Consider the following 55840-nt stretch of genomic DNA (forward strand, 5'->3'; position numbering starts at 1 on the left):
GATCAACCAGCTAAGCTGGGATAAACCGGCCGACAAGGTCAACCTGATGATCCAGTCCGGCGAGGTGTTCGACATGGTCTATACCTGGAACTTCATGACCAATGCCGCGAAGGGGGCGTATCTGCCGCTGGAGGAGCTGCTGGACACCTATGCCAAGGAGACAAAGGCACAGATTAATCCCGCTTACCTGCAGGCAGCCACCGTCAACGGACATTTGTATGCGGTTCCAACCGAGAAGGAGCTGGGGCAGTCGGTCGGGTTTGCTTTTGACAAAGGAATTGTCGATAAATACGGCTTCGATGTGAACAGCATTCAGAAGCTGGAGGATATCGAGCCGATGCTGAAGACGATTAAGGAGAAGGAGCCGACGCTCTCCCCGTTGTTCATGAACCATACCGACAGCCTGCACTGGTTCACCGCCTATCCTGACAGCGAGGACTTAGACGGCAGCAATGATATCCCGACCCTGCTGGATTACAAGACCATGAAGGTGTTCAACGAATACGACACGCCGGCTATGACGGAGCGGCTGAAGCTGATCCGCAGCTGGTATGAAGCGGGTTATATCAACAAGAACGGAGCCACAGACAAGACCGAGCTGAAGGATGCGGTCAAAAGCGGCAAGGCCTGGTTCGTCTACGGCAACATGAATCCGACCTCCACCAATGACTGGACCCGGCTCGCCGAGAAGCCGATGATCATCAAGACGCTGCTGCCTGTTCAGGTCAGCACCAAGAGCCTCCAGGGCTCTATGCTCGCCATCTCCAGAACCTCGAAGAACCCCGAGCGGGCGATGATGTTCATGAACCTGATCCACACCGATCCGGTGCTCTACAACCTGCTGACCTTCGGCATTGAGGGCAAGCACTACAAGAAGCTGGAGAACAACACTGTAGAGTTCATTGCGGACAGCGGCTACAACTCCGTATCCTCCTGGATGATCGGCAATGTGCTGCTGAATTACCTGAATAAGGATGAAGATCCGAAGCGCGTGCAGCTCTATACGGACTGGAATAAGAATTCGAATATTTCACCGGTCATCGGGTTTGTGTTCGATTCGACCAAGGTGCAGTCACAGATCGGGGCGCTGATCAACATCACGAAGCAGTATAAGAACACCCTGTACTCCGGGGAAAAGGACCCTGAGCCGGTCCTGAAGGAGATGAACAGCAAGCTGAAGGCCGCAGGCCTGGACGCTGTGATTACGGAAATTCAGAGTCAGCTCGACGCTTTTCTGGCCGCCAAATAAGCAGTAGAGGCCATAGCACGCCCGGTTCCCTGCCGCAAGCAGCCATAGCGGCCGCCTGCGGCAGGTACCGGGTATTCTCTTTCGCTAATCCAGCCCTTGGGGAGCCCCTATCTGATATCAAGAGAGGGTGTTATTATGCGAATTCAGAGAATCACAGGAAAATTGCTCATTGCAGTTATGGTATGGATGTCCGCATCATTGCCCGCAGCACAGATCAGCTCCGCCGAAATGCCGCCTGCACAGGCGGTTGTGGAAGAACATGTAAATAACAGTACTGTCACAGAGGATACCTACCAGCCGTCTCCGCTGCTCTGGCAGATAGGCGAGCAGGATAACAGCTCCGCAGAATTTACAGTATATCAGGATGTGTACAGTGAGAATATTACCCTCCCCGTAAATCCCCTGAACTGGAATACAATCTCCCGCGGCATGAAGCTGGACCGCAACGCGGCGATGGAGCTAAGCTTCAATCTAACGGAAGTCCCCCTCTATGGTGTAGAGTTCAGCTTCAAGGTACTGGATGCAAGCACCGCTATTCCGCAGCTCGCCGTATTCACCAATGGCAGCTTCAGCGGGCTGATTCAGATTACCGGGCTGAATGACGGAGAGACCCCCCTTACGAACACATGGATAGAAACCTATAGACTCTACATTCCCTCAGAGCAGCTGAAGACCGGCAGCAATGAGCTGAAGCTGACCGTGGACCGCGGGCTATACGCTGATCCGCAGTCGCCAGGATATGACGGTGACAAGTATCTGTGGTTCGAATGGGATTATCTCAGGCTGGCGGCGCTGGAAGAGCGGGCCACAGAGCCTATCCATGGCAGGTATGTCCATCTGGGCAGCACGATTGCCGCCTCGACCTTCCGCTACGACGAGCATGCGATCCGCCATCTGGCCCCGATGTCCAAGTGGCTGGGCATTGCCTACAGCGGCAACTGGATGCGCACCTCCTTCTGGTCCGATACCAGCGCAGGCTGGGACCCGCAGGGCCGCAAGTACCTGGAGACGCTGCGCGACCTCAATCTTGCGCCAATGGTTAATATCATCGGCGGCAACTGGAAGACTAACAGCGAGCTGGCGGCAGGGACGATCAGCTCTGCGCTGAGGAGCTATTACAGCGGCTTTGTCAGCAAATTCGGTGATCTGTACCAGTATGCCGAGACGGGGAATGAGCCGGGATTGTTCGGCTGGGCACAGAAGGCGGTGCTGGCGCTTCATGAAATGATGGACGAGGAGAGGCAGACGAACAGCCAGCCTTACCTGAAAATTGTTGCTCCCGGCTGGGCCTACTGGCCGTATAACGGCACCCCTGACGGCTGGGAACGGGATGCTGCCCAGCGTGCGCCGATTGAAGCGCTGTCGGATGTGACCAACGGACACAGCTATGGCGGGACCGGCGTCCAGCCTTTGCCGGGCGGAAGCCTGTATGAGAATCTGCGGGTGTACAGTGATTCAGAGGAAGGCTTCGGCAAAGAGATGGCCATGAGCGAGACCGGAAGCAATGACAATCATTCCGATAATACGAAATACGGGACGTATGCTTACAGGTTCGCTTCTGCTTTTGACCGGGAGCTGCGGGGGAATATCGGGTATGCCGACCATATTATGCAGCATGCCGCCTTCTTCAATGACGGGACGGAGTTTGGCCTGTTCGATTCAGCGATCAACTGGAACACACACCGCTATGAGGATACAGCAGCGGTACCGGCTAATATAAATGAATCCGGGGAGACCCGGCTGAAGACGTTCCGCAGATTGGCCGCCGCTTACGCCACCCATGGAAGTCCGCTGGACTACGAGGTGCTGAATGCAGCTGAACTGACCGGGCTGAAGGCGTATTTCCGCGCAGTGGATACCTCGGCGCTGGGGACTACAGCCATCGGGGCTTCGTCCGATAAAATCCTGCTGAACTTCGTCAACTTTGAGACGTCGCTGGTAACGATGCAGGTGAAGGTTAAGATGCCGTCCAGCGGAGCGTATGCCGGGGAACGGTTCGGTCCAGGGGAGACGTACGCCGCCGCCTACTCCAGAGTGGAGCTTGCGGCAGATCCGTACATTACACTTACGGTCCAGCTCGGTGCCGGGGAGACGGTCCAGTATATTCTGGATGAACAGGAGACCGCCGCGCCATCCGCACCGGGAAGTCCATCAGCAGCAGCCGTAAGCCATGAGCAAATCCGGCTGACCTGGACGGCTTCCACAGACAACGCTGCTGTCGTCAGCTATAACGTCTACCGTGACGGCGGAGCGGCTCCGGTGATCAATATTCCGGGACGGCTGACCTTCTGGAGTGACTATACCGTAGCGCCCCAGACCACTTACAGCTACACGGTGCAGGCCGTGGATGACTCCGGCAATGCATCGCCTCTTAGCGCAGCCGTATCAGCGACTACACCGGTCATGCCGATTACACCGCATGCCGCAGGAGATCCGGCCAAGTTCGAGGCTGAAGCTACCGCCTTTGCCCTGCCGCTGAAGACCGGCAATAACAGCAGCGCCTCGGGCGGTAAGGTCGTGGAGCAGACGCATAGCGGAGGCTTAACGATCCAAGGCTTCCATTCCGTGAACGGAGGCAGCTATACCTTAACAATTGTATACGCTTCCAATGAGGAATCGAAGAAAAACATTCTCGTGAACGGCGTGAAGCAGTCCACAGTAACCCTGCCTTCTACGGGAAGCTGGACCGCGAATCTGACCGCACGGCAGTATGGGATTACCCTCCAGCCGGGCTATAACATGATCAGCTTCACCTCCGCCGGGAAAGGGGCAAATCTCGATTATTTCAAGCTGGAGGAAGGGCTGTATGTTCCGCTCTCCCACTGGTATCCGGCCGCACATGATCATCCTTACATTGACTATGCCGGATTCACCCCTGCACCCAATGGAGTCTCCCATGTGACCTATGAGGAGGATGCCACAGCCGCCTTCAGCTTCAATGGCATTGGCGTCCGCTGGAGATCGGATATCAAGAGCGATATGGGCAGTGCGGATGTCTACGTCGATGGCGAGTATAAGGAGACTATAGTCATTCCGCAGGCAGGGCTGGAGGGCGATCATAAAATTGTCTACGAGCTTACGGGACTGGATTACGGGCTGCACCGGATAGAGATTGTAGGCAACGGCGGAAAGGTGATGGTCAGCGGACTGGAGTATGAGAGCTACGAGTCTGTACTGCCCGCACCGGGACCGGATCTGACGGTGACGGATATCGGCTGGCATATCGTGAACAGCGACGGCAGCCCTTCCGCGCACAGCACACCGCAGCTGGGCGACTCCCTGATCTTCTGGGCCAAAGTGAAGAATATCGGCGTCCGCCCTACACCGCTGAATGCCTCGACCGGACTCGGACAGATTACCGGCGGCGCCTTCTCGGTCAACGGCGGGGTGGTCTCGTGGACGGACACGAATACCAGTGTGATTCAGCCGGGTGAGGAGATTACCTTGACGGCTAATGCCAGTGCGCAGGGAACCCCCCGGTGGACGGTGCCGACGATCGGCGAGTTTACGGTCAGCTTTTTTGTGAATGATATCTGGCGGTATGCGGAGATGAACAAGGAGAATAACAAACGGGGACAGACGCTGGAGATCAGCCTGCCCTGACGGGCTAATCAGCCGCCGGGCATTCCACGCAGGCAATTTGTAGAATATTGAACTTATATTATAGCTGGCTGTATGTAGAGCAGCTTCGCGATCCGGTACACTGAACTGGAAGAGAACCTGCCGGGAGGAGTAGGAATGATGCAGAAGCCGTTAAGCAAGGAAGAACAGGAGTGGGTGGAGGATACGCTTGAAGCAATGAGCCTCCGTGAGCTGATCGGGCAGACGATGCAGGACCATGCAGGCAGACTGCCGTTCAAGGGAGATGATGAAGCGGGTCTCCGCAGGTATCTGGAGCAGTATCCGGTGGGCAGCTTCTTCATCGGCGGGGAGGTTATTCAGAAGGCCGCAGGCAAAGCGGAGGATTACCGGGACTGGGCGGGGATGCTGCAGGGCATCAGCAGGTTCCCTCTGCTGTTCTCCGGTGATCTGGAATTCGGGGCAGGCTCGGCCGTGAGAAGTCTCACGGCCTTCCCGCCGCTCCTTGCGCTTGCCGCCGCCGACGATGAAGACCTGGCTTACGAATACGGCAAATATACCGCGCTGGAAGGGCGGGCCGCCGGGTTCACCTGGGCGCTGGCCCCGGGCACCGACCTGCTGCTGAACTGGATGAATCCCGTTATTACGACCCGTTGTCTCGGCGATGAGGCCGGGCGGGCGGCGCGTTTGGCCGCCGCTGTCATGCGGGGCATGCAGGAGCACGGCCTTGCGGCCTGTGCCAAGCATTTTCCCGGTGACGGGGTCGATTACAGGGATCAGCATATCATTACCACTATTAATAGTCTGTCCGAGGAGGAGTGGTTCGCCACTTACGGGCAGGTGGCCGGGGAGATGATCAGCCAGGGGGTCATGTCCTATATGACCGGACATATTGCCCTTCCCTGGATCGAAGACGGGGCAGGCGGCGCTGGATCGAAGCCGGTCCCGGCAACCGTCTCGGAGCGGATTACAACAGGGCTGCTGCGGGAGCGGCTGGGCTTCGATGGAGTAGTGTTGTCGGATGCGCTTGATATGGGCGGATTTTTATCCTGGGGAGACTATACGCAGCGCATCATAGACTGCTTCAATTGCGGTACGGATGTGCTGCTCTGGCCGGGGGTGCGGTACTTCGCGGTGATGGAGCAGGCGGTGGAGGACGGACGCGTCAGCCGGGAACGGCTGAAGGCCAGCGTCCGGCGGATTCTGGAGCTGAAGGCGCGGCTTGGCGTGCATGCTGCCCGTGCCGGGGGAGCGGATGGTAGGGCACTGCCGCTGCTGGACGACAAGCTGCCGCCCGGGCTGGACCGGCAGGTCAGACAATTCAGCCGCGAGCTGGCCGGGCGCTGCATTACCCTGGTCCGCAACCGCACCGGCCAGCTGCCGCTGAACCCGCAGGAGGTCCGCCGGGTGCTGGTCATCATGATGAACAAGGTGACGGAGGGGCGCAGATATGAGCGGATGAATCTTTTTGTGGAGCAGCTTAAGGCTAGAGGACTTGCGGTCGATATTCTGGATGAATTCGAGCCGCTGACGACACTGCGGCAATGGGAGCTGTCCGGGGTCCGCTGGGATGCCGCCTTCGCCCCCTATTTCCTTCCGCTGCACGGAATGATGAATACCGCCCGTCCGGTGGGTGAAGCGGCCAAAGCCATCTGGGCCATGCAGCAGGCGGAGACAGTCCGGCCGATCGGTATTTCGTTCGCTACGCCGTATCTGCTGCAGGACATTCCCTTTTTAGATACCCTGGTGAATGCGTACTCTCTGCATGAAGATACGGTAGAGCTGACGGTTAAGGCGCTGTTCGGAGAGATTCCGTTCCAGGGAAGCTCTCCGGTGAAGGCGGAGATTCAAGCGGGCGATTACGGTTCAGGGAGGCTTCAGATGTCTTGACTACGAAGCGGGAGTTAGCGAACAGGCAGGCATTAGAGCAGAAGCTGGAGCGAATCTGGCAATACATGCGCTCCGAACGGCACCAGGGCGATTGGGCAATGGATATAGATCATTGGGACTGGGTGCCCGGCGTGGGTGTCATATCATTGTTGGAGTACGGTACAGTTGCTGGTAAGGATGAGGTGATTAATTATCTGCTGCAATGGGTTGGGCGGAATAAGCAGCAGGCCGAGGGGGTTCGGGTTATTAATTCCCTGGCTCCCTACGCGCTCTTTCCTGAGCTGTACCGGCTGACCCGGGACCCTTGGTTGCTCAGCCGGGCGCAGGAGGTTGCCGCATGGATGCTGGAGACTGCCCCCCGGACCCGGGAAGGGGCACTGGAGCATACGGTGACAGAGGCGGTGAAATTCCCGGAACAGGTATGGGCCGATACGGTGTACATGGCTGTGCTGTTCCTGGCCCGGCTTGCCGGCCTGACCGGAGACCGGGAGCTTGCCGCCGCTGCCGTGCAGCAGACGCTGCTGCACCTCCGGCTGCTCCAGGACCCGGCGACGGGGCTGTTGTTCCATGGCTGGAACAGCCGGGCAGGCAGCCATATGTCGGCAGCCCGCTGGGCCCGGGCCAATGCCTGGGTGGCACTTGCCGTCCCGGAGATTGTGGCCCTGACGGCAAGCCTGACTGCCGTTCCGCAGGAGCTATACAGCCGGTACCGCAGGCTTGCTTCTGCCCTGCGGCAGGCTCAGGGGGCCAGCCGCTTGTGGCATACGGTGCTCGATCAGCCGGATTATTATGAGGAGACCTCGGCCAGCGCCGGGATTGCCTGCGGCTTCCTGAAGGCGGTGAAAAGCGGACTGCTGGAGGATGCCTATCTGGAGAGCGCGGAGGCGGCACTTGCGGGGATTCTTCCGCTCATCCGTGAAGACGGTGAGGTGCAGGGGGTCTCGGGAGGCACCCCGGTCATGCCGTCGATAGCAGCCTATAACACCATTGAGAGATACCCGGCACTGTATGGGCAAGGGCTGGTGATGCAGCTGCTGACAGAGGCTCTGGATCTGGGGCAGATGCATCAGGAACAATCTGAGCAATCGGAGGAGACGGGTTCATTAGATGATGAAGGAAGGCAGGAGGATGACCGTGAAGGATAACGCAGAAGCTGCGGGTGGAGGGCTGGATCAGCGGCAACGGCTAATTGATAAGATGACCGGGCTGGAATCCCGCTATGACGCTGCCATTTGCATGCTGCGCTCCCCGTTCAGCAGTCCGGGGTATCATACGACGCTGAAGCAGGCGGAGTTCATCCACTCCACCAGAGACTCGCTCAGCTATGCGCTTGGGCTGCTTGACACGGGGCTGACCGGGTATGAACAGCGGGCCTTCGATATCATCCGGCAGGTCATCTCCTTGCAGGATACCGACCCGGCAAGTGATACCTTCGGCATCTGGTCCTGGTTCTATGAGGAGCCGCTGGACCAGATGGCTCCACCGGACTGGAACTGGGCTGATTTCTGCGGCAGCCGTCTGGTGCAGGCCATCTCGCGCCACGGACACCACTTCCCGGATGATCTGCGGGAAGCGGCAGTCTTGTCCATAGAGTGTGCCTGCGAAGCCATTATCCGGCGGAATGTCGGACCGGATTATACCAATATTGCGATTATTGGCGCGTTCGTGACCCGAATTGCCGGGGAGCTGCTGGGGCGGAAGGATTATGCGGACTATGGTCTGGAGCGGCTCAGGAGGCTGCATGCCCATACCCTGAAGCATGGGGCTTTTCAGGAATATAACAGCCCGGTCTACACCTACATTGCCATTCTGGAGCTGTCGAAGCTGCAGTCCGAGACCTCGGACTGCAGGGTTAAGGCATGGACCGGGGAGCTGCTGGATCTGACCTGGAGAACCGTGTCAGGGTATTATCACCCCGCCACGGCTCAGTGGTCCGGCCCGCATTCCCGCTGTTACGGAGTGCTGCTGGAGGACCAGAGCAACGCGTTTCTGCAACTGGCGACAGGAGGAGCCGTGATGTTCTTCCCATGGGAGGAGCTGCCCTACGAAGAGGAATGGTATATGAGCGGCATTCATTGTCCCCCTGCCTATTTGGAGGGCTTCAAGGTTCCTGAGACGAAGGAGGTAAGGCAACGCTTGGAAGGGGAGGGGGAAGGGCAGGAGCAGGAATGGGAGCAAGAGCAAGGGCAGGGTCAGGAGCGGGACCAGGTACTAGAGCGAGTGCGGGGGCAAGAGCAGGGTCAGGGTCGTGACGGCAGGTGGGCGGTCACTTATATGACTCCGCAGTGGAGCATGGGCTCCTTCACCCATAGTGACCTGTGGAACCAGAGACGGCCGCTGCTGGTCTATGCGGATAATCACGGCCAGCCTGCCTACATCCGGCTCCGCTGCATGCATGACGGCTATGACTACTGCTCCGCACGCTTCCAATCGATGCAGGAAGTAGGCCATGTGCTGTTCGGGATCGATTTCATAACGGATGGCGGGGATACTCATCCGAATCTTGACCGGACCGGCGGTGTGATTGCGGCTTCGGACCTGCGGCTGCGGCTGGAGGTTGGCGGCGCTCTGGAGGGAGTTACAGCCGCATTAACAGAAGAAGGTACGGTTATCACCATTGCAGGGACGGAGTTTGGCCTGACAACCTGGTTCGCGGCATTCAGCGGGCCAGCGGATGCAGGCAACCGATTGGTGTGGGAACTTCATAAGGCAGACGGCCGGATGAATATCGATATGATTCTCTACGCCGGTCCGCGCAGGATGCTGGACTTCACCTCCATGCAGCAGGCTGCGCTGGTGTTCTCTCTGGCGGCTGGGGAGGAGGGGAGATTGAACTCTGCCCCGCTTCTGGAGCTGACGGATGAGGGCGGCCTGCGGGTTATCAGTGGAAGCGAGCACGAAGGGGGCAGAGCGCAGGGAGTTGCAGGAGGGAAGGCGGCGGGAGCGAATAAAGTCAACGAATGGGATGAAGCGAATGAAGTGAATGAAGTGAATGAAGCAAATGAAGCAAATGAAGTGAATGAAGTGAATGAAGCAAATGAAGTGAATGCTGAGGAGGGAGATGGGGGGGCGAAAATCGTAAAAAGCGTAAAAAGCATGACAGGCGGGTTCGTACTTAATCTGCGGCCGGCTCCGGGAGAGTAGCTGATAACATCGGTCAAAGGCTGAATGTATGCGAAATACCGAATACAATGGGTGAGTGCGACGGCACATGAACCAAATGTGTACTAAAAACCGAATACAATAGACCAGTACACTGCACTTGAACCAAATGTATGCGGAAATCCGAATACATTCGGTGATGCTGCGATGAGGGATGGGCCCCATGCTCCGCAGCCCGTAACATTGTATAGATCCTGCAAAAAATGCAGCAATATTGCCCATTAGAAGCGGCTTAGGCTGAAATCTTGCATGAAATGCAACAATGCCAGCGCTAAGTAGCAATAAACACCGGAATTCCTGCAAATGATGCAACAATGTACCGTAGGCGGTAACATTTTTAGAGGAATCCTGCAAAATGTGCAACAATACGATCCATACAAGCGGTCGGGTAGATATAATACTCAGAATGGGCAAGAGATAGGCGGAGCACCGCCAGGAAAGGAAGAAGCACTTCAGAACGAATGCGAAAACCGGTTACAAGGTGTGGCCAAAAAGGCATATGGGCTGGAGGTACGTCGCCAGAAAGCGATGAGGCACCAGCATCGAGCATCGTTCACCCGCAGGGTAATTTGATCCTATAACCTCATAGACAGCACAAGGAGCTGGCCCCGTAATGCGGGGACCAGCTCCTGTGACATCCAGCGATTTTATTGCGGCAGCTCTACAAAATCATCTCTAAAGCGCTCGTAATCAGCGGCCCGGCATTCCAGCTTCAGGCGTGTGCCCTGTTCTTCGTAGCTGACGGACTGCACATCGGCATGTTCGTTGAAGTAGGAGACAATGCTGCCCCGGTCGAACGGGACCAGGATCTCACACTGTACATAGTCGGTGAAGATGCGGCTGCGGATCAGAGTGACCAGCTCGGCGACCCCGCGGTTTTGCTTGGCGGAAAGGGTGACAGAGTTATCCTCCACCTGCGGGTAAGGGTCCTCCCTCAGATCAGCTTTGTTGTAGGCGTACAGGGTAGGGATTCCGTCAGCGCCTAGCGCCTTCAAGGTCTCATTCGTTACCGCCATATGCTGCTCATGCTGCGGATCGGCAATATCGACGACATGAATCAACAGATCGGCTTCCGTTACCTCCTCCAGGGTCGAGCGGAACGCCTTCACCAGATGATGAGGCAGCTGGCTGACGAAGCCTACGGTGTCGGTTAACAGGAAGGTCTTGTGATCGGGCAGCGCAATGCTGCGCACTGAGGTCTCCAGCGTCGCGAACAGCATATCCTTGGCAAGCACGCCTTTGCCCGAACCGGGATGATAGGTCTCTACCAGGGTGTTCATTAAGCTGGACTTGCCGGTGTTGGTGTAGCCGACCAGACAGACCACAGGCACCTCATTCTTATGCCGCTGCTTACGCTGGATCTGACGCCTTGCGACCTGCGTCTGCAGCTCTAACTGCAGCGCGGAGATCCGTTCTTCAATCCGTCTGCGGTCCAGCTCCAGCTTCGTTTCCCCGGCTCCCCGGTTCTTCAGGCCGGCCCCGCCGCCCTGTCTGCCGAGAGATTCACGCAAGCCGCTCAGGCGGGGGAGCATGTATTGCAGCTGTGCGACCTCTACCTGCAGCTGGGCTTCCTTGGTCTTCGCCCGTGAGGCGAAGATATTCAGAATCAGAATGGTCCGGTCAATGACCTCGCGGTCCAGTGATGACTCCAGATTGCGGATCTGGGAGGGGGACAGCTCATCGTTGAAAATAACGATCGGTGCTTCATGCTGCTCCATCAGCAGCGCCAGCTCCTGGATTTTGCCGGTCCCGATGTAATGCGAGGGGTTCACCCGGCTGGATTTCTGGCTAAGCTCAGCCACGACCTCAATCTCGCAGGCGGCTGCCAGATTGCGCAGCTCCTCCATTGAATAAGCGAAGTTCGTGTCGTTCTGCAGCTGCATGCCGACGATAACGGCTTTCTGTTGTACGTGTTCCATATATTGATCAACCTCCATAGTGTAATTTGAGCATCAAAAAAGCACAGGCAGTCTGCCTGTGCTAACAGTAGGTGGAGGAACAACAGAATAAAGTCTGGTATAGCCCGCTGCGCGGGAGCAGCTATACGGCCATGCTTGCCATAGACACCATGAAGGTTCAAGCGGCAAGGGCAAGGGCCCCGGCAACTTAAAAAGATATAGAGCTAATCCTCACGATAAACACAGATTCTGGCGGAGTGGATACAGGCCTTATTGGGCACAGTGTACCGGTTCCGGGAATCAGTGTACGGGTTGCGGATTAACGGGTGTATGCTATGGGTTACGTGTTATGGACAGACTTATCCTGAGTCCTCTGCACAAGGCAGAGCTTTCGCGCTATGGGGAAATAATTAGCCGCGCAAAGTGCGAATCCGGATATAGTCTATCACACGCAACCCTCCGTTCTAAAAAAGTTACATTGATTTTAGCACAGTGTCTGTGAATTGACAACTGCCATGGTCTGTCAACCGACCAGAAACTTCCAATTTTATCTGCATATCCTATTGAATACAGCTCTAACGGAGGGTGATAACAATGCCTATACTGACAACCAATATGTTAACAAAGAACCCTACCCCGGGAGCAGGACTCATCAGTCAGGCAGTAGTGAAGGTAGTAAACAATGGGATAGCCCAGGGAACGGTCTATTTGGCCGGTTACAACAACGATGTAAGTCCCTCAACGCTGTTCGCGCAGGAGTTGTTCGAGTCGAACTATCGGGAGGTTGTGACCAAAACGTATAATATTACGCAGAATTTTTTCCAATTCAATATCTCCTACTCCCAGGAGCAGGTACGGGTACGGATCTTCCTTGTGGACAGCAGCGGGCTCTGGAGTCCCGTTACCCTGCAGCCCATGGCGCTTAGCCGGATTACCTCAGAATTCCGTAACAATATCCCCGTAACGAGCAGCGACACCGCAGCGATCAGCTTCCGCAGAAGCACCACGATCGCCGTTCCTGAAGCAGTGGCCGCCGAGATCGTTCCAGACGGGCTGGAGATACTGGCCTCTACCCCTATCCGCTATAAGGTGATAGCCGGGGGGACCGTGAATGGAACTTTTATGAATTACCCTACGCCGACTACGGCTATCCCTGTCACTGAAACAGCGCTGCTGGTGAACTATACCTGTACAGCAGTCACCGGCGGACGGGTGCTGACGCAAGGCATCGGCTCCGGCATATCCGGAGCGTACCAGAATGTGGCGGTGAATCTGCTGAATCAGCGGCTCGCCTACGATCTTCAGCAAGTGCCGGTCACGCTGGTGGTCAGCTCGCTTGCCGGGGAGGACAATGTGGCGGCCACCTTCAGAATGTCTGAGCAATGGTGAAGGCCGAAGGGTGAAGGTCCAGTAATGCCACGCTGGCTGACTGGTAACAGACCGAAGACAGACCTGTGGCAGATAAAAGATAGCCAAAGCAGAGGATATCCACAGCGGCGGGTTATCCCACCCATTCCCGGCGCAGCGTGAACAGATCCTTCAGCGCGTCCGTGGACAGCTCGGTGATCCAGCCCTCGGAGCCGGAGATGACGTCGTCGCTGAGCTGCTGCTTGCTCTCCAGCATCTCGTCAATCTTCTCCTCCAGCGTGCCGAGCGAGATGAACTTGTGCACCTGTACATCCCGGGTCTGGCCCATGCGGTAGGCACGGTCCGTAGCCTGATTCTCCACCGCCGGATTCCACCAGCGGTCGAAATGGAACACATGGTTGGCGGCCGTCAGGTTGAGGCCGACCCCGCCCGCTTTGAGCGAGAGGATGAATACATTCGGCTGATCGGACGGCTGTGCTCCGGCATCTGCATCTGCAGTGGCTTCGCCCGCAGGCTGAGCGGGGGTCTGGAACCGCTCAATCATGCGGTCGCGCGTGCTCTTCGGCGTGCTGCCGTTCAGGTACAGCACCGGTTCCTGCAGCTCCTGCTGAAGTACGGCCTGGAGCATCTTGCCCATGCCTACATACTGAGTGAAGATCAGGCAGCGCTCGTTCTCCTCGCGCAGCTCGCGCACCATGGCCAGCAGCCGTTCCAGCTTCGCAGAGCGTTCGATCAAGGAGGTGGTGTCCAGAGCGCTGCCGTCTTCCGGCTCAGGCAGTGCCTCCTTGGTCAGCAGCATCGGATGGTCACAGAGCTGCTTCAGGCTGGTCAAGGCGGCGAGAATGGCCCCCTTGCGTTCGATGCCCTCCAGCTTCTGCATCCGTTCAAGCAGGCTGTTCACGTTCTGATCGTAGAGTGCGGCCTGCTCGGCCGTCAGGTTAATGTAGGTCTTCATCTCATTCTTATCCGGGAGATCAAGCTGGATCGCCGGGTCCTTCTTCTTGCGGCGCAGCATGAACGGCTTGACCAGCCGCTGCAAATCTGCGGTCCGCTCGGCATTGCGCTCCTTCTCAATGGCATTTGCGAACCGGTCCTGGAACCCTTTCGGGCTGCCCAGATAACCAGGTGTAATGAAATCGTAGATCGACCACAGCTCGGACAGCCTGTTCTCAATCGGTGTACCAGTCAGGGCGATCCGGTGCAAGGCGGGGAAGCTGCGCACGGCGGCGGACTGCTTCGTTCCGGCGTTCTTGATATTCTGTGCTTCGTCCAGGCACACGGTTGCCCAAGTGAACTGCTTCAGCAGCTCCTGGTCCAGTGCAGCGGTAGCGTAGGAGGTAAGCACAACATCTGCCTGCGAAGCCGCGCCGTAGAAATATCCGGCGTCCAGCCGCCGGCTGCCATAGTGAAGCATCACGTTCAGGGAAGGCGCGAAGCGCTGCAGCTCCTTCTGCCAGTTGCCCAGCACGGAGGTCGGACAGATGATCAGCGAAGGCCAGCCGGCCGGCTCGGTCTGCCGCCGGGCCACGGGTGCGCCGGAAGCTGCGGCTTCCTCTTCCTGCTCCTTCAGATGGAGCAGGTAGGAGATCAGCTGCACCGTCTTGCCAAGCCCCATGTCATCGGCCAGGCAAGCGCCCAGCCCGAAGCGGCGGAGGAAGACCAGCCAGGCGAAGCCCTCATGCTGGTAGCTTCGAAGCTCGGCGTGCAGACCGGCCGGCACCTCCGGCTTCGGCCACTGGCTGCGCTGCCCCAGCTGGCCGATCAGCTTCACGAGATGCTCGTTCAGCTCAACCTCCAGCCGGACGCGGACCGCTTCCTCCTCGGCACGCTGCGCTTCCGCTTCCTCCGGATCGCCGTCTGCACCTTCGTTCAGCAGGTGCAGCTGCAGCACATCCTGGAAGGACAAGCCGCGCGACTTGTCCATCCCGGCCATGGCCCGCTGAATCTGCGCCAGCAGCGCAGGGTCCAGCGGAATCCACTTGCCGCGGAACTGGACGAGGCGCTCCCCGCGCGCTACGAGGTCGGCGAACTCCGCCTCGGACAGGTCGGCGTCGCCGATGGAGATGCGCCAGTCGAAATCGACGAGCGCATCGAGGCCGAACAGCGACTGCCCGCGGCTGCCCTCAGCCGTGCCGGAGCTGATCTTCGCGCGCAGGCGCGGCTTCCTGCGGCTGGCGGCTTCCCACCACGCCGGCAGCAGCACCTGCCAGCCAGCCTCCAGCAGGAGGCGGCTGTCGGCCGTAAGGAACCGCCACGCGACCTCGTCGCTCAGCGGCTCTGCCAGCACATCGGCGCCGCGCCCGATGTGCTCCGGAAGGCTGTCACGCAGCCGTGACAGCCACCCGCCCGCGCGCTCGTGGACATGCGCTGTCCACGCTGCGGGCCAAGTGCCATGCGGCTCGCCGTCCCCGGTGAGCCGCAGCGGCACAAGCGCGGACTCGTCGCTCTTGTGCTGGAGGAGCAGCTGGAGCCGCCAGTGGGGCAGCTCATCGTCAGGCTCAAGCAGCTGCAGCACCGGCCGGAACGGCGCGGTGTCTGCCTTCCAGCCGATGGACATCAGCCAGCTGTCTTCGTCCATACCGGCTGCGCTTCTCCCGCCTGCGCTGAACAGCAGCGGGAATTCACTGCGCAGATCACCGGCCTGCGCCTCGGTGCTGTAGTGCCGCTGGAAGACCGCCGCCGAGAAGGCGGCCTGCAGCCCTTCGGCGAACCCGCTGCGCTCCTGAAGACGATGCAGCGCGGCCGCATCGTCCCAGTTCGCCTCGGCGGCTTCCGCCAGCACTTGCTCCGCCCAGGCCCAGCGGAGCTGGCCTTCACGGTAGGCTGCGAAGCTGGGGGCGTACTGCCGGGCCTCCAGCATTCCGGCCAGCAGCGGGGCCAGCCGGGTTAACAGCTGGGCATCGCCCTGCCAGCTCCAGCCGACATGCCGGAGCAGCCGCAGGTCCGCAAAGAACGGCAGGACCTGCTCGGCAGGCAGCACCACCAGCTCGACCTCATCGGCCTTCGAGGTGCTAAGCTCCGTGCCGTAGAAGGATTCCTCATGCCAGGCGAACAGCATCTGCTTGAGCTGGACACCGGGCATATAATCATCCCGGTCATCCACACCGTAGATCAGCGCATCGCCATACTGGGTGAGGGCGAGCTGGACGGTAATATTGCGCATCTTCATATTCATGGGATCAGTTTTCCTTTCCGCAGCTCCTCCTGCAGGGCGCGCAGGCGGCTATGCCTATCCGTGAAGCCGTCCAGGAACACTTCCCAGCGTGCTTCGCGTTTCAGTTTTTTGTACAGCTTGGCGAGCCGCTTGAGCAGCTTCACGGCCGCTTTGTAGCTGTGCCGGTTCTTCTCCAGCACGAAGCGCTCCACCGCCTGATGGTAGAACGGCAGAAGCAGCTCCGGCGCATTCTTCTCGATCGGCTGCAGGTCGCTCACCCGGAAGTCGGAAGGCCGATGGCCGGAGGAGATCTGCATATCCATCCATTCCTGCCATTTGCCGTAGGCGAGCAGCTGGACTTCATAGATCTCGCGTGACAGCGGCAGCATACCCGACAGCGTATCCCACATCAGCGGCTCTTCTTCGGGCAGGTGACGCACTGCCTCATCCCAGTAGCCTGCATAATCCAGCAGATTGTACATTCGGCTGTTCAGCAGTGGGCCGAGCGCGGCCAGCCACAGGGTCAGGCGTCTCCACTGCCCGGCTTCGGCCAGCGGAGGCAGGAAGCTCATCAGCTCCTCCGGGTGCAGCCCGGGCCGTTCGGACGCTGTGTTCAGCTTCTCAATAGCGGCCGCATCCTCATGCAGCAGCGCATGCATCCGGCTCTCGGCCAGCAGCAGGGCATGGCGGGGAGCAGCGGCGCTTAGCTTGTCTCCGGCCTGTTGCAGCTCCGCCAGCTCCTTGGTGTACAGCTCCGGTCCGCTTAGATTCGGGGTAATCCAGTTGATCCACAGCAGGCTGTAACAAGCAGAGAAATAAGGCTGTTCTCTGGCGCGTTCACGCGTTTCGTTCAGCATCTCAGTCCGCAGATAGGCAATCGTATCGTAGACTCTCGGCCACTCCTCCGGGGCTTCCGCCAGCGGCAGACCCCGATTCATCATGTCTGTGATATGCTTTTGCAGCTCGGAAATCGCAATAGAGGTGTAGTAGCCCACGGAATAACCAAGAGACAAGGGGTTCGCCGTGAGGGAAGTCCCGCCAGGCCGGAGGATACTCTCCAGCACACAGAGATGAGCGTGTAACTTGAACAGTTGGGCAGCAGCGGGAGGCAGCTTGGGCTGGCCTCCGGTGATGGCGGCGAGCGCCCGGTCGGCATACTGCGGGTTGCGCACCGTATGGGCAAGCGGCTCCACCAGCAGCGCCATGTATTCACGCCACTGCTGCACCGTAGCCTCAGGAATCAGAGCCGCCAGCTTCTTCAGTTGTTCCCCGCGCCGTCCCGGGACAGCGGGCGCCGCAGCGGAATGAATCGTCGGCCGGTCGACCAGGGCCTTGGCGTTCGCGATGGAATGCACAGGCTTGTCCTGCTCCTCGGCGTATTTCATCAGCACGGCCGCCATATGCTTACACATCCCGGATACGGGGCAATCACAGGTGCTCTCTTGCAGATGGTCCAGATCTATAGAGACCATATAATCCTCCCGGCCTTCCACAATGGACATGATTCTCCGTTCTTCCATCATCCTGAAGGCATGCACGCGTGTTTGCTTATAATATTGAAATCCCCGTTTCAGGGTCAGATCATCGAAAGAATGGGCTACCTCCGAGATGAGCTTATCCCACCCGGCTGCATCCATGATATAGTTTGACTGCATCGCTATCGTTCTCCTGTAGCAGATTGGGTGAATCCGTCGTTCCATTATATCATTATTGTATAGCGTATCCCGGAAAAGTCTGAAATCCTAACAGGTATGATATGCCCCATATTGAAATATTAGGGGAACATGCTAATCTGAAATCTAGACCTATGAGCAACCGCTGGAAGGATGAAGCTTAAGCAATGCTGCGATTTAAAATGAAATACCTGCTGCACAACAAACAGAACCGTCTAATCCTGATGCTGACAGCCGGGGTATCCCTGCTGATTACTATGATTGGTCTATTCTCCTATAGAGAGTACCGCAATGCGCTGGACACCGAGCTGAATACACCGAATATTGAACTGCTGCAGATTAATGTGGATGTTACGAACCGGGCCTTCCGTGAATCCGACAACAAGGCGGTGGATCTGTCCTTCCATCCCGCTGTGCTGAGCTATATAGAGGCGGCTGAGTCAGATAATCGCGGCCGAGCCGCAGCGGCGCAGGAATACCTCAAGGCGCTGGCGACAGAGCCGGATGTGCATGCGATCAGCGTGGTCAAATTCAAGGACCAGTCTGTGCTCTCCAGCCGCTACGGCTATGTTCCGTCCTGGGGGGAGGCGCCTGAGCATGAATGGGGGGCCTGGATCGGGGAGATTAAGAAGAAGCCGCTTCTGATCAAAAGAAGGCTCTACACCGGCAACGGTTCCCGCCCCGGTGATACCGAGCTGCTGTCACTGGCCCGGCCGGTGGTAGTGAACGGTGAAGTGGCCGGTGCCGTGCTGATTGATCTGGATTACGATACGCTGTTCTCCAAAATGTACACCCATCTCTCCAGCTACCAGCTCGTCTATAACCTGGAAGGAGAGCTGATCTACCCCAAGCTGAATCTTCCGTTCCCGCTGGCGGAGCTGGGGAAGGTGCTGGAGGACATCGATGTCAGTCCCTTTGCCCATGTCACCATCGGAGGCCAGGCCTATATGGCAAATCAGACCTTCTCCAATGTGACCGGCTGGCGCCTGCTCTCGCTCGTACCCATGGAACAGCTGCTCAAAAATGTGAAGATTGCACGCAATATGATGCTGATGCTGTCGCTGATCTCTATCGCCGTAGGCCTCGCTGCCATGTATTATTACAATTTTGCCGCCTTCCGGCCGCTCAAACGGATTAAAAAGCTGCTGCTTCCTGAGCAGAAGGCAGCCGGGCAGGGCGGGCTGTACGATCTGGAGCCGGTCATCGGCAAGCTGGTCGGTGATTTCCGCAGTAAGTCGCTGGTAGCGGACTGGAGTCTCCCGGAGCTGCGCTCCAAATTCCTGCAGGACCTGATCACGCGGAGTATCGGCACCCAGGAGACACATACGCGGTTTGAGCACTATTTTAACGGCTGGAAGGAAGGTCCGTTCGAGCTGCTGGTCTTATCCATAGACCGGCATACCCAGTGGTCTGCGGGCTTTAAGGAAGAGGATCAAATGCTGCTCAAATACGCGATGATTAACATGGCCTATGAAATCTGCGAAGCTTCCTGGCGGACCGTGGTCGCTTCACCGCAGCAGGACAGTCTCGTCATCCTGTTACAGGCGGCAGGCGGGGAAGAACAGGAGCTGTACGCAGCTGCCCGGAAGCTGGCGTCTGCCATGCTCGAAGTGCTGAAGATTCCGGTGTCCGTCGGCATCGGTGAACAAGCGGGCTCCATCACCCATATCGCCCAGTCTTACTCAGAGGCGCAGACTGCGCTCTCCTACCGGTTATATGAAGGGTACTCCCATGTACGGGTCTATTCCCGCGCAGAGAATAAATATGAAGAGAGCATCGGGGCTGCGGATGAGGTCTGGAAGCAGGAAATGCTGAACGCCCTGAGAGCATCCGATGCTGCCGCTGCACAGGATTGGGTCCGCAGAGGGATTGCCGAGACCCGCAAGCGGGGAATTCAGCCGCACAAAGTATTCCGCTCGCTAAATGACCTGCTGGAGGAAATTCTGCATATAGCTGCTGCCGGGGGATACCCGGTACCTGCGGAGCTGGCAGATTACACCTGGCATCAGGTGACGACCATGGAGCTTAATGAGATTGAGCAGCTGCTGTGCAGCATAGCGGTTCAGCTATCGGACGCCTTCGGGGCGCACCGGCAATCGAAGGAGTTCCTGCTGGTTCAGGATCTTATAGAGTATATGAAGGAGAATCTGCAATTCAATATCGGGCTGCCTAATATCGCCTCCCATGTGAACATGGGGGTATCCTCGGTGAGCACCATCTTCAAGGAAGAGACCGGAACCACGGTATATGACTATCTGACCAACTTGAGAATCAATAGAGCCTGCGAGCTGCTACAGGACAGCAGTCTGAGAGTTGCCGAGATTGCCCAGCAGGTGGGTTATCAGAATGAGAACAGCTTCATCCGGGTCTTCCGCAAGATTAAATCGACCACACCCGGCAAGTTCAGGGAGAGCAGCAAATCCTCCAAGGAGTATGCAGATCGGCCAAAACCGCGCCATTCCGGCGTTTCTGAGGATTCGGAATAAGATTATGCGATTGAAGGAATACCCCCGGTTGCGATAAAGTTCTATTTGAGAAAACTTTCACATCCTTCATGGCAGGCTGCTGATACTCAAAGAAAACGGGGGTGAGGGCACGGGCGCAAGGCCAGGCATAGGCATCAAGCATCTGCAGGCTGCCCGATTACTTCTATATTAGAGAAGAGGGATGGATTTGAAACGGACCACTCGAATAGGACTCTGGACAGCAGCTGTAGCAGCTCTGGTCCTGTTGATTCTTAGAATCGGGATTCCTGGGGGAGGCGGCCCGGGCCGGGAGACTGCCGGCACAGATTATCCCGGACGGCCAATCACACTGCTTGTGCCCTATGCCGCAGGAGGAGGAACGGACGCCACCGCGCGAGCACTCGCCACCGCGACAGAGAAGGTGCTGGGCCAGCCGGTAATTGTGGTTAACCGCACCGGCGGCGGAGGCTCCGTAGGACTGATGGAAGGCGCGAATGCCAAGGGAGACGGCTATACCGTTACTTTTTTGCCGGCCGAGCTGACCATTCTTCCGCATCTGGGATTATTGCCGATTACCTATGAGAGATTCAAACCGATCGCTCAGACGAATTTTGATCCTTCCGCCATCACCGTAAGACAGGACGCGCCATGGCAGGACGTCAATGAATTTCTCGACTTTGCGAAAGCGCATCCAGAGGAATTGAAAATGGGAAACGCAGGAACGGGGAGCATTTGGCACTTGGCCGCCGTAACCTTGGAACGGGAGACCGGTGTGAAGTTCGCGTATATTCCCTTTGAAGGTGCAGGGCCGGCCGTCTCCGCCTTAATGGACGGATTCGTGGATGCGGTACCAGTCAGTCCCGCCGAGGTGAAGAAATATGTGGATGAAGGGAAGCTGCGGATATTGGCAGTCAATGCCGACAAGCGCTCAGAGGCGCTGCCGGATGTGCCGACCCTGGAAGAGCAGACCGGCATTCATGTGAACTTCACGGGAACATGGAGGGGACTGGCTGTACCGAAGGATACGCCGGATGCTATTGCGGAGGTATTAGCCGGGGCATTTATCAAAGGGACCGAAGACAGGGAATTCCGCGAATATATGAACTCGAACGGGCTGGGGCTGCTGGTAAAGGACGGCAAAGCCTTCGCGAAGCAGCTCAAGGAGAGCGATGATCTGTTCGCTGCCATGATTCCCGAGCTTGGACTAAGCCGCAAGTAGATAATATACACTCATCACGAGTAAGAAGGGTAGGGTAATCATATGAAAATCAAAAAGACACTGGATCGGATTCCCGGCGGAATGATGCTCATTCCACTATTTCTGGGAGCGATCATTCACACTGCTTTTCCTGATGCGGGCGAATATTTCGGAGGGTTCACCAAAGGCCTGATGACGGGCACCGTGCCGATTCTGGCCGTATGGTTCTTCTGTATGGGAGCCGCGATCGATGTCAGAGCCACCGGAACCGTATTGCGCAAATCTGGAACGCTGGTATTGACCAAGATTGCCGTGGCCTGGGTTGTTGCCCTGATCGCTATCCAGTTCCTGCCCGAGGGCGGGGTGCAAACCGGCTTCTTCGCCGGACTGTCGGTTCTCGCCATCATCTCCGCTATGGATATGACCAACGGCGGGCTGTACGCTTCCATTATGCAGCAGTATGGGACCAAGGAAGAATCCGGTGCCTTCGTGCTGATGTCACTCGAATCCGGTCCACTCGTAACTATGCTCATTCTGGGCAGCACCGGTGTGGCTGTATTTGAACCGCATCTCTTCGTTGGCGCTGTCCTGCCGTTCCTCGTCGGATTCATCCTGGGGAACCTGGATCATGATCTGCGCGCCTACTTCGGCCGAGCTACTCAGACGCTCATTCCCTTCTTCGGCTTCGCTCTTGGCAGCTCGATCGACCTTGGCGTAATCGTTGACACCGGCCTGCTCGGTATTCTGCTCGGTATTGTCGTTATCATTATTACCGGTGTCCCGCTGATCCTGGCCGACAAGTTCATTGGCCGCGGTAACGGAACTGCCGGACTGGCCGCCTCCAGTACCGCCGGTGCTGCGGTCGCCAACCCTATGCTGGTAGCGAACATGAAGCCCGAATTCCTGCCGGCCGCCCAGTCCGCTACAGCGCTGGTAGCCGCATCCGTAATCGTTACCTCCATTCTCGTCCCGGTCATCACCGCTTACTATTCCGACTACATGAAGAAAAAGAACCCTCCGGCAGCAGAAGGACCTATAGATGCTAAAGCTCAGCAGGCAGTGAGCTAAACAGCGGATAACAACGTAATTAACACATACTAGAGCATTTAAATTCTATGTTACTTAGAACCTCCGGACAGCGTTAGGGCTGCTCCGGGGGCTTTTTTTTTGAATCATCTGAATGAAGAGTAAATGAAATGTATATAAAAAACCGAATACGAGGTATTACGGCGAAGAGGGATAGGGTCCCATGCTCCGCAGACCGTACATTGTAGAGAAATCCAGGTAGAGAAATCCTGCAAGAAGTGCAGCAATACTGCCCCATAGAAGCGCCAGAAGCTGAAATCCTGCATAAAATGCAACAAAGCCAGCGCTAACTTGCTTTAAACACCGGAATTCCTGCAAATGATGCAACAATGTACCGTAGCACGTAACATTCTTAGAAGAATCCTGCAAAATGTGCAACAATGTGATCCATACGTGCGATCGGTGAGAGAAAATGCCTAGAACGGGCAAGCGAAAACCGGAGCGAATAATTACATAATATTGATTTTATAGAAACAAATATGCTTGAGTGGCGTCTAAGATAGAAATCTATCATCCATGGGGAGATTAAAAATGAAAAAACTATTGAAAATTGGCCTATCAGGATTAGCCTTGACCCTAGTGTTTAGTGCGGGAGCCTTTGCGGCTACAGTCGCTCTAAAAATAATCGTAAATGGTAATCAAGTGAAAACTCAGACGCAGCCTAAGCTTATTAATGGTACCGTATATGTCCCGATCCGGGCCGTTGCAGAAGGATTTGACGCCAGTATTCAGTGGGACAATAAAAGTAAGATTGTGTATGTGGATTCTGATCCGAATTTCGGACTGGAAGGCAGCAGCGTAGCTTATGTTGGGAACCGGAATTTGGCATACAGATGGATTATGGCGTATGACGAACGGGATCATCAGGGAGTGCTCGATACAGTTACACCTGATTTCAAAACGGACCTCTATAACGAGAGCTTCCCGGCGGGAACGTATAATATGGCAACCATTATTGATATGAAGCCTGTTGCAAGTACAGACAGCACCTTAACCGTGCGGATTGTGCAGAGAGTGACTGCAGAAGATGAGTACAAGGTGAAGGTGGAGCGGTGGAATTTTGTTTTTGGGCAGGGGGCAATCAAGTCCGTGAAAAGGGTGCCGGATACTGCAAAATATCTGGACCGGTACACCCTTTTCCCGGGAGCTAACTTTGGCATATAAGTTCCTTACTCCGGGATGGCCCGGATCAGATCCGTATAAGGGAGGCCGGGGAATTTAAAGGTTGTTACAGTACCGTCGCTAAGCGTGCGATAACCGCTATACACCCCGTTGTTGTAGCTAAAAGAATCCTGAAACAGATCGGAAATATACGCTGGCTGCACACCGCCGAATGTTGTCGCAGGATAACCGGGGATATCGGCCTCAGAAGCTTGCCATACGGCTGTTGCCGCTGTGCCTGTAATCTCAACCACAGTGGTTATTTCTCCATTACTGTAGACATAGCGGGTGGCGTCCCCTGAGGCAAAGGAATAGGTGAAGTATTGGGATTGATCACTTTGTACACTTGTACCGGGTTTAAAAGCGTAGCGCACCGGCAACGAAATGGCCGCCAGGCGCGCCTGCTTCACATCTGCTGAATGGATGGCCTGGGCATCAGGAGTGAAATTCTGAGATTGAATGAAGATGATCTCCCTTATCTTTTCATAGTACACACTGTATCCAAATGCCTCACTGACAAACTTTGCGGGAACCATGATTCGTCCGTTGTAATTATTGGCTTCACTGTCCATCTGAACAGGCTGGCCATTCTTATAGGCAATGGGCTGGCCCTGCGTCATTTGAAATGTATCATTGGAGGAATTCGTGACCGTGACCGTATGGCGGACAGCGTCCCAGGAATATTGGAGCCCCAGGGAAGCAAGCATGCGGATGGGAATCATGATTCTGCCAGACTGTATGAAAGGACTGCTATCAGAAGAGATAAAAGCACCATTGATGTTAACCTGTATGGATCTTGCGGTTGAACGGGCCGGGCCGGAAGCAGGGGCTGCCAGTAGAACGTTGGGAAGCAGCAATAAGGAGATCATGCAGATAAGAAGCATTTTCTTAAGCATAGAAGATCCATCCCTTCCAGTTATTTGTATACATTGATTATAACGTGAGAATTGAGAGGTTAACAATCGTTACCCTGGCACGGAAAAAAGCCCTCCAGATGCCTTTATGGCTGGTAGAGGGCTTATCAGAAATGTTGTGTTTTATTTCTTCGTTACAGGAATCCATACCTCGCATATACATTCATCATGCTCATCATTCGTCCAGAAGTATTTCTCGATGCATGGCCCCTCTACTTGTTCAAAGCCTGACGACGGGAACCATTCCGAATAGATCCGCCGCCAGACATTCAGAATACCCAGCCCCAGCTCCTGATCCTCAGGAACTCTATCCCGGCAATCGAATACAGCATAGGTCTGGTCGGGTATAGTCAGATTCACCAGATCTTCCGGCACCTTCTGTCCTTCCGGCAGTTCCATTCCCATCAGATACCGCTTGGTCCCATCCTCACGGAAGTCATAATAATAGCCAAAAAGCAGCGAGCCCGCAGGTCTACCGGCAATTTCGTTAATCCGGTCATGTGTCCCATCGTTCCAGATTTTCTCTACGAATGCAGGGATTTCGCTATAAGCATCCTGGTGGATAATAACCTCCTTACCCATGACGCCATAGCCCTTCTCTTCAACCATCCTGTAGTTCATTTCGCTTTCTCCTTTGATCTGAATTTGAAAGGAGAGGCGGGAGAACGATTTGAGCTTCACGTTCTTTTTCTTCGCCATATTGGGCGTCACTCCATGCACCCGCTGAAACGCTTTGGCGAAGGACTCCGGTGTCTCGTACCCATACTTCAGCGCAATGTCGATTACCTTGCCGTCCGTTCCAGCCAGCTCTTCCGCCGCCAGTGTGAGCCTCCGGTTGCGCACATATTCGGTAACAGTGAACCCTGTCAAGGCATGGAACATCCGCTGAAAATGGTACTTCGAGGTCATCGCCGCTCCAGCGATCTCCTCGACGCCGATGGCGTTATGCAGATTCTGCTCTACGTAATCGATCGCCTGCTGAAGCAGCCGTATCGTCTCCATCTCCTCACCTTCCTTTCACTATTCATTGTAGAGAAGCGGGCAGGGAGGGGCCTGACCGGGAATGCTTTGAGTTGTCCGGATTTTTTATCATATATTCTATTCGATGCGTTTCCTGAAAACCAAGGCTGTTATACAAATGTATGGCCTCATTCCCAACGACGCAGGATAGGATGACGCTTGTGTAGCCGCGCCGGTGGATCTCGCCACACAAGTACTTCACGAAGGTTCGTCCGATTCCGCGTCCCTGAAGGTCAGAACGTACACTAACACTGCTGATTTCATTCCCGTCGATGTGGCTGTAAGCCGCAATTTCCCCGTCAAGCTCATAGACCAGCCTGTCCTGTGCATCCGCTGCCCAGGCTGTTCGTCTGCCTTCATTAGGCTCTGCAGGCACAGAATCGGGGAAGCAGCCAACGCGCATCCGCATTTCATGAAAAGCAGTAGCATACAGCGAATGGGCAGCCACAAAGTCCTCATCTCTATACAACCTTGCAGAGGATGTCTCCTGAGGAAAAGAACCCCCGGTTCGTTCCATATAAATAAGTGAATAGTACGGAGCATAGCCCAGGCTGCCGGCAAACGCAAGAGAAGAGGATGCCCCGGACCGGACAGAAGTACTGACCTTACGGGTTCCGCCTGCCTGTAATTTAGCTTCTGCCATCTGCATTAAAGCCCTACCAATGCCTTGCCGGCGATACTGCGGAGCGACGAATACATTCAAATGAGACTGGGGTGCGGACGCTTCCATTTGGACTAACGCAAGAAGCGTGTCATCCACATAAGCGGCACTAAACAGTTCGGGCTCCTTTTCCAGCACCTGCAGGAGGTCAGGACCAGTGTACGCGTCCAGGCTTAATAGTTTTGCGGCTGCGAGAGAATCCTTCTTGCTTAGGCGTTCGCAGCGGATGTCTGATCGTTTCATTGGGTTCTTAGTCCTCCGAATAAAGATTGTTAATTCAAGCAGTCAATTCTAGCACTAATAGCAGATGTTTTTCCACTTTTTTCCGAACGTTGCTCGGAAATCGGCTATACCCTTAGCCTCACTGTCGTAATCTTGCTTTCCTATTGCAATAGGCTGCATATATCAAAACGAATCGTTTATACTGGCGGTAAGAGGTGATGGGGATGGACCCGCAATTGTTCGAGCGTATCTATGAAACGGTGGTGCGGCGTGAGCCGACCTATGACGGGATCTACTATACGGCGGTGCTGACGACCCATATTGTCTGCCGTCCGTCCTGCCGGGCGAGAACGCCGAAGGCAGCGAATGTTGTATTCTATGGCTCCTTGCAGGAGGCGATTTCGGCAGGCTTCCGTCCCTGCAAAAGATGCCGTCCCGAGGAAGGCGGCACCCTCCGGCCTGATGCGGTACTGGCGGCGCAGGCGGATGCCATTATGGACGGAAGGTTCGGCAGCAAGCTGACCCTGAAGTCGATGGCCGCAGAGCTGAAGGTCAGCCCGTTCCACTTACAGCGCACCTATAAACGGGTAATCGGCCAGTCACCAGCTGCCAGATTGGACACGCTGCGCACGGAAGAAGCCCGCAGGCTGCTGACGGAGACAGCGGCGGGGATGGCTGAAGTCGGCCGGGCGGTGGGGTTCCGTACGCCCTCTCATTTTGCCGCCTGGTTCGTGAAGAAGACGGGGCTGTCCCCTACAGAGTACCATAGCAAGCATAACGAAGGAGGAAACCAACATGAACCCAAGCCCAAGCCGGAATAACAGCCGGAGTACAGATACTATCACGATTTATCATCATACCCTGAACCTCGGGAACGGGGAGTGGACCCTGTGGGCTAGCGATAAAGGCCTGATCCGCGTATCCTTCCCGCAGGACGAAGGGCAATTACCCGCCTCCTGGTTGAAAATGTATGCGCCTGTCCATGAGCTCATGGAGGATGCCGGGAGATTTGAGCAGCTTGGGGTGATTACGCTGCTGGAGCGGTATTTTGCCGGAGAGCCGGTGGATTTCAGCAATGTGGAGCTGGATCTGTGGGGCACCCCGTTTCAGCAGGAGGTGTGGCGGGGGCTGCTTACCATCCCGCATGGGGAGACGGCCAGCTACAAGCAATTGGCTGAGCGGATCGGCAGACCGCTGGCGGTCCGTGCTGTCGGCGCGGCCAACGGGCAGAACCCGGTGCCGGTCATTGTACCCTGCCACCGGGTGATCGGCGCGAACGGCACCTTAACCGGCTTCCGGGGCGGACTCCAGATGAAGCAGGAGCTGCTCCAGCTGGAGGGAATTCTCAATGTAAGGGCGGCTGGTCATGAACGATTTGCTTTTTGAGCTGCCGCTGCCGGAAGACTTCGACCTGGGGGCCTGTCTGGAGTATATGAACCGATCGCCGCTGGAATGCCTGTTCCGCACGGATGAAGCAGGCGTCAGCCGGATGTTCAGGATAGAGGGTGGCCCGCTGCTGGTACGGCTCAGTGTGTCCGAGAATCACAAGCTGAGTGTAACCCGGCTGCATGGGGCGATTCCCGGTGCGCTGGAGCAGGAGGTGTTGGCCCGCTACATTGTGGAGTGGTTTGATCTGGATCGTGATCTTGCCCCGTTCTACAGGCTGGCGGCAGCGGACCCGCTGCTCGGGCCGCTGGCAAGTGAGCACCGGGGGCTGCGGATCATCGGCATCCCGGATCTGTTCGAGGCGTTATGCTGGGCGATTCTGGGCCAGCAGGTGAATCTGGCTTTTGCCTACAGGCTGAAGCAGCGGCTGACCGCTGAATACGGGGAAGCGCTGGAATGGGAGGGGCAGACCTACTACCGTTTCCCTGGACCAGAGGTATTCACAGGAGTGCAGGTAGAGGAATTGTGCGCCTTGCAGCTAACCCGCAGCAAAGCACAGACGGTGCTTACCGTAGCCTCGCTGATCACAAGCGGGGAGCTAAGCCGGGAGGAGCTGCTGGCGCTTCCGTCCCCGGCCGCAGCCGAGCAGCGGCTGCTGCAGATCCGCGGGATCGGCCCGTGGACCTCGCAATATGTGCGGATGCGCTGCCTGCGCGATGCGTCCTCTTATCCGGTCGGAGATGTCGGCCTGCAGAACGTGATCAAGCATCTGACCGGCATGGACCGCAAGCCGACGCCAGCGGAGCTGCTCGACCTGGCCCGGCCGTGGCAAGGTTGGGAAGCATACGCCACCTTTTACTTGTGGCGGGCGTTATATTAGAACAAAGCACGGTCCCCTTAAGTATGGCGGGACCGTGCTTTGTTTGCGTTGTTGCGGCTGATGCCCAATGCGGATGCGGCCGAAAAACCGACCACAATTGGACTGTGCAATGGCTACCGGACCGAATGTAATCGAAAAACCGATTACATTAGACGCCGCAATGGCTACCGGGCCGAATGTAATCGAAAAACCGATTACATTAGACGCCGCAATGGCTACCGGGCCGAATTTAATCGAAAAACCGATTACATTAGACGCCGCGATGACTGCCGGGCCGAATGTAATCGAAAAACCGATTACATTGGACGCCGCGCGAAGATACATAGGTCTGCGGAGCCTATCGCATTTGTAGCAATGCCCATCGGCCCGAGGTTACCTCAGCCTCCCCAGCCTCACCGCCCCTTCATCGTGAAGATCTGGAAGCAGACGCCGAACTTGTCGGTCACCATGCCGTAAGCGGGACTGTAATAGGCCGGGGCCAGCTCGATATCGACAGTTCCGCCAGCTTTTAGCGAATTGAAAAGCTGCTGTGCTTCAGCCTCGGTCTCCACCGTGAGACAAATGTTGATGCTGTTGCCCCGGCTGCGCGGCATACCCGGCTCATAATCCGCCACAAAAAACTTCGTCTCCCCCGCCAGCAGCACGGCATGGGCAATCTGCGCCTTCTCCTGCTCCGTCATCGGGGCGTCCGGGTTCTGCGGGCCTTCGCCCATTGTTTGCTTGAACAGCACCACAGCGCCAAGCGCCTCCTGATAAAAAGCTATCGCCTCCCGGGCAGATCCGTCTACCAGAATATAAGGGTTCATTTGCAGTTTCATGTTTTGTTCGCTCCTTGGAAGGTGTATTTGCCTGTACTAACCGGCTATAGTTATAGTGTAGACTATAATAGTGACAGGTATTGTCATAGTTAAAATAATAAATGGAGTGAACCCTGTGTCGAAATCCAAAAGGCTGCTGGACCTTATGATGACCGTCAACCGTAAGCGCAAATTCACCGTCAGGGAGCTGGCTGACGAATTCAATGTCTCTTCACGCACGATTCTCAGGGATTTGCAGGAGCTGGGGGAGCTGGGCGTACCGCTCTATTCCGAAGTGGGACCACATGGAGGGTATCAGGTGCTGAGCGAGAGAATCCTGCCGCCGATTGCGTTCACAGAGGAAGAGGCGGTGGCGATTTTTTTTGCCAGCCATGCGCTGCGCCATTATAAATATCTTCCCTTCAAGGAAGAATCCTTATCCGCCCTGCACAAATTCTATAACTACATGTCTGGCGATGTTCGTGACCGGATTGATGAGATGAAGAACAGGATTGATTTCCTGACACCGGCACGGCAGGCGGAATTCCCTTATCTGCCCCAACTGCTGGAAGCGGCTACCGGGCAAAAAGTGCTGCTGATCGATTATGAGTCGAAGGGCCGGCGGCAGCAAAGGTGGATTCAGCCCGTCGGCATCTATGCCAGTAACGGCCTGTGGTATTGTCCGGCGTATTGCTTCCTGCGGAGCGGCATCCGTATCTTCCGCTGCGACCGGATTCAGTCTGCCGGGTATGATGAAGCGGGACCAGACGCGCTTGATCTGCGTCATATCCACTTGGACAATACAGAGGAATACGGCAGTCCGCAGCCGCCGCAAGCGGAACCAAGCCTTATCCGGCTGTACGTAGAGCTGGGGAGTGAGGGGGTTCAGGCCTGCGAAGGTGAGGTATGGTCCCCGGTGCTGCTGCATATTCGTACAGACGGCACAGGCTGGCTGGAGGGAGAGGTTCCGGGAAGCGATCTGGGCTTCTTCGCGCGGTTTGTGATTGGCCTGTGCAGCGAGGCTACCGTGCAGGAGCCGCCGGAGCTGGTGGCCGAGGTGAAGCAGATGCTTGCGGATATGCTGGAGAAGTATAGTTGATCTGATTGTATTTCCTGCAATAGAAACCGTATATCTGACCGTGAAATGATATTCTATTGTATTTCGGAGACAATTTCATAATTCAAAACCCTTGCTATACCTGGTTTTTTTGAGCATAGAAAAAGGAGTACCTCCCCAAATTCTCGAAGTTATAGGCGACGAAACCAACACCCGAGAAGAAAAGAGGTAATCCCCATCTATTCTATTCGACAAGAAGAACTGTTTTCCTTCGAGGAATTGCTCCAAATGAGTCCAGAAGATAAATACAGCCAAATCTTTGAACACTTACATTTAGCTCCAGTTCTGTTCGCACTAGGGAAAAATAACCATCGCGGACGGCCTGAAAAATTAAATGTACCTGCCATGATCTACTCGCTGCTGATTGCAAAAATGGAGAACATCGAGTTTGTCTCTGCCTTGGTCCGGCGACTGAATCATAGCAACGAATTTCGAGTCCAGTGCCGGTTCACCGGCTCGGATAACATTCCAAGTCAGGCCTCCTATTCCCGTTTGATTCATGCGCTGGAGCAAACGGGAATGCTGGAACAACTTCAGGATCGCCTAGTCACGTCTGCCCTAGAAGAAGGCTTTGTGAGCGGAACCCATCTGGCTGTGGATTCCTCCATGGTCGAGGCTTGGGATTGCCAATTTAGCGAATCGGCCTCCAAGCGTCGTGCGGCTCGCCGGGGGCAAAAGAAAGGCGAAGCTTCGGTGGCCGAGCAAATTCAGCTCGAACATCCCGAGCCTGAGCCTAAGGTGGCGAACGAGCCGCTGAAGAAACCCAGATATAGCAAGCCCGGCCGTCCATCCCAGGCGGAAAAGGAATGTCGGCGCGAGGAAATGGAAGCCTATGAACAAAGTCTCGGACCGTTCCAGAAAACCATTGAAGCGATGTTGCCGTACCCGTACGATGAACTACTGACCGCGTTGCCCCGGCATGCTGCGCGTTGTGACAAGAAAAATACGAAGGGCCGAATGACCAGCTATTACGGGTTCAAGGCGAATCTGCTGGTCGACACGGACAGCCAGTATATCCTCAGCGGCCTCTTTAGTTCGGCCAATCCGAATGACCAGCGTATGGCGGTCGTCCTTCTCAAAGGCCTGCTCCTGAAGTTTCCGATGCTAAAGGTCAAGCATATCTTGGGCGACAAGGGGTACGATTGCGCGGCGGTCTACCAGTTGATTCATTCGCTCGGCGCCTATCCTGCGATTTCCCTGATTCACCACAAAGACCCGCCTGCGGGAATGAATCTGGATTACACGCCGGTGTGCGCTCAAGGGCATGCGTACCGTTACGACAGTTTTGATGCCAAATATGAGACCCTGAAGTACACCCGGCCTAGTGAATGCAAAGGCTGTGCGCTTTCCGGTACCGAATGCCAAAAAGTGTTTAAAATTCGAATCCAAACGGATTTGCGTTTACACACCTATCCCGCCAGAGGGAGCGAAAGTTTTACAACACTGTACAAGAAGCGTACGGCCGTGGAGCGTGTGTTTGCCTATCTCAAAGAGTATTTCGGGATGAAGCGCACACGCCACCGCGGTGTCCGGGCAAGTGTCGATTTCCAGCTCAGTACGCTCGCGTACAATTTGAGTAAGTTTGCGTTAGACAAATTGAACCAGCAGTTGAGGAATTCCCAGCAAATCGCCTGATTTTTTAAAAATGTGACCTTAGATTTTGGCCTAATCTTGCTATTTAACAAATTGAATTATGAAATTGACTCTTTCGTACATTGGAATGATGCATCTTGGGCGAAAAGTGCCCTTTATTCAATATTCAATTGTACAGAATACAATAGAACCAATTTTGAAGCTGTTTTGACCTCATTCCATTGTACAAAATACAGTTACTGCCGTTCCAGCGCCTACAGCATGTGAATGACCGCACGGGAGTGAGGCGCTCTTAAATCTGATACGTATTAGCCCAGCCATGCCCCCGCCAGTCTGCGGATGCCTTCATCGATGAGGTCCTCGGCGATCCCGCCGAAGCCCAGGATGAATTCGGGTTCGTCATAATCCTGCTTGGCCCACCACGTATAGGAAATGGGGGTAACGCGGATGCCTTCAGCTTCCGCTGCCGCAGCAAGCTCCCTGGCGCTGGTGCTATTGCTAACTCTGTTGCCAACTTCTGATGCGGGCGGCTTAAGGGTCAGCAGCAGATGAAATCCCGCATCCGTTCCGCTGAGCACTGCGGCATCGCCGAAATGCTGCCTGACTGAGCGCAGCAGCAGGTCATGCTTGCGCTGATAGAGCAGACGCATCCGCCGCAGGTGCTTCTCGAAATGTCCCCGCTCCATGAAATAATGCAGCGCAATCTGATGAAGCCGTGAGGCTGAATGCTCCAGGTACAGCTCGCTTCTCAGGCTGTGATAGTCCGGCAGCAGCTTCTCCGGCAGAACCATATAGTGAATACATATCGCAGGGGTTACCGACTGTGCGAAGCTGCACATATAGATCACCGGACTGCCCTCAGCAAGCCCTTGCAGCGCGGGGATCGGCCTTCCGTGATAACGGAACTCCCCGTCATAATCATCTTCGATGATATAGCCGCCGGTGGACCGGGCCCACTCCAGCAAGGCAAGACGTTTGGTGATTGGCATGGTCATCCCCCGGGGAAACTGGTGGGACGGCGAGATGTACACAGCATCTGCCCCGCTGCTGTAGAGCTTGTCTAGCTGCAATCCATCCTCCTCCAGCGGAATCGGCTTGATTCCGTATCCGCTGCGCCGGAATGCCGCCGGCAGCAGGTGGTACCCCGGATCTTCGATACCCAGTCCGCTCACCCTTCCCTTCAGCAGCAGACACAGCAAAGAACACAGCGTATACTGGTCGTCACCGAATACAATCTGCTTCTCCGTGCAGCGCAGCCCGCGGAATTGCCGCAGATGGGCGGCGATGCTTGCGCGGAGGGCCGGCTCCCCCTGAGGATCGCCGTACTGGAGCAGGTCTGGATTCGCCAGCTGCTCCTGGTAGAGGCTGCGCCATATTTTGTGCGGGAACAGGGAGAAATCATTGCGCGACATATGGAAATCATACGCGTAGTGCCGTGAATCACGGGGCGTGATCGGGCGGGGGGCCGGACTTGGCGGTTCCCCGGCGGCAGCAGGGCTGCCTTCCCGGTGAACGGGCAGAATATAGTAGCCGCTGCGCGGCTTGCTGGCGATGAAGCCCTCTGCCAGAAGCTGCTGGTAAGCAAGCTCCACCGGAGTGGCGCTGATCCCGCATAACGATGCCAAGCGGCGGATAGAGGGCAGGCGCGTCCCGCTCTGGAGGGTGCCGCCCAGGATTGCTTTTGCCAGATAATCATAGAGCTGTATGTAATAAGGGGTCTCGCTATGTTCATTCAGATCCGGGACAAGCAGCATAGTTCACCTTCCATCTGTCCTTAGAAATCGGACGTTTCTGTATATTTTATAGTATACAGATTTATATTACTATAAGAGCAATTACGACAGTGGGAGTGGACAGAGATGAACAGGGCTTCAAGGCTTTTAACAGGGAATAAGGTATATTTGCGCACTCTGAACGGGGAGGACGCCGGGCTGTATTATGAGATGTTCCACGGCGCGGAAGTCCGCAGGCTGACCGGAACCAAGAATCATGTCACCAAAGAGCAGATTGAGCAGTATATCGCCCATAAGTCCGGGGATGACAGTACAGTGCTGCTGCTCATCGCACTGAAGGAGAACGACGAGGTTATCGGCGACATCGCCATTCAGGATATAGATGGGGATAACCGGAATGCCAATCTGCGGATCGCCATCGGGGACGAGCAGCATCAGGGACAAGGATATGGGCGTGAAGCGCTGCTGCTTATGCTCGATTATGGCTTCGGCATTCTGAATCTGCACAGAATTGAGCTGGAGGTCTACAGTTATAATGCCCGTGCTACGCATGTCTATGAGTCCATCGGGTTCGTGCAGGAGGGGGTGCGGCGTCAGACGCTGTTCTATAACCATGAGTATCATGATGTAATTATGATGGGCATGCTGGAGAGTGAATACCGGGAGCGTTATTTGAAATAGAACAGGAAGGTCAAATAAGGTCAAAACTTTAATAAGGTTAAAATTTATACTAAAAAACGAGCCGAAACGCCGGATTTTCCCGGATTTTCGGCTTATACGGGTTTTGTTTTCTCCGGGGGTGCAGGCTATAATAAAGCCATAGGTCAGACAAAGTCAAAGACTGAGCAAGACCAAATTCAAAAAATCAAAAGTCAAATGAGAGGAGAATGAAAGATGTTTGATTTGGTTCCTTTTGGTAAACGCAGAGATGATGCTTTTGGTGTGCTGGCGAAGTCGCTGAACGAAGTGTTTAATGATGATTTCTTCGCACCGCTGACAAGTAACGCGCTGTCTTTCCGGACCGACATCCGGGAGCGTGAAGGGGCATATCTGATCGAGGCCGAGCTCCCTGGCTTCCGCAAAGAAGAAATCGACATTGATTACTCCAGCCCTTACTTGACGATCAAGGCAGTCCGCAGAGAAGAGAACAACGAAGAGAGCAAGGAGCATCAAATGGTGCGCCGTGAACGGCGGTATGGTGAATATGTACGCCGGTTCTATGTCCAGGATATTGCTGAGGAAGACATCCGCGCTTCCCTGAAAGACGGTGTGCTGAGCTTGGAGGTGCCGAAACGGCAGAAATCCCAGGGCAAACGGATCGAAATTCAGGATGGAGGCGGCGATGCCTCCGACCGGAAAGAGCTTCAGTAAGCGGAAGGGTGGCCTGAAGAGGCAGATGGACCTCCAAGTCCGGCTGAAGCTGCCGCTTCCGCAGGAACTCCGGGCTTAGCGGCTGTAGCCGCTGGCCTATCCGGTTCACCGGGCGGCAGCAGGATTTCACCGGACTTTTCATATAGCACTAATATTAGACGCATTGTAGTGGGGGTCCCGGCTATAATGCGTCTTTTCCCGGAGGAAGGCAGAAGGTTCCCATTACACGAAAGGAGGAGGTTCCGGTGGCGGCAAATTACTATGAGCGTCTTGGGGTAGATCAGAAGGCCTCGAAGCAGGAGATCAAGAAGGCCTATCAGAAGCTGGCCAAAAAATGGCATCCCGATGTCAACAAGGCCCCGGAGGCAGAGGCGAAGTTCAAGGAAGCAGCCGAGGCATATGAGGTGCTGGGCGATGAAGAGAAGCGCAAAATCTATGATGAGGAGCTCCGCTATGGAGCTGCCGCAGGCTCACGGGGTCAGCGCAGCTACGGATCGGCCTCCTCTGCGTCATGGGAATCGCCGTTTGGCGCGGGCTGGAGCAGCGGAGCCGCTTCTTCCGGCGGTATACCGGAGGAGGATCTGTTCGGGATGTTCTTCGGCAGCCGGGGCGCGGCTGACCGTGCCGGCTTCTTCTCGGGCAGCAGTGGTGCCCGTCCAGGCGGAAGCCCGTGGGGGGATGAGTTCAGTACGATGCAGGCCCAGCTTGAGATTACGCTGGAGCAGGCCTACAAAGGCGGCAATATCAGCGTTCAGGCGGCCGGCAAGGACCTGAACGTACAGATTCCGGCACGCTCGGCGGAAGGGACGGTCATCCGGGTGCCCGGCGGCGGAAGTGGGTCGGGCCAGGGCGGCGATCTGCTGATCTCGCTGCATCTCCTGCCGCATGAGATCTATGAGCCGGACGGCGGGGATCTCCTCGGCACGGTTGAGATCGCCCCTTGGCAGGCTGTGCTGGGCGGGGAAGCCAAGGTAGCGCTCCCGGATGGCAGCAGCGTGAAGCTGAAGATCCCTGCCGGTATAGCCAGCGGCGGAACGCTGCGCCTCTCCGGTAAGGGGCTGAGACGTCCGGACGGAACGAACGGTGACATCCTGTTCCGGATGGAGATGGTCATTCCGTCTGATACATCGGAGGCAGAGAAGAGGATGTACCGCCAGCTGGCGGAGTCCAGCAGCTTCCAGGCAGGTGCGAAACGGCGCACCTCCGGCGGGGCACAGCGCCGCAGAGCGGCAACACGGTAAGGCATATTCTGATTCAGTAAATAACAGCCGGGCATCCGGCTGATTAACCTATACATTAGAAAGGCGATGATCCTATGGATTTCAATAAGCTTACCCAGAAGCTGCAGGAAGCGGTGGCAGAGGCGCAGTCGCTGGCGGCCTCCGGCGGGCATCAGGAGATTGACAATCTTCATCTGCTGAAAGCCTTGCTTCAGCAGAATGAGGGCCTGCTGCCCCGGCTGCTGCAGAAGATGAATGTTCCAGCAGCCGAACTGCTGCAGGGAACCGAGGCGCTGCTTCAGCGCAAACCCAGCGTAAGCGGGAGCGGAGCGGGCACCATGCGGCGCTATGCATCGCCCGCGCTGATTGCCATGCTGGAACAGGCGGAGCAGGAAGCGGCCAAGATGCACGACGAATTCGTGGCGGTGGAGCATGCCGTGCTGGCGATGGTATCGGACACCGGCAGCGGGAGCCGCGAGCTGCGCGGGCTGTTCACCAGCCGGGGCGTTACCCGGGAGAAGCTGCTTGGAGTGTTAGCGGAGATTCGCGGACACCAGCGGGTGACCAGCCGGGAGCCGGAGGCCACCTATGAGGTGCTGGAGAAGTACGGCCGCGATCTCGTAGCTGAGGTGCGGGCTGGCAAGATCGATCCGGTCATCGGGCGCGATGCCGAGATTCGCCGGGTGATCCGCATCCTCTCCCGCAAGACCAAGAATAACCCTGTGCTGATCGGGGAGCCGGGTGTCGGCAAGACTGCGATTGTCGAAGGGCTGGCCCACCGGATTGTCCGCCGGGATGTGCCGGAGGGTCTGAAGGACAAGACGATTTTCTCGCTGGATATGAGTGCGCTGATTGCCGGTGCGAAATACCGGGGGGAATTCGAGGAGCGGCTGCAGGCGGTGCTGAAGGAGATCCGCGAGAGTGACGGACGGATTATTCTGTTCATTGACGAGCTGCATACGATTGTCGGTGCGGGCAAGACGGAGGGGGCTATGGATGCGGGCAACATGCTGAAGCCGATGCTGGCCCGGGGTGAGCTGCACTGTATCGGGGCGACCACGCTGGATGAGTACCGCAAATATATCGAGAAGGACCCGGCGCTCGAACGCCGCTTCCAGCAGGTGCTGGTCAGCGAGCCGGATGTCGAGGATACCATTTCGATTCTGCGCGGCTTGAAGGAACGCTTCGAGGTGCATCACGGGGTCAAAATCTATGACAGCGCTCTGGTCGCAGCCGGTGTGCTGTCTAACCGTTATATCACGGACCGTTTCCTGCCGGATAAGGCGATTGACCTGGTCGATGAAGCGTGCGCGATGATCCGCACCGAGATTGACTCCATGCCCGGTGAGATGGATGAGGTAACCCGCCGACTGATGCAGATGGAGATTGAGGAAGCTGCACTCAAAAAAGAGACCGACGACGCCAGCGCCCGCCGCCTGGAGAACCTCCAGCGGGAGCTGGCTGACCTCAAGGAGAAGCATCTGGAGATGACGGCCCGCTGGGAGAAGGAGAAATCGGCCATTCAGGGCATCCGCGACCTGAAGAAGCGTCTGGAGCAGGCCCGCAAGGATCTGGTCGATGCGCAGGAGATCTATGATCTCAACAAATCGGCTGAATTAAGCTATGGCATTATTCCTGATCTGGAGCGGCAGCTTAAGGGCGCAGAGGAAGCGGCGCAGCAGGACCAGGAGACCCGGCTGCTGCGAGAAGCTGTGACCGAGGAGGAAATCGCCGATATTGTCTCACGCTGGACGGGAGTTCCCGTAAGCAGACTGGTGGAAGGCGAACGGGATAAGCTGCTGCGGCTGGAAGATACGCTGCATGAGCGGGTAGTCGGGCAGGATGAGGCGGTCCGGCTGGTAGCCGATGCTGTTCTTCGGGCTAGAGCCGGCATCAAGGACCCGAACCGTCCGATCGGCTCGTTCCTGTTCCTCGGGCCGACCGGGGTCGGGAAGACGGAGCTGGCCAAAGCACTGGCGGTATCGCTGTTCGACCGCGAGGACGGCATGATCCGTATCGATATGTCGGAGTACATGGAGAAGCATAGTGTCTCCCGTCTCGTAGGCGCTCCTCCCGGATATGTCGGCTATGAAGAAGGCGGCCAGCTGACGGAAGCAGTGCGCCGCCAGCCGTATACGGTGGTCCTGCTCGACGAGGTAGAGAAGGCGCACCCGGATGTGTTCAACATTCTGCTGCAGCTGCTGGATGACGGGCGGCTGACCGACTCGCAGGGCCGGGTGGTTGACTTCAAGAACACGATCATCATCATGACCTCCAACATCGGCTCGCCGCATCTGATTCAGGGCACGGATGACAATGGCGAGCTGACAGAAGCTGTTAAGGACCGGGTCATGAAGGAGCTGAGCGGGCATTTCCGTCCAGAGTTCCTCAACCGGGTGGATGATATCGTAATGTTCAAGCCGCTGACACTGGGCGAGACCCAGAGAATTGTGGTTAAGCTGGTAGATGGCCTGCGTCTGCGCCTCTCCGAGCGGAACATCGGGCTGGTCCTCAGCGACCAGGCGGTCCGCTTCATTGCCGAAGAAGGCTTCGATTCCGTCTATGGCGCCAGACCGCTGAAGCGGTTCATCCAGCGCAGTCTGGAGACCCGGGTAGCGCGCGCGCTGATCGCCGGAGAAGCGGAGGAAGGCTCAGTGATGACGGTGGACGAAGCGGACGGCGAGCTGACTGTTGCAATAGCGAAATCAGAGTCTGAGAAGACAGTAGGATTAATGTAAAATGTAATGGGCCCCGGCGCCTCCCCTAAGGAGGTAGCGGCAATCTACAAAGCATCCACATAAAAAGCGTTCTGCCTTATTGAGGCAGGAGCGCTTTTTATATTATTCGACTTAAATCCTGCTAGAAATACAACATTCCTTTAAAGCCCCCTAATCACTTTGGACACTTTCAGGCTAGACAATCTACCATCAAATTAGCTGGAGGTCGTCCGTATGAGAGTGAAGCACAGCAAGTTTGACGAATCTGATTGTATACGAAAAACCGAACACAATGGGTGCCGCTGCGCGGAGGGAAGGGCCCCATGCATCACAGGCAGTAACATTTTAAGAGGAATCCTGCCAAAAGTGCAACATTACTGTCCCCAAGAAGCGCTCTATGCTGAAATCCTGCACAAAATGCAACAAATTCAGCGCTAACTTGCTCTAAACACCGAAATTTGTGCAAATCATGCAACAATGTACTTCAACCCGTAAAAGGGATAGAGAAATCCTGCAAAAACTGCAATATTACCATACTGCTCCTTAAAAGCGGCCGGTGAGAGAGGCATTAGCATTCTCGCTGAAACGTTACCGTCCTTTAAAAGGACGGCAAAGCCGTTTCCGCTTGCGCGACCGAAAGTCAGCAGCTGTGTTTGTTCCGCAAAGTGTTTGCCTTCTATTGATTCATATCACCTCGCTTAATAGGTCTTTGGTATAGTCCAACCAGCATCTGACTGAGACTATGCGACGATTTTTTGTAAATATGTGGTTGAAATGTTGTCATGGAGGGGGCTGCCGGGTAATAGAAATGATTAGAACTTTCGAATATGGCTGGATTTGAAGCAGAAGCCAAGGAAACGGAGGGAGAGATCATGGCGGCACAGACGGTATCCGGGATCAGCCCGGTACAGGCCACTACAGCTTACGGCAGCACACAGAGTGATGTCAGTTCTCTGGAGAAGCAGCGCAACCGGCTGCTGATGGAGCTGGACAAGGTGAATGCGGCGCAGGGCGGAGAGATGCAGACTCCTTATCGCCGGGAGCAGCTGCAGCGGCAAATACGGCAGCTGGAGGCCCATCTGGTGCAGAAAAGCGGGAGTACCGCTTCGGCTTCATTTGTACCTGCTCCCCCGCTTCAGGATCATACTCCGCCCTGGCGGACTGAGGGAAAGGGAGGCCTTAAGGGCATCGGTCTGACCGATCCCCGGACAGCGACGGTAGACGCAGAAGGCCATTTCGATGCGTTGATTTAGATAAGGGAAAAGTGAACCCAATCCTTCCCTTTGACCGCGTTCATGTTTTCAAAGAAGCTTTGACCGCGTTTGTTGTTAGTAGAAGTAATCCAAGTCATGTTGGCATATCCATGATTCTGTGAGTACTGTTGTAGTGATATATTTCCTGAAGTTTATTGGCAAAAAAAGAAGAAGCTCCGATAGGGAGCTTCTTTCTCTCTTCTTATGACTTAGCCCTCCGCCTTATTCGCTCCAATTCACCAGCCGGGGATTCGGGTCAAGGATAGACTGATACTGCTCCTTCCAGCCGTACTCGGCATCCGGGTCCAGCAGCATATAACGCAGATACTTCTCCAGCCTGAATTCCGGCTTCGACCAGCCAAGGTGCTTCAGGCGCAGGTTGCTTAACTGATGGGGCAGCTCGAAGATATTCTCCGGAAGCCGCCCGCAGTGCTGCGGAAGATCATTCCAGGCATAGGTGAAGTCTTCCCGGTAACGGAGCAGGAACGGGCGGTAGCTCTGGTGGGCCTGCCAGTACATATCCTCGCGGTAACTTGCCTCATCCCAGAAGTCGTAGAGCCGGAAGCAGAATAAGTCACAGTCCTCTGTCCGCAGCAGAGAGTCTACCTCCTCTGGAAAACATGACTCGAACAGCTCATCTCCGTCCAGATTAAGAATCCACTCCGGACGGGCCTTAACCACCGCCTCCCACTGCTGCTTGCGCAGCTCCGATTCATTATGGAAGCGGGAGACAGGATTCTGTATCAGGTGGAGCGGAATCCCCTCAAGAGCCTCCCGGCAGATATCTGCTGTATCATCTGTGCTTGCGTCGTCGATAATGACGGCCTCATCGATATACTTGCGGTGCTCCTCGAGCACCTGGCGCAGGAACCTGGTGCCTTCATTCTTGACGATCATCGTGAGGGTCAGCTTGGGCCGGCGGGAAGCAGGGACTGCCGGGGTGACGGGGGACGCTGCATAGGCGGCTTGAGGCTTCTGCAGACCTGCTTCTCCGTCCCTGCCTGTGCTGGCTCCTCCTGCCGGATGCTCCTTCACCGCTCCGCTTCCTTCTGCCGTCTCGGCTGCGTCAGCAGGCAGAGGCTCCTTGGACAAGCGCTGCCGGGCTTCGGCTTCAGTCCATAGCACATCCCACTGCGCTGCTGCCTCCTGTACTCTTTTGTCAGCGGGAGCCGGAGCCGTCTCTGCCTGGTCGGGCAGATCAGTGTCGCTGTCTTCAACGGTCGGCGCTTCATCTGAGCCGTGAGGCTCTGCTTCACTCCTGGCCCCGGCTGCTCCTGAATGACTGCCAGCTTCATCCTTCGCTTCTACTATAGAGGCTGCTTCCGCGCCCGAGGTGTGCCGGATGAACTCTGCGGCCAGATCCAGATCACTGTCTCTGTAGAGGTGCAGCGCAGGGAAGTGGGTATCCACGAAGAGCGGAAAGCCGAGGGCCGCTGCGCGGATGCAGAAATGACGGTCCTCTCCCCAGTAGGAGATATTACGGACCCGGTCGTAGCTGATCCCGGAGCTGAGGGCTGAGCTGCTGATCAGCGTGCAGGCGCCAAGTCCGCCAACCTCATAGATTCCAGGCTGCTGCATCTTCTGCAAAAAAGCATAAAAGCGGCGCTGAATCTCCTCCGGCGAGAGCTGCTCTCCCGGATGAATCTCCCACTGGTTGTATTCGTCATGCATCCATACCTGCGGCTGCAGCAGTGTATTCGGCTGCCACTGTGTCCAGAAAATCTCGGAGATAATATCCTTGCCTGTACCGATCAGATGCAGCAGCGTATCCGGGTGCAGAATGAGGTCGGAATCAATCAGGAACAGGTAGTCATAGCCGAAGGCCTCCGCCCGCCGGATCATCAGATTCTTGAATCCGGCCACCTTCCAGACCAGATTGGAATGCCAGACATGCGTATGCTCATCTCGGATATAGTCATCATGGTAGCCGGAGGATTGCAGGAAGACGGATCTGCCGTTCCGGGCGAACTGCTGCAGCAGCTGGCTTGCGGCCTCATCCGGGTTATCGTCAATCAGATAGAAATCAAGATCGATATCCTTCAGGTTCAGACGCAGCAGAGAGTTCAGGAATTGCTCCAGGATCGCCGGTTTTTGATGGATCGGGCTGCCCAGCAGCACCCGGGTTCTATTCGGGTTCATAGCAGCCACTCCAGAATAAGGTCAACATGATAGAACATCCCCTTGGATTCGCAAATAGTTGATATAAATTATATGTATTCGATATTTTTAGAGAAGTACCGGACTTTCCCCATTTCCCCGAAATAATCACCTGCATGTATAGAAGAGAGCTGTATTGCCGTTTGCCCTGAGCTATTGTACAATACCGCTAATATATATAATCCCCGGAAGAGGGCGGGCAGGAGTGAGAGGATGGACAAGCCAACGTTAAAAGTACAGCAATTGATCAATGTCCTCCTGGCGATGAATCCGCGCGCTGAGGTATTCCTGCATATGGAGGGCGGAGAGCTTAGGCCGCTCGTGGACGAGGATATCGAGGAGATTTATGCGCCGCTGCATGCTGCCAAGACGGCCGTCTATATCGGTGTACCGGCAGACACTGCAGCCCGTGTAGAGGAGGAGGCGCCATGAAGCAGGCTTTGATCCGTCTGGAGCAGGGGCCGGAGGTTCGGCTGGAGCTGTTCGATCAGGAAGCGCCGGGAACCGTAGCCAATTTTGAAAAGCTTGCGAACAGCGGCTTTTACAACGGTCTGGCCTTTCAGCGTGTGGTTCGCGGCTTTGTTGCCCAGGGCGGCTGCCCCGACGGCAACGGCAGAGGCGGCACAGATCCCATTCCCTGTGAGACGCAGGGGAATCCCCATAAGCATGTGCGCGGGGCGCTGTCTATGGCGCATTTTGGACCAGGCACGGGGTCCTGCCAGTTTTTTATCTGTTATGATACGTTCGATTATCTGGACGGCTGGCATACGGTATTCGGCAGGGTTACGGAAGGAATGGAGCATGTCGATGCCCTGCGGCGCGGAGCGGTCATGCAGGAGGTCTGCGTCTGGTAAAGCCCATGGTAAATTCATACATTGTAATTCCTAGTATTCCGATATATAATGACTCAACAACGAGTGGGAATGCTCATAGACATGGAGGAAGAGACAATGCGTAAAGGGATAACAGGGGTTGCTATTCTACTATTATTAACACTGATGATCAGTGCATGCTCCAATGGGAATAACGCTTCATCTACCAATGTCGCACAGACACCGGCTGCATCACAAGAGCCAGCCGCCGGCGAACCGAAGGATGGAGGCAGTCTGATTATAGGGGTCGCTTCCGATCCGGTAGTGCTGAATCCGAACTATGCGGGTGACCGTGTCAGCCTGACCATTGACCAGGCCCTGTATGCTCCGCTGTTCCAGGTGAACAACGGCAAGAAGACCTTCTACCTGGCCGATAGCCTGACACCGTCAAGCGATAATCTGACGTATACATTGAAGCTCAAGGATGGATTGACCTGGCATGATGGAGAGAAGCTGACGGCGGATGATGTGGTATTCACCATCGACAGCATTCTTGATGAGAAGCAGAACAGCTTCCTGCGTGCCAACTTCCTGATTGGCGACAAAGCGATTAAGGCTGTCAAGGTCGATGACCTGACTGTGGAGTTCAAGCTGCCGCAGGTCAGCCCGGCTTTTGAAGCCACGCTGGTACAGGTATTCCCGATTCCGAAGCACATTTACGAGAATGAGACCAACATTGAGAAGAGCACGAAGAACGCTTCTCCTGTCGGCTCCGGTCCCTTTAAATTCAAGGAATACAAGGCCGGCGAGTATCTGACGCTGGAACGCTTCGACAACTACTTCGGGGGCAAGCCGCATCTGGATTCGGTCACTTACCGGATTGCCAAGGATACCAATGCTGCGAATCTGGCTCTGCAGAATGGCGAGATTAATGTACAGTATCTGGACCCGAAGGATGTTCCTACGATTCAAGCGACGAATAATTTTGAGATTCTCCCGTATAGCGAAGGCCGCCTCGCCTATCTGATGTTCAATGCGAACAGCGATACCGGTGCCCTCGCCAAAAAAGAAGTCCGGCAAGCCCTGTCTTTGGCCCTCAGCCGCGACGAGCTGATTCAGACGGCGTACACTTCCGGCGAATATGCTGATCCGGCAAAGTCCTTCCTGACTCCGGATGCACTGTACTTCACGAACGATGTCCCTACCTTTGACAATGATGCTGCCAAGGCGAAGGAACTGCTGGCCACTGCCGGTGAGAGCAACCTGAAGCTCCGGTATATCGTACAGAGCGGTAACAAGGCGCAGGAAGCCATCTCGCTGTATGTGCAGCAGAAACTGAAGGCAATCGGCGTAGAGGTTGAATTGCAGAACATGGATTCCTCGGCCTGGGTGCAGAAATTCATTGATCTGAAGGCGACCGACTATGAGCTGGCTCTGACCGGCTATATCATGGGGTATGATCCGGATGCGTACCGTATCCTGTTCACTACGGACAGCTCATCCAATTACTCGCATTATTCCAACAGTGAAGTCGACAAGCTGATGAATGACGGTGCAGGCGAAGCAGATCCGGCCAAGCGTGCAGAGATCTACAAGAAAGCACAAGAACTGGTAGCTGAAGATGCGCCGATCTATCCGATTGCTTATACGAAGACTGTTGTAGCTGTCTCTAAGAATTACGGCGGAGTTGATGAGGCTGTCCTGAAGCCGGTCGTCATCTTCGAAGACCTGTCCAAGATTTACAAGAAATAATCCGCCTCACAAAATAAGCAAGGCAAAAAAATAAGCTGGTTCCCCCAGCTTATTTTTGCCTGTTAAGAGCTGGGAGAAGCTGCGTATGAGACAACTCATCGTCCGAAGGTTGCTGCAAACATTGCCGATGCTGTTTTTTGTATCGGTGGTCTGTTTTACCATGATTAAGCTGGCTCCGGGAGATCCGGTGCTGTCTTTCGTGACGCCCAATATGCACGCTGATGATATTGAGCGCATCCGCCATAATCTGGGGCTGGATAAGCCTGCTTATATCCAATATTTCATCTGGATCAAAGAGATGGTCCAGGGCAATTTCGGGTACTCGCTGGTCAATCACCAGCCTGTGCTGGATCAGATTCTGGACCGCCTGCCCGCAACTGCGGGTCTGATGGGCAGCGCCATTGCCCTGGCCGTCCTGCTGGCCATTCCGCTGGGCCTCGTGGCCGGTGCGAACCGCAACCGCTGGGTAGACAAGCTAATCAATTTTATCGCTTATATCGGCATCTCTATCCCCTTATTCTGGCTGGCGATCCTGCTGATGTATCTGTTCGCGATCAAGCTGCACCTGCTTCCAAGCATGGGCATGCGCACCATTGGTGTGGAATCGCCGCTGGATGTGCTGAAGCACGGGATATTGCCTTGTACGGTGCTGGCCTTCAGTTTCCTGTCCGGGTATGTACGTTATATTCGCTCCAGCACGATCGGACAGCTTAAGGAGGAGTATGTGCAGATCCAGTACGCTTTTGGCTCGAAGAAATCCACCATTCTGTTCCGGCATGTGCTGAAGCATGTACTGCTGCCGGTGATTACTCTGATCGGTATGTCGATGGGAGATCTGGTGGCCGGGGCGATTGTTACGGAAACGGTGTTCTCCTGGCCGGGGATCGGCTCCCTGGGGATGACGGCGGTGAAGGGGATGGATTATCCTGTCATTATGGGAATTACCCTGTTCTCTTCCTTAATGCTGATCTTCGGTAATCTGGTGGCAGATATTCTTTACAGTGTTGTCGATCCAAGAATCAAACTGAAGGGGTGACCTCATGAATCGCAGTAAATGGAAAAACTTGCAGTCCGAGCTGTTTACGAACGGTCTGGGTGTCGCTGCTCTTGTCATATTGACGGTGTTTACACTGGGGGCGGTCTTTGCCTTCCTGTCCGGTCATGATCCGAATGCCATGGATGCCATGGCCCGCCTGACGAAGCCCGGCGCCGCGCATCTGTTCGGCACCGATGATTATGGCCGCGACTATCTGTCCAGAGCCTTATACGGAGGCCGGGTCTCGCTGCTGGTCGGGTTTGCCTCCATGGTCGTAGCAACCTTTGTGGGTGTGCTGGTTGGGGTAATCAGCGGATATTTCGGCGGCTGGATCGATAATCTGCTGATGAGGATGCTGGATATTATCATGTCGATCCCGTCCTTCCTGATCCTGCTGCTGCTCAGCGTCTATCTGAAGCCGAGTATCGGCAATCTGATCATTATTATTGCTCTCTTGATGTGGATGAATGTGGCCCGTGTCGTCCGCGCGGAGACCCTGACGATCAAGGAAAGGGAGTACGTGTTATATGCCAAAGCCTCGGGACAGAGTGCCTTCGGCATGATCTGGCGGCATATCCTTCCGGGGCTGGTACCAGTGATTATTGTAGGGGCGACGAATAATATTGCCTCGGCCATTATGATGGAATCGTCGCTCAGCTTCCTCGGCTTCGGGGTACAGCCCCCGAATGCCACGTGGGGGAGTATGCTGAACAGCGCACAGGGGTATATTGCCCAGGCGCCTTATCTGGCGCTGTTCCCCGGGCTGATGATCCTGTTTACCGTGCTGAGCTTCAATGTGCTGGGAGATATTGTGCGGGTCGGCTTTGAACCTAAGCTGATCCGAAGATAGGAGGGCTTAACATCATGACTGAACGGCTGCTGACTGTTGAGAATTTACAGGTTTCCTTCGCTACCCGGGACGGGGAGAATCAGGCCGTCCGTGGAGTTAGCTTCCATATTGATGCGGGTGAGACCGTAGGCATTGTCGGAGAATCCGGCAGCGGCAAAAGCGTTACAGCCAAGGCGGTCATGTCACTGATCACACCGCCGGGGCATATGACTGCCGGGAAGCTGGAGTTCCGCGGCAAGAGCCTGAAGGGGCTTACGGAGAAGCAGTGGCGGTCCTTGCGGGGCAACCGGATTGCGATGGTCTTCCAGGACCCGATGACCTCGCTGAACCCGGTCAAGCGAATCGGCCAGCAATTGACAGAGGTTATCCGCAGACACCGGGGACTGGATAAAACGGCTGCGTATACCGAAGCGGCGGAGCTTCTCCGCCAGGTCGGCATCCGTGATCCGGAGCAGCGGCTGAAGCAATATCCGCATGAATTCAGCGGAGGGATGCGCCAGCGGGTGATGATCGCGATGGCGCTCTCCTGCCGCCCGGAGCTGCTGATTGCCGATGAGCCTACCACCGCGCTGGATGCGACCATCCAGGCGCAGATCCTCGATCTGTTCAAAGAGCTGAAGGAACGGGGAGATACAGCGGTTGCGCTTATCACCCATGATCTGGGAGTAGTAGCCCAGGTCTGCACGCGCGTCATTGTCATGTATGGCGGACTGGTTATGGAGGAGGGGACGGTGCAGGATATCTTCTACCGGCCTCAGCATCCGTATACGCAGGGCTTGCTGCGTTCCATACCGAAGCGCGGCGGCGGTGAACGTGAGCGGCTGATTCCGATCGAGGGCACACCGCCCGATCTGCTGAATCCCCCGCCCGGCTGCCCGTTCATGGACCGTTGTCCGCATGCCTTCGCCCGCTGCAGTGAACGTCCTCCGGTAGTCGAATTTGCACCGGGGCACCGCTCGATGTGCTGGCTGACCGAAGATACAGAAGAGAAGACAGCAGTTACAGCGGGGAGGGATTTCACTTGAGCGAGCGCAAGGTGCTTGTAGAGGTTAACAATCTGAAGAAGCATTTCCCGGGGGGCAAGGATCTGCGCGGACGGGATAAGGGTGTACTTAAGGCTGTGGATGGGGTCAGCTTCCAGATTCGTCAGGGCGAGACCTTTGGATTGGTTGGTGAATCCGGGAGCGGCAAGTCCACGGTCGGGCGCTGTCTGCTCCGTTTGTACGATTATACGGACGGCGAAGTGTTCTACGACGGGCATCCGCTAGGCAAGCTGGGCGAGAAAGGGCTGAAGCCCTTCCGCAGGCGGATTCAATCGATTTTCCAGGACCCGTATTCCTCGCTTAATCCAAGCCTGAATGTACTCGAGCTGATCAGTGAGCCGATGCGGATTCACGGTCTCTATCCGGGCGAAGAGCGCAAGGAAGCGGTGGCGGAGCTGCTGGAGAAGGTGGGGCTGAAGCGGGAGCATCTGTACCGCTTCCCCCATGAATTCAGCGGCGGGCAACGCCAGCGGATCTCCATTGCACGGGCGCTGTCGGTCCGGCCCGAGTTCGTCGTCTGCGATGAGCCCATCTCTGCGCTGGATGTCTCTGTCCAGGCCCAGGTCGTTAATATGCTGGAGGATCTGCAAGCCGAGTTCGGGCTGACCTATCTGTTCATCGCCCATGATCTGTCGATGGTCCGTCATATTGCCGACCGGATCGGCGTGATGTACGGCGGCCGGCTGGTGGAGGTGGCTCCAAGCGATGAGCTGTATGATCATCCGCTCCATCCATACACCAGAGCACTGCTCTCCTCCATTCTGGAGACAGACCCGATGAAGGCCAGCCGCAGAATCCAGCTGGAGGCTTACCCGGCTGTGCGCGGGACAGAGGAAGCCGCTGCACTGCGGGAAGTGAGTCCCGGACATTATGTGGCCGGGGAATATGCAGACTAATGCTGTGAACGAATCTTAGGAGATACACATCTGTGAATCAAGGAGGAGATACAATGACAATACCGACTAGCAAGGTCAAATTATCACAATGGGATGCCCTTCTGCTGGAATCGCTTCGCGCGCTGTCCGGATCTGACGAAGAGCTGCTGCGTAGAGTGAGCGAAGGGGATCTGCCAGCCGATGAGAGTAAATACGAGTTCGATTACGGGCAGTTGTCTGTCCTTGCAGAGGAACAGCCGGAGGGACTCCGCCGGGCGGTTCTGGAAGGCTACCAGATTAAATACAATACCATCCGCGGCATCCGCAGCTGGATAGAGGTTGCGCTGGGGATTGAAGCGAAGCTGGAGCTTGCGGAGGGGCAGGAAGCGGTGGAAGCGGAATTCACGGAGGCTGAACGCGAACGGCTGGAGGATGTATTGTCTTACGGCTGGGCGGTCACAGGCGGGCCTGCCGGGGACGGCAGTACCGGAACGTACCGGATCGAGCCGATTCAGCGCTAGAATCTGATAAGGGAAAGCCACAACAGCCGCTCCAAGAATGGGAGCGGCTGTTTACATTTACATATTCAACTGAATTCTGCGCGTGCTTAGTACGCCTTCCAGTCCGGTAGGGTCAGTGCTGACCTTGCGGGCAACGAAGGCTTCGGCCCGCTCCGAGGTGCGCAGGCGCAGCGGCTTGGTCTCAAGCTGTACCAGCTCCCACATAACCTCCGCTACGGATTCTGCACTCTGCGGCTCCACATTCCGCTCCAGGAAGGCCGCTCTATAAGCATCCAGAATCGGCTTGTACTCGTCTTCCAGAACGCCGCCGGTGCTGGCGACATGCCCCATTACGGTTGAATTGAACTCCGTAGCAATCGCTCCTGGCTCCAGCAGGGTGATATCGATATTGAACTGCGGCTTGTAATAGGTGGCGAGACTCTCCAGCAGCCCTTCCACTGCGAATTTGCTGGCGCAGTACACCTCGTTCATCGGCTGCCCGACCAGTCCGCCGACACTGGAGGTCGCTACAATATGGGCGTAGCCCGTCTTTTGCAGCAGCGGCAGTGCAGCCCGGATCGTATGCATGACCCCGTACACGTTGGTATTGAAGACATCCTCGATCTCAGGGAACGGCGCCTGTCCAAGCGCTCTCAGGTAGCCGAATCCGGCATTGCAGAATAATAGATCCAGCTTGCCTTGCTCCGCTTCTATCCGGTCAATAACCTGCTGAATACTCTCCGGCTGTGTCACTTCCAGCTCTACGAACTTCAGACCCTCCACATTCTGGTACAGCTCCTGTTCACGCTTCAGATGGCGGGTTCCGGCATAGACCGTCCAGCCCTCATGGGCGAACTTCAGTGCAGTGGCAAGGCCGATGCCGGAGGATGCTCCGGTGATACAGATTACTTTGTTCATACCAGCTTTCGCCTCCATTAGTTTGAACTTCATTGATTTGGACCTGTTGACAAAGGTATAAATGTTCCAGTTTTGCCCACATTATAGCATATAGTAATAGAGCTTCCTGTAAATCGACATAAAGTTCGTGGTTTCGCGCGAATTGGGCGATGCCAAAGTTGCTATAATTGTTTTCAGTACGGTACACTATAATAAAAATCTTATCTGTCAGCGAATGGAGAGGAACAAGGGAACAATGGAAGTATTCAAGCGTTATGTCGCCAATTTAACAGTCCGGCGCTTCTTGATTCTGGGATTGATTGGACTGCTGCTGTACAGTATCAGGGATATGCTGAATCTGGTGCTGCTGACCTTCCTGATCGCTTATGTGATGAACAGCTTTCAGGTGCTATTGAGCAAGCGGATCGGCAAATTTGTGAAGGTGAACAGCAAGGTCATCATTATTATATTGTATTTGGCGCTGATTAGCATGATTGTATTGGCACTCGTCAAATATCTGCCCAAGGTGTTCTCACAGATCAAGCAGTTAACTACATTTCTCGGCACATTAACCTCCGAAGATATTCCGCAGAATGAGATTATGCAGTATTTATTCAAAGAGATCAAGGAGCTTAACTACCAGAGCTATTTGAATCAGGGGATCGAATATATCTTCAAAATCAGCAACTGGGGCACCACCTTCGTCCTGTCCACGATTCTAAGCCTTGTCTTCATTCTGGAGAAGAACCGGATCGTCAGCTTCACCTCCCGCCTGAGAGACAGCAAAATCTCGTGGTTCTATGTGGAGCTGGAGTATTTCGGCAGAAAATTCATCTCCTCCTTCGGCAAGGTCATTGAAGCACAGATTCTGATTGCGCTGTTCAATACTTTGTTTACCGTGGTCGGGCTGTGGGTGCTTGGTTTCTTTTTCGAGCCATTCCCGTATCTGTTCGCCCTCTCCATTATGATCTTCATGCTCAGCCTGATTCCGGTCGTCGGCTTTGTCATTTCGCTGATTCCGCTGTGCATTATCGGCTATAACACGGGCGGACTGATGCTGACGATCAACATTCTGGTGATGATTGCCCTGTTACATGTCATAGAGGGCTACTTCCTCAACCCGAAGCTGATGTCTTCCAAGATGAACCTGCCGATGTTCTACACGCTCGTAGTGCTGTTGTTCTCTGAGCATTATATCGGGGTATGGGGACTGATTCTCGGGATTCCAATCTTCGTCTTTTTCCTGGATATTCTGGATATCAGCCGGGACAATAAGCCTTCGCTGGAATGATAGACCGGGCTGGATAAACTGTAAGCAATAGCAACGTATACACGTATATAGGCGATATTCAACCTGCTGAAGGTTCGGGTATCGCCTATTTTCATATTAAGCATTGGAGGAGACATAAGATGATCAGATATCCAGTATTAGAAGCAGAAGCCGTTATTGGTGTAACTGCACCCTCATCAGGAGTGGGAGAGGAGCTTCGTGAACTGCTTGAGCTGGCTGTAGAACGGCTGCAAAAAAGAGGGTACAGCGTAGTATGCGGACCGACAGCGTGGACACAGGAGAAGGCTAAATCGGCCCCGGCTGCTGTACGTGCCGCTGAATTCAACGCGATGATGGCCGATGAGTCCATCGGACTCATCGTGCCTCCCTGGGGCGGGGAGCTGCTGATCGAGATGCTGGAGCAGGTGGATTTCAGCAAGATGAAGTGTAAATGGATTCTCGGGTATTCCGATATCAGTGTGCTGCTGCTGGCTGTCACGCTGAAGACGGGGATTGCCACTGCCCATGGCACGAACTTCATTGATCTGCGGGGGGGACAGACAGACCCGACCACAGCCATGTGGGACAAGGTATTATCTACACCAAGCGGCGGTTCTGTCATTCAGCAATCCTCACAGCAATACCAGCTGGAATGGGGAGGCGGAGAGCCTTCGCCCCATGTGTTCAATCTTACGGAAGCGACGAGCTGGAAGACGGTGGGTAACCAGACTATCACCATGCAGGGCCGCCTGCTGGGCGGCTGCATTGATGTCATCCGTCATCTGATCGGCACGCCGTATGGAGAGGTACGGCATTTCCAGCAGCACTATATCCATAATGAGCCGATTCTGTGGTACTTAGAGAACTGTGAGCTGTCCGTGACCGACCTGCGCCGCTCCCTGGTGCAGATGAAGCTGGCGGGCTGGTTCGAGCATTGCAGCGGACTTATGTTCGGCCGGAGCGCGGCTAACCGCCCTATGGACGGGTACACCGTAGAGGATGTCTACCAGGAGCTGGCCGATGAGCTGGGCCTGCCGGTCACATACGACATCGACTGCGGACATCTGCCGCCGCAGGTTACTTTGATCAACGGGGCCTATGCAGAGGTAGAGGTTGGAGAGGGCAGGGGAACGGTGACGCAGTACTTCCGGGATTAGAGAAACATTAGTATGATGCTCGTGCTGACTCTAATTTCCACTCTTCTCATACCATAATCAGTCCGCTCTTAAACAGGTATATTCGTCATATATAATGTGAATTTATGTCGAATTTAGTTGAAAAAAAGTGCTGGGATTATTCAAGGAATGCGCTACGCAGGCTTGGCATCCTGTATAATTTATGAATATACAGACAGCCATAGCTGCCGATTTCTGAGCAGTGAATCCCTCACGAAAGAGAGTAGTGACTATGAAATCCATCGCCTGGGTAACTGACAGCACCAGCACCATTGATTCTGAATTCGCCAAGAATAACCATGTGTATATCGTTCCCCTCCGTCTAATCGTCAATAATGAATGTTATAAAGAAAATATAGATATTAACGCCGATCAGTTCTATGAGAAAATGCGGCAGCATGACAAGGTAGGCAGCTCCCAGCCGCCGATTGGCGAGTTCGTGGAATTGTACGAGCGTCTGAAGGAAGAGTATGACGAGATTATTGCGATCCACTGTTCCTCCGAGCTTAGCGGGACCTTCAACACCTCGATGCAGGCAGCGGATATCGCTGAAGTGAACGTAATTGGTATCGATTCCAAAGTAGGCGCGTACCCGATCCGTGAGATGCTTCTGCGCGGTATTCACTGGCAACAGGCAGGCTGCTCTGCGCAGGAGATCAAGAACAGAATTGATAATATCATTGAGGAAATGTCCTTCTATATTATCCCTGCCAGCCTGAGCCAGCTGCACCGCAGCGGACGGCTCTCCGGATCTCAGTTCCTCCTCGGCCAGCTGATGCGGATTCATCTGCTTTTGAGGTTCGATGAGGGCAAAATTGTCGTCGCCGATAAAATACGTACCTTCAAGAAGACAAAGCAAAAGCTGCTGGAGACCATCCACGAGGAAATCGGCCGCTTCCAGGATGTATGTATCATGCACGCCAACAATAGAGAAGAGGCACTGAGCCTGGAGTGGGCCATTAAGGCCATGTCTCCTTCGGTGCGTACAGAAATAATGACCTTTGTCCCGGTGGTAGGTGCTCATATGGGCGAGGGAACACTGGCGCTGTCTTGGATTAACCGAACGGCCCTGAATAGTATTGATGCTGAGGAGGAAGTGCTGGAGTCTGTGCTCTAGAAAAGGAGCGGAACGATGTTCTTATATCATTACTATGATGCATCTGTGGGTCCGTTTGTCAGCCTATCCGATTTGCCGGGCGATCAGGCGAGGGCCGTGCTGGAGACGATTAAGCAGACCAAGCCCAAGGCTCAGAGCGCCCAAAGAAACGATAAGTATATAGACAATCGGCGGAACTGCGAGAGCATCATCCGGGCGGAATTTATTCGTAAAGGCGGTCTTGTCCAGCGGTCCTCCCCGCATTATATGGTAGTTGAACACAGTCCGTGGCTAAGCACTTGGTTCGAGAATGGCGCATTCCTTAAGATCCCGGTTGAGGAATTTGATGTGAACACGATTTCTTTTACCTATGGGGACTCCATGCCGACCTTCAGCCCGCTGATTAACGATGGCAAAGAGTATAGGCACACTCTGTATACCTATCCCGAGATTGTGAGCATCATTGACAAGTACGGGTTACCGCAGCATTGGAACAATGACGGAAGATACGGCCCCGAGCGGTACGTCGAAGCGCATGTCTGGAGCGATGAGGCGGTTGATCGGTACCGGTGAAGGGAAGAGCCAGCCCACATGGGACTGGCTCTTCTGTATGCTACTTAGTCTTGTTTTTGAGTGCGATAATCTCAGTCTCAGATAGCCCAGAGGCTTTCACTATAATTGATGTTTCTATACCGTGCTTGAGAAGTTCCAACGCCATTTGAATTGCTTTTCTCCTCTCTCCTTCAGCAAGAGCTCCTTCAATCATAGAGGCCTCATCATGCAAATACTTCTGTCTGTCCTCATACAATCGGCGGGCCTCCGCATCCTGACTAAGAAACTCCAACGTATCCATTGCTTTTTTCAGTACAGGTTCATTCATCGTCAGCACCTCCCAATTGGATTTATCTGCACCCTTTAAAAAGAGCAGCCAGTTGATCAATCCGCCACCCTCTAAAGGAGTCGCATGTTCGCTAATTTTGGGCAGCTCAAGAAAGTGTAGTTCCATGTCATCAATAAGTGGTATTCCGCTTCAGTCTTCACGAAGATGGAATACGATATGGTATTGGCTGTTGGGGATAAATGAGTAATTAAGTATGTTGATGGTAACACATTTCTTCAACATTTATAAGTTCACCATCTGCTGTTCTCCCTCGAATATCGAGTATCGATTGTTTGTCGCGGGGAGCATCCTTTTCAGTATAGGGATTCAGTAGAATAATCTCCGTTAAAGGTGGGCTATTGGCCTCTAGAAAAGTCTTGTTTAGGAAGGCAAGCAGCACATCCCGGTTTTCCTCACTGCCAAATATTCGTTTGAATAAAAAGTCATTTCGGGGATCAAGAAGTTCACTCATCGGCAATGAACTCCATTCAACTGTTCACAGACTCTTAGACATGATTAGTACATTTTCCTTTTAACTGGGAAGGATATATCCCATTTGCGCTATTCTTCGATCAAGGCACATTTTATTCCGACAGAAGCAAACCTCCTTTTGCAACCTGAGGTTGCAGAAGGATATACGCATTATTCAACTTACACTCGATTTCGATATCAGCATCTCTATGCTACTATTGGCTGTGTTGAGTGATAGTAGAATGGAGGTGTGTTCACG

The 55840-nt window shown here is 55.2% G+C and carries 43 protein-coding genes and 1 pseudogene (1 of these 44 cut by a window edge); 33 read left to right on the top strand and 11 right to left on the bottom strand.

Annotated features, from left to right (window positions below; all coding sequences use genetic code 11):
• The 5 genes from MKX51_RS32875 to MKX51_RS32895 all read left to right on the top strand — a co-directional run.
• Nucleotides 1-1249 carry the 3' portion of an ABC transporter substrate-binding protein gene (locus MKX51_RS32875; protein ID WP_340995391.1) on the top strand. The gene continues 305 nt to the left of window position 1, outside the view, so the window shows 1249 of its 1554 coding nt (coding positions 306-1554); the start codon falls outside the window, past its left edge; the stop codon is at nucleotides 1247-1249.
• A gap of 135 nt (nucleotides 1250-1384) precedes the next feature.
• On the top strand, nucleotides 1385-4852 hold the full coding sequence (locus MKX51_RS32880) for a carbohydrate-binding domain-containing protein (RefSeq protein ID WP_340995393.1): 3468 nt from the start codon (nucleotides 1385-1387) through the stop codon (nucleotides 4850-4852).
• A gap of 135 nt (nucleotides 4853-4987) precedes the next feature.
• The gene (locus tag MKX51_RS32885) at nucleotides 4988-6718 is read left to right on the top strand and encodes a glycoside hydrolase family 3 protein (protein ID WP_340995395.1); all 1731 of its coding nucleotides are present in this window, start codon (nucleotides 4988-4990) and stop codon (nucleotides 6716-6718) included.
• Nucleotides 6715-7863: a glycoside hydrolase family 88/105 protein gene (locus MKX51_RS32890; protein ID WP_340995398.1), complete on the top strand. Its 1149-nt coding sequence runs from the start codon at nucleotides 6715-6717 to the stop codon at nucleotides 7861-7863. The genes MKX51_RS32885 and MKX51_RS32890 overlap by 4 nt, the downstream gene beginning before the upstream one ends.
• On the top strand, nucleotides 7853-9862 hold the full coding sequence (locus tag MKX51_RS32895) for a hypothetical protein (RefSeq protein WP_340995400.1): 2010 nt from the start codon (nucleotides 7853-7855) through the stop codon (nucleotides 9860-9862). Before MKX51_RS32890 ends, MKX51_RS32895 begins: the two co-directional genes overlap by 11 nt.
• A gap of 665 nt (nucleotides 9863-10527) precedes the next feature.
• Here the strand turns inward: MKX51_RS32895 and hflX are convergent.
• Nucleotides 10528-11799, bottom strand: coding sequence for a GTPase HflX (hflX, locus tag MKX51_RS32900; protein WP_340995401.1), 1272 nt, complete (start codon nucleotides 11797-11799; stop codon nucleotides 10528-10530).
• A gap of 573 nt (nucleotides 11800-12372) precedes the next feature.
• Between hflX and MKX51_RS32905 the strand changes: the two genes are divergently transcribed.
• The gene (locus MKX51_RS32905) at nucleotides 12373-13167 is read left to right on the top strand and encodes a hypothetical protein (protein WP_340995402.1); all 795 of its coding nucleotides are present in this window, start codon (nucleotides 12373-12375) and stop codon (nucleotides 13165-13167) included.
• 112 nt (nucleotides 13168-13279) lie between these two features.
• Here the strand turns inward: MKX51_RS32905 and MKX51_RS32910 are convergent, their stop codons facing one another.
• Together MKX51_RS32910 and MKX51_RS32915 are read right to left on the bottom strand one after the other, a co-directional pair.
• Nucleotides 13280-16321, bottom strand: coding sequence for a DEAD/DEAH box helicase (locus MKX51_RS32910; RefSeq protein ID WP_340995403.1), 3042 nt, complete (start codon nucleotides 16319-16321; stop codon nucleotides 13280-13282).
• Nucleotides 16318-17955, bottom strand: a complete 1638-nt coding sequence (locus MKX51_RS32915) for an SWIM zinc finger family protein (protein WP_340995404.1) — start codon at nucleotides 17953-17955, stop codon at nucleotides 16318-16320. The genes MKX51_RS32910 and MKX51_RS32915 overlap by 4 nt, the downstream gene beginning before the upstream one ends.
• Before the next feature lie 185 nt (nucleotides 17956-18140).
• On the opposite strand from MKX51_RS32915, the gene MKX51_RS32920 reads away from it, so the two are divergent.
• The 4 genes from MKX51_RS32920 (at nucleotide 18141) to MKX51_RS32935 (ending at nucleotide 23886) form a co-directional block, all read left to right on the top strand.
• Nucleotides 18141-20459 (top strand): helix-turn-helix domain-containing protein, encoded by a 2319-nt coding sequence (locus tag MKX51_RS32920; protein WP_340995406.1) that lies wholly within the window; start codon nucleotides 18141-18143, stop codon nucleotides 20457-20459.
• A 181-nt stretch (nucleotides 20460-20640) separates the two neighbouring features.
• The gene (locus MKX51_RS32925) at nucleotides 20641-21657 is read left to right on the top strand and encodes a tripartite tricarboxylate transporter substrate binding protein (protein ID WP_340995407.1); all 1017 of its coding nucleotides are present in this window, start codon (nucleotides 20641-20643) and stop codon (nucleotides 21655-21657) included.
• Between the two features lie 42 nt (nucleotides 21658-21699).
• Entirely contained in the window at nucleotides 21700-22704 is a 1005-nt protein-coding gene (gene kdgT, locus MKX51_RS32930) for a 2-keto-3-deoxygluconate transporter (protein ID WP_340945347.1), read from the top strand.
• Nucleotides 22705-23253: 549 nt separating this feature from the next.
• Nucleotides 23254-23886 (top strand): copper amine oxidase N-terminal domain-containing protein, encoded by a 633-nt coding sequence (locus MKX51_RS32935; RefSeq protein ID WP_340995408.1) that lies wholly within the window; start codon nucleotides 23254-23256, stop codon nucleotides 23884-23886.
• Nucleotides 23887-23891: 5 nt separating this feature from the next.
• Here the strand turns inward: MKX51_RS32935 and MKX51_RS32940 are convergent, their stop codons facing one another.
• The 3 genes from MKX51_RS32940 to MKX51_RS32950 all read right to left on the bottom strand — a co-directional run bounded on the left by MKX51_RS32940 (nucleotide 23892) and on the right by MKX51_RS32950 (nucleotide 26721).
• On the bottom strand, nucleotides 23892-24779 hold the full coding sequence (locus MKX51_RS32940; protein ID WP_340995409.1) for a copper amine oxidase N-terminal domain-containing protein: 888 nt from the start codon (nucleotides 24777-24779) through the stop codon (nucleotides 23892-23894).
• A gap of 141 nt (nucleotides 24780-24920) precedes the next feature.
• Nucleotides 24921-25799: an AraC family transcriptional regulator gene (locus MKX51_RS32945; RefSeq protein WP_340995410.1), complete on the bottom strand. Its 879-nt coding sequence runs from the start codon at nucleotides 25797-25799 to the stop codon at nucleotides 24921-24923.
• A 22-nt stretch (nucleotides 25800-25821) separates the two neighbouring features.
• Nucleotides 25822-26721, bottom strand: a complete 900-nt coding sequence (locus MKX51_RS32950; RefSeq protein WP_340995411.1) for a GNAT family N-acetyltransferase — start codon at nucleotides 26719-26721, stop codon at nucleotides 25822-25824.
• Nucleotides 26722-26924: 203 nt separating this feature from the next.
• Here MKX51_RS32950 and MKX51_RS32955 point away from each other — a divergent pair, with 203 nt between their 5' ends.
• The 4 genes from MKX51_RS32955 (at nucleotide 26925) to MKX51_RS32970 (ending at nucleotide 29318) form a co-directional block, all read left to right on the top strand.
• Complete coding sequence (locus tag MKX51_RS32955; protein WP_340995412.1) at nucleotides 26925-27521, top strand: bifunctional transcriptional activator/DNA repair enzyme AdaA; 597 nt, start codon at nucleotides 26925-26927, stop codon at nucleotides 27519-27521.
• Nucleotides 27496-28086 carry a methylated-DNA--[protein]-cysteine S-methyltransferase gene (locus MKX51_RS32960; protein ID WP_340995413.1) on the top strand — a complete coding sequence of 197 codons (591 nt, stop codon included), beginning with the start codon at nucleotides 27496-27498 and terminating at the stop codon, nucleotides 28084-28086. The genes MKX51_RS32955 and MKX51_RS32960 overlap by 26 nt, the downstream gene beginning before the upstream one ends.
• Nucleotides 28067-28966, top strand: coding sequence for a DNA-3-methyladenine glycosylase family protein (locus MKX51_RS32965; RefSeq protein WP_340995417.1), 900 nt, complete (start codon nucleotides 28067-28069; stop codon nucleotides 28964-28966). Before MKX51_RS32960 ends, MKX51_RS32965 begins: the two co-directional genes overlap by 20 nt.
• A 109-nt stretch (nucleotides 28967-29075) precedes the next feature.
• Entirely contained in the window at nucleotides 29076-29318 is a 243-nt protein-coding gene (locus MKX51_RS32970; RefSeq protein ID WP_340995418.1) for a hypothetical protein, read from the top strand.
• A 40-nt stretch (nucleotides 29319-29358) separates the two neighbouring features.
• Here the strand turns inward: MKX51_RS32970 and MKX51_RS32975 are convergent, their stop codons facing one another.
• Nucleotides 29359-29784 carry a VOC family protein gene (locus tag MKX51_RS32975; RefSeq protein ID WP_340995419.1) on the bottom strand — a complete coding sequence of 142 codons (426 nt, stop codon included), beginning with the start codon at nucleotides 29782-29784 and terminating at the stop codon, nucleotides 29359-29361.
• A gap of 115 nt (nucleotides 29785-29899) precedes the next feature.
• On the opposite strand from MKX51_RS32975, the gene MKX51_RS32980 reads away from it, so the two are divergent.
• Nucleotides 29900-30862 carry a helix-turn-helix transcriptional regulator gene (locus MKX51_RS32980; RefSeq protein ID WP_340995420.1) on the top strand — a complete coding sequence of 321 codons (963 nt, stop codon included), beginning with the start codon at nucleotides 29900-29902 and terminating at the stop codon, nucleotides 30860-30862.
• Nucleotides 30863-31108: 246 nt separating this feature from the next.
• A complete protein-coding gene (locus MKX51_RS32985; RefSeq protein WP_340995421.1) occupies nucleotides 31109-32515 on the top strand; it encodes a transposase in 1407 nt (468 codons plus the stop codon).
• A gap of 266 nt (nucleotides 32516-32781) precedes the next feature.
• Here MKX51_RS32985 and pdxR read toward each other — a convergent pair whose 3' ends face one another.
• Nucleotides 32782-34227, bottom strand: coding sequence for a MocR-like pyridoxine biosynthesis transcription factor PdxR (gene pdxR, locus MKX51_RS32990; RefSeq protein WP_340995422.1), 1446 nt, complete (start codon nucleotides 34225-34227; stop codon nucleotides 32782-32784).
• Nucleotides 34228-34332: 105 nt separating this feature from the next.
• Between pdxR and MKX51_RS32995 the strand changes: the two genes are divergently transcribed.
• The 5 genes from MKX51_RS32995 to MKX51_RS33015 all read left to right on the top strand — a co-directional run bounded on the left by MKX51_RS32995 (nucleotide 34333) and on the right by MKX51_RS33015 (nucleotide 40767).
• Nucleotides 34333-34887 (top strand): GNAT family N-acetyltransferase, encoded by a 555-nt coding sequence (locus MKX51_RS32995; RefSeq protein ID WP_340995423.1) that lies wholly within the window; start codon nucleotides 34333-34335, stop codon nucleotides 34885-34887.
• A 213-nt stretch (nucleotides 34888-35100) separates the two neighbouring features.
• On the top strand, nucleotides 35101-35577 hold the full coding sequence (locus tag MKX51_RS33000) for an Hsp20/alpha crystallin family protein (RefSeq protein ID WP_340995425.1): 477 nt from the start codon (nucleotides 35101-35103) through the stop codon (nucleotides 35575-35577).
• Nucleotides 35578-35822: 245 nt separating this feature from the next.
• On the top strand, nucleotides 35823-36818 hold the full coding sequence (locus tag MKX51_RS33005) for a DnaJ C-terminal domain-containing protein (RefSeq protein ID WP_340995426.1): 996 nt from the start codon (nucleotides 35823-35825) through the stop codon (nucleotides 36816-36818).
• Nucleotides 36819-36892: 74 nt separating this feature from the next.
• Nucleotides 36893-39535 (top strand): ATP-dependent chaperone ClpB, encoded by a 2643-nt coding sequence (gene clpB / locus MKX51_RS33010; RefSeq protein WP_340995427.1) that lies wholly within the window; start codon nucleotides 36893-36895, stop codon nucleotides 39533-39535.
• An 806-nt stretch (nucleotides 39536-40341) separates the two neighbouring features.
• The gene (locus MKX51_RS33015; protein WP_340945306.1) at nucleotides 40342-40767 is read left to right on the top strand and encodes a hypothetical protein; all 426 of its coding nucleotides are present in this window, start codon (nucleotides 40342-40344) and stop codon (nucleotides 40765-40767) included.
• Between the two features lie 222 nt (nucleotides 40768-40989).
• Here the strand turns inward: MKX51_RS33015 and MKX51_RS33020 are convergent, their stop codons facing one another.
• Complete coding sequence (locus MKX51_RS33020) at nucleotides 40990-42906, bottom strand: glycosyltransferase (protein WP_340995429.1); 1917 nt, start codon at nucleotides 42904-42906, stop codon at nucleotides 40990-40992.
• A gap of 231 nt (nucleotides 42907-43137) precedes the next feature.
• On the opposite strand from MKX51_RS33020, the gene MKX51_RS33025 reads away from it, so the two are divergent.
• From MKX51_RS33025 to MKX51_RS33060, 8 genes are all read left to right on the top strand, one after another.
• Nucleotides 43138-43356 carry a hypothetical protein gene (locus MKX51_RS33025; RefSeq protein WP_036723633.1) on the top strand — a complete coding sequence of 73 codons (219 nt, stop codon included), beginning with the start codon at nucleotides 43138-43140 and terminating at the stop codon, nucleotides 43354-43356.
• Nucleotides 43353-43778: a peptidylprolyl isomerase gene (locus MKX51_RS33030; protein ID WP_340995431.1), complete on the top strand. Its 426-nt coding sequence runs from the start codon at nucleotides 43353-43355 to the stop codon at nucleotides 43776-43778. Before MKX51_RS33025 ends, MKX51_RS33030 begins: the two co-directional genes overlap by 4 nt.
• Nucleotides 43779-43874: 96 nt before the next feature.
• Nucleotides 43875-45488, top strand: a complete 1614-nt coding sequence (locus MKX51_RS33035) for an ABC transporter substrate-binding protein (RefSeq protein ID WP_340995433.1) — start codon at nucleotides 43875-43877, stop codon at nucleotides 45486-45488.
• A gap of 85 nt (nucleotides 45489-45573) precedes the next feature.
• Nucleotides 45574-46524, top strand: a complete 951-nt coding sequence (locus MKX51_RS33040; protein WP_036723626.1) for an ABC transporter permease — start codon at nucleotides 45574-45576, stop codon at nucleotides 46522-46524.
• Between the two features lie 4 nt (nucleotides 46525-46528).
• Nucleotides 46529-47374: an ABC transporter permease gene (locus MKX51_RS33045; RefSeq protein ID WP_340995435.1), complete on the top strand. Its 846-nt coding sequence runs from the start codon at nucleotides 46529-46531 to the stop codon at nucleotides 47372-47374.
• 14 nt (nucleotides 47375-47388) lie between these two features.
• Nucleotides 47389-48399 (top strand): ABC transporter ATP-binding protein, encoded by a 1011-nt coding sequence (locus tag MKX51_RS33050; protein WP_340995437.1) that lies wholly within the window; start codon nucleotides 47389-47391, stop codon nucleotides 48397-48399.
• Complete coding sequence (locus MKX51_RS33055; RefSeq protein WP_340995439.1) at nucleotides 48396-49313, top strand: ABC transporter ATP-binding protein; 918 nt, start codon at nucleotides 48396-48398, stop codon at nucleotides 49311-49313. The genes MKX51_RS33050 and MKX51_RS33055 overlap by 4 nt, the downstream gene beginning before the upstream one ends.
• Nucleotides 49314-49366: 53 nt before the next feature.
• On the top strand, nucleotides 49367-49813 hold the full coding sequence (locus tag MKX51_RS33060; protein WP_340995440.1) for a hypothetical protein: 447 nt from the start codon (nucleotides 49367-49369) through the stop codon (nucleotides 49811-49813).
• A gap of 57 nt (nucleotides 49814-49870) precedes the next feature.
• Here the strand turns inward: MKX51_RS33060 and MKX51_RS33065 are convergent, their stop codons facing one another.
• Nucleotides 49871-50710 (bottom strand): SDR family oxidoreductase, encoded by an 840-nt coding sequence (locus MKX51_RS33065; protein ID WP_340995441.1) that lies wholly within the window; start codon nucleotides 50708-50710, stop codon nucleotides 49871-49873.
• Nucleotides 50711-50945: 235 nt separating this feature from the next.
• On the opposite strand from MKX51_RS33065, the gene MKX51_RS33070 reads away from it, so the two are divergent.
• The 4 genes from MKX51_RS33070 (at nucleotide 50946) to MKX51_RS33085 (ending at nucleotide 54803) form a co-directional block, all read left to right on the top strand.
• Nucleotides 50946-51980 (top strand): AI-2E family transporter, encoded by a 1035-nt coding sequence (locus MKX51_RS33070; RefSeq protein ID WP_340995443.1) that lies wholly within the window; start codon nucleotides 50946-50948, stop codon nucleotides 51978-51980.
• Nucleotides 51981-52099: 119 nt separating this feature from the next.
• Complete coding sequence (locus tag MKX51_RS33075; protein WP_340995444.1) at nucleotides 52100-53116, top strand: S66 family peptidase; 1017 nt, start codon at nucleotides 52100-52102, stop codon at nucleotides 53114-53116.
• A gap of 250 nt (nucleotides 53117-53366) precedes the next feature.
• Nucleotides 53367-54251 (top strand): DegV family protein, encoded by an 885-nt coding sequence (locus MKX51_RS33080; RefSeq protein ID WP_340995445.1) that lies wholly within the window; start codon nucleotides 53367-53369, stop codon nucleotides 54249-54251.
• A gap of 15 nt (nucleotides 54252-54266) precedes the next feature.
• The gene (locus tag MKX51_RS33085) at nucleotides 54267-54803 is read left to right on the top strand and encodes a hypothetical protein (RefSeq protein ID WP_340995447.1); all 537 of its coding nucleotides are present in this window, start codon (nucleotides 54267-54269) and stop codon (nucleotides 54801-54803) included.
• A gap of 40 nt (nucleotides 54804-54843) precedes the next feature.
• Here the strand turns inward: MKX51_RS33085 and MKX51_RS33090 are convergent.
• Nucleotides 54844-55582 (bottom strand): annotated as a pseudogene (locus MKX51_RS33090) (Rpn family recombination-promoting nuclease/putative transposase).
• Nucleotides 55583-55840 lie beyond the last annotated feature (258 nt).

Origin of the sequence: Paenibacillus sp. FSL M7-0420, assembly GCF_038002345.1 — a bacterium.
Taxonomy (GTDB): Bacteria; Bacillota; Bacilli; order Paenibacillales; family Paenibacillaceae; genus Paenibacillus_AQ.

Bases quoted from the DNA above. Each gene is read 5' to 3' on its own strand.
- MKX51_RS33035 (WP_340995433.1), top strand. From the start codon at position 43,875: ATGCGTAAAGGGATAACAGGGGTTGCTATTCTACTATTATTAACACTG.
- MKX51_RS33020 (WP_340995429.1), bottom strand. From the start codon at position 42,906: ATGAACCCGAATAGAACCCGGGTGCTGCTGGGCAGCCCGATCCATCAA.
- MKX51_RS33085 (WP_340995447.1), top strand. From the start codon at position 54,267: ATGTTCTTATATCATTACTATGATGCATCTGTGGGTCCGTTTGTCAGC.
- MKX51_RS32905 (WP_340995402.1), top strand. From the start codon at position 12,373: ATGCCTATACTGACAACCAATATGTTAACAAAGAACCCTACCCCGGGA.
- pdxR (WP_340995422.1), bottom strand. From the start codon at position 34,227: ATGCTGCTTGTCCCGGATCTGAATGAACATAGCGAGACCCCTTATTAC.
- MKX51_RS33050 (WP_340995437.1), top strand. From the start codon at position 47,389: ATGACTGAACGGCTGCTGACTGTTGAGAATTTACAGGTTTCCTTCGCT.
- MKX51_RS33060 (WP_340995440.1), top strand. From the start codon at position 49,367: ATGACAATACCGACTAGCAAGGTCAAATTATCACAATGGGATGCCCTT.
- MKX51_RS33000 (WP_340995425.1), top strand. From the start codon at position 35,101: ATGTTTGATTTGGTTCCTTTTGGTAAACGCAGAGATGATGCTTTTGGT.
- MKX51_RS32915 (WP_340995404.1), bottom strand. From the start codon at position 17,955: ATGCAGTCAAACTATATCATGGATGCAGCCGGGTGGGATAAGCTCATC.
- kdgT (WP_340945347.1), top strand. From the start codon at position 21,700: ATGAAAATCAAAAAGACACTGGATCGGATTCCCGGCGGAATGATGCTC.
- MKX51_RS32945 (WP_340995410.1), bottom strand. From the start codon at position 25,799: ATGGAGACGATACGGCTGCTTCAGCAGGCGATCGATTACGTAGAGCAG.
- MKX51_RS32950 (WP_340995411.1), bottom strand. From the start codon at position 26,721: ATGAAACGATCAGACATCCGCTGCGAACGCCTAAGCAAGAAGGATTCT.
- MKX51_RS32985 (WP_340995421.1), top strand. From the start codon at position 31,109: ATGAGTCCAGAAGATAAATACAGCCAAATCTTTGAACACTTACATTTA.
- MKX51_RS33065 (WP_340995441.1), bottom strand. From the start codon at position 50,710: ATGAACAAAGTAATCTGTATCACCGGAGCATCCTCCGGCATCGGCCTT.
- MKX51_RS33030 (WP_340995431.1), top strand. From the start codon at position 43,353: ATGAAGCAGGCTTTGATCCGTCTGGAGCAGGGGCCGGAGGTTCGGCTG.
- MKX51_RS32910 (WP_340995403.1), bottom strand. From the start codon at position 16,321: ATGAATATGAAGATGCGCAATATTACCGTCCAGCTCGCCCTCACCCAG.
- MKX51_RS32965 (WP_340995417.1), top strand. From the start codon at position 28,067: ATGAACGATTTGCTTTTTGAGCTGCCGCTGCCGGAAGACTTCGACCTG.
- MKX51_RS32955 (WP_340995412.1), top strand. From the start codon at position 26,925: ATGGACCCGCAATTGTTCGAGCGTATCTATGAAACGGTGGTGCGGCGT.
- MKX51_RS32995 (WP_340995423.1), top strand. From the start codon at position 34,333: ATGAACAGGGCTTCAAGGCTTTTAACAGGGAATAAGGTATATTTGCGC.
- MKX51_RS32935 (WP_340995408.1), top strand. From the start codon at position 23,254: ATGAAAAAACTATTGAAAATTGGCCTATCAGGATTAGCCTTGACCCTA.
- MKX51_RS32970 (WP_340995418.1), top strand. From the start codon at position 29,076: ATGGCTACCGGACCGAATGTAATCGAAAAACCGATTACATTAGACGCC.
- MKX51_RS32885 (WP_340995395.1), top strand. From the start codon at position 4,988: ATGATGCAGAAGCCGTTAAGCAAGGAAGAACAGGAGTGGGTGGAGGAT.
- MKX51_RS33025 (WP_036723633.1), top strand. From the start codon at position 43,138: ATGGACAAGCCAACGTTAAAAGTACAGCAATTGATCAATGTCCTCCTG.
- MKX51_RS33075 (WP_340995444.1), top strand. From the start codon at position 52,100: ATGATCAGATATCCAGTATTAGAAGCAGAAGCCGTTATTGGTGTAACT.
- MKX51_RS33040 (WP_036723626.1), top strand. From the start codon at position 45,574: ATGAGACAACTCATCGTCCGAAGGTTGCTGCAAACATTGCCGATGCTG.
- hflX (WP_340995401.1), bottom strand. From the start codon at position 11,799: ATGGAACACGTACAACAGAAAGCCGTTATCGTCGGCATGCAGCTGCAG.
- MKX51_RS32880 (WP_340995393.1), top strand. From the start codon at position 1,385: ATGCGAATTCAGAGAATCACAGGAAAATTGCTCATTGCAGTTATGGTA.
- MKX51_RS32940 (WP_340995409.1), bottom strand. From the start codon at position 24,779: ATGCTTAAGAAAATGCTTCTTATCTGCATGATCTCCTTATTGCTGCTT.
- MKX51_RS33015 (WP_340945306.1), top strand. From the start codon at position 40,342: ATGGCTGGATTTGAAGCAGAAGCCAAGGAAACGGAGGGAGAGATCATG.
- clpB (WP_340995427.1), top strand. From the start codon at position 36,893: ATGGATTTCAATAAGCTTACCCAGAAGCTGCAGGAAGCGGTGGCAGAG.
- MKX51_RS32920 (WP_340995406.1), top strand. From the start codon at position 18,141: ATGCTGCGATTTAAAATGAAATACCTGCTGCACAACAAACAGAACCGT.
- MKX51_RS32925 (WP_340995407.1), top strand. From the start codon at position 20,641: ATGGATTTGAAACGGACCACTCGAATAGGACTCTGGACAGCAGCTGTA.
- MKX51_RS33070 (WP_340995443.1), top strand. From the start codon at position 50,946: ATGGAAGTATTCAAGCGTTATGTCGCCAATTTAACAGTCCGGCGCTTC.
- MKX51_RS33045 (WP_340995435.1), top strand. From the start codon at position 46,529: ATGAATCGCAGTAAATGGAAAAACTTGCAGTCCGAGCTGTTTACGAAC.
- MKX51_RS33080 (WP_340995445.1), top strand. From the start codon at position 53,367: ATGAAATCCATCGCCTGGGTAACTGACAGCACCAGCACCATTGATTCT.
- MKX51_RS32975 (WP_340995419.1), bottom strand. From the start codon at position 29,784: ATGAAACTGCAAATGAACCCTTATATTCTGGTAGACGGATCTGCCCGG.
- MKX51_RS32960 (WP_340995413.1), top strand. From the start codon at position 27,496: ATGAACCCAAGCCCAAGCCGGAATAACAGCCGGAGTACAGATACTATC.